Annotated in this window: 50 protein-coding genes (1 of these 50 cut by a window edge); 35 read left to right on the plus strand and 15 right to left on the minus strand. The window is 72.4% G+C overall.

What is annotated here, in order from left to right:
* Positions 1-216, minus strand: the 5' portion of a protein-coding gene (locus ACWC91_RS20000) for a DUF3048 domain-containing protein (RefSeq protein ID WP_450640022.1). Its footprint begins 732 nt before the window's first position; only the first 216 of its 948 coding nucleotides appear in the window; its start codon is at positions 214-216; the stop codon falls past the left edge of the window.
* 261 nt (positions 217-477) lie between these two features.
* Here ACWC91_RS20000 and ACWC91_RS20005 point away from each other — a divergent pair, with 261 nt between their 5' ends.
* Positions 478-1,668: a zinc-dependent alcohol dehydrogenase gene (locus ACWC91_RS20005; RefSeq protein ID WP_225077760.1), complete on the plus strand. Its 1,191-nt coding sequence runs from the start codon at positions 478-480 to the stop codon at positions 1,666-1,668.
* A 94-nt stretch (positions 1,669-1,762) separates the two neighbouring features.
* Here ACWC91_RS20005 and ACWC91_RS20010 read toward each other — a convergent pair whose 3' ends face one another.
* Positions 1,763-2,833 carry an ATP-dependent DNA ligase gene (locus ACWC91_RS20010; RefSeq protein WP_450639994.1) on the minus strand — a complete coding sequence of 357 codons (1,071 nt, stop codon included), beginning with the start codon at positions 2,831-2,833 and terminating at the stop codon, positions 1,763-1,765.
* 85 nt (positions 2,834-2,918) lie between these two features.
* Here ACWC91_RS20010 and ligD point away from each other — a divergent pair, with 85 nt between their 5' ends.
* Together ligD and ACWC91_RS20020 are read left to right on the plus strand one after the other, a co-directional pair.
* Positions 2,919-3,944 (plus strand): non-homologous end-joining DNA ligase, encoded by a 1,026-nt coding sequence (ligD, locus tag ACWC91_RS20015; RefSeq protein WP_281155057.1) that lies wholly within the window; start codon positions 2,919-2,921, stop codon positions 3,942-3,944.
* A 133-nt stretch (positions 3,945-4,077) separates the two neighbouring features.
* Positions 4,078-5,154, plus strand: a complete 1,077-nt coding sequence (locus tag ACWC91_RS20020; protein ID WP_281155058.1) for a LacI family DNA-binding transcriptional regulator — start codon at positions 4,078-4,080, stop codon at positions 5,152-5,154.
* 24 nt (positions 5,155-5,178) lie between these two features.
* On the opposite strand, the gene ACWC91_RS20025 is transcribed toward ACWC91_RS20020, so the two are convergent.
* On the minus strand, positions 5,179-5,970 hold the full coding sequence (locus tag ACWC91_RS20025; RefSeq protein ID WP_225077756.1) for a VOC family protein: 792 nt from the start codon (positions 5,968-5,970) through the stop codon (positions 5,179-5,181).
* 1,318 nt (positions 5,971-7,288) lie between these two features.
* On the opposite strand from ACWC91_RS20025, the gene ACWC91_RS20030 reads away from it, so the two are divergent.
* Positions 7,289-7,555: a WhiB family transcriptional regulator gene (locus tag ACWC91_RS20030; RefSeq protein WP_225077755.1), complete on the plus strand. Its 267-nt coding sequence runs from the start codon at positions 7,289-7,291 to the stop codon at positions 7,553-7,555.
* On the opposite strand, the gene ACWC91_RS20035 is transcribed toward ACWC91_RS20030, so the two are convergent.
* From ACWC91_RS20035 to ACWC91_RS20045, 3 genes are all read right to left on the minus strand, one after another.
* Positions 7,556-8,530 (minus strand): acyl-ACP desaturase, encoded by a 975-nt coding sequence (locus ACWC91_RS20035; protein WP_225077754.1) that lies wholly within the window; start codon positions 8,528-8,530, stop codon positions 7,556-7,558.
* 239 nt (positions 8,531-8,769) lie between these two features.
* Positions 8,770-9,546, minus strand: a complete 777-nt coding sequence (gene ddaH / locus ACWC91_RS20040) for a dimethylargininase (RefSeq protein WP_225077753.1) — start codon at positions 9,544-9,546, stop codon at positions 8,770-8,772.
* A gap of 105 nt (positions 9,547-9,651) precedes the next feature.
* Positions 9,652-11,277, minus strand: coding sequence for an ABC-F family ATP-binding cassette domain-containing protein (locus ACWC91_RS20045; RefSeq protein WP_450639997.1), 1,626 nt, complete (start codon positions 11,275-11,277; stop codon positions 9,652-9,654).
* A 312-nt stretch (positions 11,278-11,589) separates the two neighbouring features.
* On the opposite strand from ACWC91_RS20045, the gene ACWC91_RS20050 reads away from it, so the two are divergent.
* Positions 11,590-12,264, plus strand: a complete 675-nt coding sequence (locus ACWC91_RS20050; RefSeq protein WP_450639999.1) for a GOLPH3/VPS74 family protein — start codon at positions 11,590-11,592, stop codon at positions 12,262-12,264.
* An 80-nt stretch (positions 12,265-12,344) separates the two neighbouring features.
* Here the strand turns inward: ACWC91_RS20050 and ACWC91_RS20055 are convergent, their stop codons facing one another.
* Positions 12,345-12,761, minus strand: a complete 417-nt coding sequence (locus tag ACWC91_RS20055; RefSeq protein WP_225077750.1) for a spore wall synthesis regulator SsgD — start codon at positions 12,759-12,761, stop codon at positions 12,345-12,347.
* A 240-nt stretch (positions 12,762-13,001) separates the two neighbouring features.
* Between ACWC91_RS20055 and ACWC91_RS20060 the strand changes: the two genes are divergently transcribed.
* The 3 genes from ACWC91_RS20060 (at position 13,002) to mmpA (ending at position 14,404) form a co-directional block, all read left to right on the plus strand.
* On the plus strand, positions 13,002-13,328 hold the full coding sequence (locus tag ACWC91_RS20060; RefSeq protein WP_225077749.1) for a plasmid stabilization protein: 327 nt from the start codon (positions 13,002-13,004) through the stop codon (positions 13,326-13,328).
* Positions 13,329-13,419: 91 nt separating this feature from the next.
* Positions 13,420-14,121, plus strand: coding sequence for an endonuclease V (locus tag ACWC91_RS20065; protein WP_225077748.1), 702 nt, complete (start codon positions 13,420-13,422; stop codon positions 14,119-14,121).
* 136 nt (positions 14,122-14,257) lie between these two features.
* Entirely contained in the window at positions 14,258-14,404 is a 147-nt protein-coding gene (gene mmpA, locus ACWC91_RS20070; protein ID WP_225077747.1) for a morphogenic membrane protein MmpA, read from the plus strand.
* A 1-nt stretch (position 14,405) separates the two neighbouring features.
* Here mmpA and ACWC91_RS20075 read toward each other — a convergent pair whose 3' ends face one another.
* Positions 14,406-15,611 carry a saccharopine dehydrogenase family protein gene (locus tag ACWC91_RS20075; RefSeq protein WP_225077746.1) on the minus strand — a complete coding sequence of 402 codons (1,206 nt, stop codon included), beginning with the start codon at positions 15,609-15,611 and terminating at the stop codon, positions 14,406-14,408.
* A 231-nt stretch (positions 15,612-15,842) separates the two neighbouring features.
* On the opposite strand from ACWC91_RS20075, the gene ACWC91_RS20080 reads away from it, so the two are divergent.
* From ACWC91_RS20080 to ACWC91_RS20090, 3 genes are all read left to right on the plus strand, one after another.
* On the plus strand, positions 15,843-17,042 hold the full coding sequence (locus ACWC91_RS20080) for a CaiB/BaiF CoA transferase family protein (protein ID WP_450640000.1): 1,200 nt from the start codon (positions 15,843-15,845) through the stop codon (positions 17,040-17,042).
* Between the two features lie 88 nt (positions 17,043-17,130).
* Entirely contained in the window at positions 17,131-18,345 is a 1,215-nt protein-coding gene (locus ACWC91_RS20085; protein WP_141356331.1) for an acetyl-CoA C-acetyltransferase, read from the plus strand.
* A 50-nt stretch (positions 18,346-18,395) separates the two neighbouring features.
* Entirely contained in the window at positions 18,396-20,591 is a 2,196-nt protein-coding gene (locus ACWC91_RS20090) for a 3-hydroxyacyl-CoA dehydrogenase NAD-binding domain-containing protein (RefSeq protein ID WP_450640002.1), read from the plus strand.
* An 8-nt stretch (positions 20,592-20,599) separates the two neighbouring features.
* On the opposite strand, the gene ACWC91_RS20095 is transcribed toward ACWC91_RS20090, so the two are convergent.
* Positions 20,600-21,352 carry a MerR family transcriptional regulator gene (locus ACWC91_RS20095; protein ID WP_225077743.1) on the minus strand — a complete coding sequence of 251 codons (753 nt, stop codon included), beginning with the start codon at positions 21,350-21,352 and terminating at the stop codon, positions 20,600-20,602.
* A 241-nt stretch (positions 21,353-21,593) separates the two neighbouring features.
* On the opposite strand from ACWC91_RS20095, the gene ACWC91_RS20100 reads away from it, so the two are divergent.
* Together ACWC91_RS20100 and ACWC91_RS20105 are read left to right on the plus strand one after the other, a co-directional pair.
* Positions 21,594-23,060, plus strand: a complete 1,467-nt coding sequence (locus tag ACWC91_RS20100; RefSeq protein WP_450640003.1) for an amino acid permease — start codon at positions 21,594-21,596, stop codon at positions 23,058-23,060.
* A 42-nt stretch (positions 23,061-23,102) separates the two neighbouring features.
* Positions 23,103-23,585, plus strand: a complete 483-nt coding sequence (locus ACWC91_RS20105) for an Appr-1-p processing protein (RefSeq protein ID WP_450640005.1) — start codon at positions 23,103-23,105, stop codon at positions 23,583-23,585.
* 42 nt (positions 23,586-23,627) lie between these two features.
* Here the strand turns inward: ACWC91_RS20105 and ACWC91_RS20110 are convergent, their stop codons facing one another.
* A complete protein-coding gene (locus ACWC91_RS20110) occupies positions 23,628-25,121 on the minus strand; it encodes a M1 family metallopeptidase (protein WP_225077740.1) in 1,494 nt (497 codons plus the stop codon).
* Positions 25,122-25,275: 154 nt separating this feature from the next.
* Positions 25,276-26,211, minus strand: a complete 936-nt coding sequence (locus ACWC91_RS20115; protein WP_225077907.1) for an FAD-dependent oxidoreductase — start codon at positions 26,209-26,211, stop codon at positions 25,276-25,278.
* A gap of 90 nt (positions 26,212-26,301) precedes the next feature.
* Here ACWC91_RS20115 and ACWC91_RS20120 point away from each other — a divergent pair, with 90 nt between their 5' ends.
* Both ACWC91_RS20120 and ACWC91_RS20125 read left to right on the plus strand, forming a co-directional pair.
* On the plus strand, positions 26,302-27,333 hold the full coding sequence (locus tag ACWC91_RS20120) for an oxidoreductase (RefSeq protein ID WP_225077739.1): 1,032 nt from the start codon (positions 26,302-26,304) through the stop codon (positions 27,331-27,333).
* Between the two features lie 36 nt (positions 27,334-27,369).
* The gene (locus ACWC91_RS20125; RefSeq protein WP_376504475.1) at positions 27,370-29,010 is read left to right on the plus strand and encodes an ABC-F family ATP-binding cassette domain-containing protein; all 1,641 of its coding nucleotides are present in this window, start codon (positions 27,370-27,372) and stop codon (positions 29,008-29,010) included.
* Positions 29,011-30,140: 1,130 nt separating this feature from the next.
* Here ACWC91_RS20125 and ACWC91_RS20130 read toward each other — a convergent pair.
* Positions 30,141-32,522, minus strand: a complete 2,382-nt coding sequence (locus ACWC91_RS20130; RefSeq protein WP_450640008.1) for a Tex family protein — start codon at positions 32,520-32,522, stop codon at positions 30,141-30,143.
* Between the two features lie 183 nt (positions 32,523-32,705).
* Here ACWC91_RS20130 and ACWC91_RS20135 point away from each other — a divergent pair, with 183 nt between their 5' ends.
* Positions 32,706-33,668 (plus strand): GlxA family transcriptional regulator, encoded by a 963-nt coding sequence (locus ACWC91_RS20135; RefSeq protein WP_376504478.1) that lies wholly within the window; start codon positions 32,706-32,708, stop codon positions 33,666-33,668.
* 20 nt (positions 33,669-33,688) lie between these two features.
* Entirely contained in the window at positions 33,689-34,324 is a 636-nt protein-coding gene (locus tag ACWC91_RS20140; protein WP_450640010.1) for a DJ-1/PfpI family protein, read from the plus strand.
* Between the two features lie 8 nt (positions 34,325-34,332).
* Here ACWC91_RS20140 and ACWC91_RS20145 read toward each other — a convergent pair whose 3' ends face one another.
* On the minus strand, positions 34,333-35,079 hold the full coding sequence (locus ACWC91_RS20145; RefSeq protein ID WP_225077735.1) for an enoyl-CoA hydratase/isomerase family protein: 747 nt from the start codon (positions 35,077-35,079) through the stop codon (positions 34,333-34,335).
* Between the two features lie 124 nt (positions 35,080-35,203).
* Between ACWC91_RS20145 and ACWC91_RS20150 the strand changes: the two genes are divergently transcribed.
* Together ACWC91_RS20150 and ACWC91_RS20155 are read left to right on the plus strand one after the other, a co-directional pair.
* Complete coding sequence (locus ACWC91_RS20150) at positions 35,204-35,782, plus strand: HdeD family acid-resistance protein (protein ID WP_225077734.1); 579 nt, start codon at positions 35,204-35,206, stop codon at positions 35,780-35,782.
* Between the two features lie 236 nt (positions 35,783-36,018).
* On the plus strand, positions 36,019-36,540 hold the full coding sequence (locus ACWC91_RS20155; RefSeq protein WP_225077906.1) for an ATP-binding protein: 522 nt from the start codon (positions 36,019-36,021) through the stop codon (positions 36,538-36,540).
* 8 nt (positions 36,541-36,548) lie between these two features.
* Here ACWC91_RS20155 and idi read toward each other — a convergent pair whose 3' ends face one another.
* Entirely contained in the window at positions 36,549-37,139 is a 591-nt protein-coding gene (gene idi, locus ACWC91_RS20160) for an isopentenyl-diphosphate Delta-isomerase (protein ID WP_281155068.1), read from the minus strand.
* A 273-nt stretch (positions 37,140-37,412) separates the two neighbouring features.
* Positions 37,413-38,351: a cation diffusion facilitator family transporter gene (locus tag ACWC91_RS20165; protein WP_281155069.1), complete on the minus strand. Its 939-nt coding sequence runs from the start codon at positions 38,349-38,351 to the stop codon at positions 37,413-37,415.
* A gap of 469 nt (positions 38,352-38,820) precedes the next feature.
* Between ACWC91_RS20165 and ACWC91_RS20170 the strand changes: the two genes are divergently transcribed.
* From ACWC91_RS20170 to ACWC91_RS20245, 16 genes are all read left to right on the plus strand, one after another.
* Complete coding sequence (locus tag ACWC91_RS20170) at positions 38,821-40,638, plus strand: DUF5941 domain-containing protein (RefSeq protein WP_450640014.1); 1,818 nt, start codon at positions 38,821-38,823, stop codon at positions 40,636-40,638.
* Positions 40,635-41,387, plus strand: coding sequence for a phosphocholine cytidylyltransferase family protein (locus tag ACWC91_RS20175; protein ID WP_141356289.1), 753 nt, complete (start codon positions 40,635-40,637; stop codon positions 41,385-41,387). Before ACWC91_RS20170 ends, ACWC91_RS20175 begins: the two co-directional genes overlap by 4 nt.
* The gene (locus ACWC91_RS20180; protein WP_225077730.1) at positions 41,375-42,436 is read left to right on the plus strand and encodes an iron-containing alcohol dehydrogenase family protein; all 1,062 of its coding nucleotides are present in this window, start codon (positions 41,375-41,377) and stop codon (positions 42,434-42,436) included. Before ACWC91_RS20175 ends, ACWC91_RS20180 begins: the two co-directional genes overlap by 13 nt.
* The gene (locus ACWC91_RS20185) at positions 42,414-43,193 is read left to right on the plus strand and encodes a CDP-alcohol phosphatidyltransferase family protein (RefSeq protein WP_225077729.1); all 780 of its coding nucleotides are present in this window, start codon (positions 42,414-42,416) and stop codon (positions 43,191-43,193) included. The genes ACWC91_RS20180 and ACWC91_RS20185 overlap by 23 nt, the downstream gene beginning before the upstream one ends.
* Positions 43,194-43,246: 53 nt before the next feature.
* Positions 43,247-44,101, plus strand: coding sequence for a glycosyltransferase family 2 protein (locus ACWC91_RS20190; RefSeq protein ID WP_225077905.1), 855 nt, complete (start codon positions 43,247-43,249; stop codon positions 44,099-44,101).
* A 101-nt stretch (positions 44,102-44,202) separates the two neighbouring features.
* Entirely contained in the window at positions 44,203-45,132 is a 930-nt protein-coding gene (locus tag ACWC91_RS20195) for an ABC transporter permease (protein ID WP_225077728.1), read from the plus strand.
* A gap of 13 nt (positions 45,133-45,145) precedes the next feature.
* The gene (locus ACWC91_RS20200) at positions 45,146-45,925 is read left to right on the plus strand and encodes an ABC transporter ATP-binding protein (protein WP_225077904.1); all 780 of its coding nucleotides are present in this window, start codon (positions 45,146-45,148) and stop codon (positions 45,923-45,925) included.
* A gap of 361 nt (positions 45,926-46,286) precedes the next feature.
* Positions 46,287-47,183 (plus strand): squalene synthase HpnC, encoded by an 897-nt coding sequence (hpnC, locus tag ACWC91_RS20205; protein WP_450640015.1) that lies wholly within the window; start codon positions 46,287-46,289, stop codon positions 47,181-47,183.
* Positions 47,180-48,130: a presqualene diphosphate synthase HpnD gene (hpnD, locus tag ACWC91_RS20210; RefSeq protein ID WP_225077727.1), complete on the plus strand. Its 951-nt coding sequence runs from the start codon at positions 47,180-47,182 to the stop codon at positions 48,128-48,130. The genes hpnC and hpnD overlap by 4 nt, the downstream gene beginning before the upstream one ends.
* Before the next feature lie 5 nt (positions 48,131-48,135).
* A complete protein-coding gene (locus tag ACWC91_RS20215) occupies positions 48,136-48,270 on the plus strand; it encodes a DUF6380 family protein (protein WP_450640025.1) in 135 nt (44 codons plus the stop codon).
* On the plus strand, positions 48,267-49,697 hold the full coding sequence (gene hpnE, locus ACWC91_RS20220) for a hydroxysqualene dehydroxylase HpnE (protein WP_225077726.1): 1,431 nt from the start codon (positions 48,267-48,269) through the stop codon (positions 49,695-49,697). Before ACWC91_RS20215 ends, hpnE begins: the two co-directional genes overlap by 4 nt.
* A gap of 71 nt (positions 49,698-49,768) precedes the next feature.
* On the plus strand, positions 49,769-50,833 hold the full coding sequence (locus ACWC91_RS20225) for a polyprenyl synthetase family protein (RefSeq protein ID WP_225077903.1): 1,065 nt from the start codon (positions 49,769-49,771) through the stop codon (positions 50,831-50,833).
* A 119-nt stretch (positions 50,834-50,952) separates the two neighbouring features.
* On the plus strand, positions 50,953-52,992 hold the full coding sequence (gene shc, locus ACWC91_RS20230) for a squalene--hopene cyclase (RefSeq protein ID WP_376504489.1): 2,040 nt from the start codon (positions 50,953-50,955) through the stop codon (positions 52,990-52,992).
* A complete protein-coding gene (locus ACWC91_RS20235; RefSeq protein ID WP_376504491.1) occupies positions 52,992-53,633 on the plus strand; it encodes a phosphorylase family protein in 642 nt (213 codons plus the stop codon). Before shc ends, ACWC91_RS20235 begins: the two co-directional genes overlap by 1 nt.
* Positions 53,634-53,638: 5 nt before the next feature.
* Positions 53,639-54,661 carry an adenosyl-hopene transferase HpnH gene (gene hpnH / locus ACWC91_RS20240; RefSeq protein ID WP_141356268.1) on the plus strand — a complete coding sequence of 341 codons (1,023 nt, stop codon included), beginning with the start codon at positions 53,639-53,641 and terminating at the stop codon, positions 54,659-54,661.
* A 4-nt stretch (positions 54,662-54,665) separates the two neighbouring features.
* A partial coding sequence (locus tag ACWC91_RS20245) for a flavodoxin-dependent (E)-4-hydroxy-3-methylbut-2-enyl-diphosphate synthase (RefSeq protein ID WP_450640018.1) occupies positions 54,666-54,949 on the plus strand: 284 nt, incomplete at its 3' end.

The raw sequence follows: 54,949 nt of genomic DNA on the forward strand, positions 1-54,949 counted from the left end.
GTACACGATGTCGGCGGCGTCCAGACCGGTCTGGGGGCGGGCCGCTCCCACGTTGTCGATCTTGACGGCGAGGACGGGGCCCGCGTGCTCCGGACTCGGTGCCGGGGTCTGCGGCAGCTCCCGCACCGGCCTGGGGGTCCCTCCCTTTCCGTCCTGCCCGTCCTCGACGGTGCCGTGCCGCGCCGTGCAGCCCGCCGCCAGGGTGACCGTCGTCATGGCGGCCAGCAGCGCCACCGCCGAGGCGGCGTACCGCACGCGCACGCTTCGTCCCAAGTCCACCGTTCAGCCCCCGTCTCCGCGCCTCTGTCTTCTGACTGTGTGTTTATCCGCTCATCGGTGGCCATACCCGCCCGGTTCTGATCGAGCGGGACCAGGCCGCCGATCGGCCGAATGAGCCGGCCGGCGGTTCGGCGGGGCGGGCCCCGGGTACCCGAGCGCAGCACAGGAGAGGCGGAACGACGGAGGGAGCGCGCCGCGATGAAGGCAGTGACGTGGCAGGGCAAGCGCGACGTTCGGGTGGACGAGGTCCCCGACCCGAAGATCCAGGAGCCGACGGACGCCGTCATCCGGATCACCTCGACCGGCCTGTGCGGCTCCGATCTGCACCTCTACGAGGTGCTCACGCCGTTCATGACACCGGGCGACATCCTCGGCCACGAGCCCATGGGCATCGTGGAGGAGGTCGGCGCCGGGGTGCCGAACCTGAAGCCCGGCGACCGGGTGGTCGTGCCGTTCCAGATCTCCTGCGGCCACTGCTTCATGTGCTCCGCGGGCCTGACGACCCAGTGCGAGACCACCCAGGTCACCAGCGAGGGCATGGGCGCCGCCCTGTTCGGCTACACCCGCCTGTACGGCGCCGTGCCGGGCGCCCAGGCCGAGTACCTGCGCGTCCCGCAGGCCCAGTTCGGACCGATCAAGCTCCCCGAGGGCCCGCCCGACGACCGGTTCCTCTACCTCTCGGACGTGCTGCCGACCGCCTGGCAGGCGGTCGCCTACGCCGACGTTCCGCGCGGCGGGAGCGTGGCCGTACTCGGTCTCGGCCCCATCGGCGACATGGCGTGCCGGATCGCCAAGGCGCGCGGCGCCGAGCGGGTGTTCGGCGTGGACCTGGTCCCGGAACGGCTGGTCCGGGCGCGCCGGCGGGGCGTGGAGACGTACGACCTGCGCGGCTTCGACCACGAGAAGGAACTGGTCGCGGCGATCCGCGACGAGACACAGGGACGCGGGCCCGACGCCGTGATCGACGCGGTCGGCACCGAGGCGCACGGCAGCGCGGCCGCCCGTCTCGTCCAGCAGGCCGCGACGGTGCTGCCGCACGCGCTGAGCGGACCGCTCGCGGAACGCTTCAGCGTGGACCGGCTCGCCGCCCTGCACGCCGCCATCGAACTGGTGCGCCGCGGCGGCACGCTCTCCCTGAGCGGCGTCTACGGCGGCACGGCCGACCCCATGCCGATGATCACGCTCTTCGACAAGCAGATCCAGATGCGCATGGGCCAGGCCAACGTCCGCCGCTGGACCGACGAGATCATGCCCTACCTGACGGACGAGGACCCGCTCGGCGTCGACGACTTCGCCACGCACCGGCTGCCGCTGTCGGACGCCCCGCACGCGTACGAGATGTTCCAGCGCAAGCAGGATGGGGCCGTCAAGGTCGTCATGCGGCCGTGAGTCCGCCAAGGTCGTCGTGCGGCCGGGAGCGCGGGCGGCCCGCGCCCGGACCACCGCGCCCGGACCGCCGCGCAGGGGCTCGGGACCGGCGGGCTCAGGGGCGGGAGCCGAAGACCTCCGCCAGGTCGTAGCGGACCGGCTCCTCCAACTGGGCGTAGGTGCAGCTCTCCGGCGCGCGGTCCGGGCGCCAGCGGCGGAAGCGGGCCGTGTGCCGGAACCGCGCCCCGTTCTCCATGTGGTCGTAGGCCACCTCGGCCACCCGCTCCGGCCGCAGCGGCACCCAGGACAGGTCCTTCTTCCCCGACCAGCGACTGGGCGCGCCGGGCAGCCGGGCCGCCTCGTGGGCCGTCTCGTCCGACCAGGCCGCCCACGGGTGCCCGGCGACGTCGTCCATCCGCTGCGGCTCCAGCTCCTCGATCAGCTCGGCGCGCCGCTTCATCGGGAACGCGGCGGACACGCCGACGTGTTGCAGGGTGCCCCGGTCGTCGTACAGGCCGAGCAGCAGCGAGCCGACGACGGGGCCGCTCTTGTGGTGGCGGTACCCGGCGACCACCACGTCCGCCGTGCGCTCGTGCTTGACCTTGAACATGGCCCGCTCGTCCTGGAGATAGCGCAGCCCCGGCGGCTTGGCGACGACACCGTCCAGGCCTGCCCCCTCGTACTGCTCGAACCAGCGCCGGGCCACCTCGATGTCGGTCGTGGCGGGTGCCACGTGCACCGGGGCGGTGACCCCCGCCAGCGCCCGGACCAGCAGCGCGCGCCGGTCGGACAGCGGCACGTCCAGCAGGGACTCGCCGTCCAGGGCGAGCAGGTCGAAGGCCACGAAGGAGGACGGGGTCCGCTCGGCCAGCATCCGCACCCGGGAGTCGGCCGGGTGGATCCGCTCGGTCAGCGCGTCGAAGTCCAGCCGGCCCTCCCGCGCGATCACGATCTCCCCGTCCAGCACGCACCGCTCGGGCAGCCGCTCCTTGAGCGCCTCCACCAGTTCGGGAAAGTACCTGGTCAGCGGCTTTCCCGTGCGGCTGCCGAGTTCGACCTCGGGGCCGTCGCGGAACACGATCGCCCGGAACCCGTCCCACTTCGCCTCGTACTGCATGCCCGGCGGGATCCTCGCCACCGACTTGGCGAGCATCGGCTTCACGGGGGGCATCACCGGCAGGTCCATGCCTAGATTCTGCGCTCGATTCCGCGCGCCCGCGCGGAACCCGCCCGGTGTGCGAGGTCCGCGCGCTGCCCCTACCGTGGCTCGCATGGGCGATGCGGTGGAGCTGGAGGTGGGCGGGCGGACCGTACGGCTGTCCAGCCCGGACAAGGTGTTCTTTCCCGAGCGGGGGTTCACCAAGCTGGACATCGCCCGGTACTACCAGGCCGTCGCCCCCGGCATCCTGCGCGCCCTGCGCGACCGGCCCACCACCCTGGAGCGCTATCCGGACGGCATCACCGGCGAGTGGTTCTTCCAGAAGCGGGCGCCCAAGGGCATGCCCGCGTGGATCCCCACCGCCCACATCACCTTCCCCAGCGGCCGCAGCGCCGACGAGATGTGCCCGACCGAGGAGGCGGCCGTGGTGTGGGCCGCCCAGTACGGCACGCTGACCTTCCACCCCTGGCCGGTGCGCCGGGACGACGTCGACCACCCCGACGAACTGCGCATCGACCTCGACCCCCAGCCCGGCACCGACTTCGCCGACGCCGTGCGCGCCGCCCACGAACTGCGGTCCGTGCTGGAGGAGTTCGGGGGCCTGCGCGGCTGGCCCAAGACCTCCGGCGGCCGCGGGCTGCACGTGTTCGTGCCGATCCAGCCGCGCTGGACCTTCACCCAGGTACGGCGTGCCGCGATCGCCGTGGGCCGGGAGATGGAACGCCGGATGCCCGAGCACGTGACGATCAAGTGGTGGAAGGAGGAGCGCGGCGCCCGTATCTTCCTGGACTACAATCAGACGGCCCGCGACCGCACCATCGCCTCCGCCTACTCCGTGCGCCCCCGCTCCCACGCCCCCGTCTCGGCGCCCCTGCGCTGGGAGGAGGTCGGCGCCGCCCGGCCCCAGGACTTCGACGTGGCCACCATGCCGTCCCGGTTCGCCGAAGTCGGCGACGTGCACGCCGACATGGACGACCACGCCTTCTCCCTGGAGGCACTGCTGGAACTGGCCGCCCAGGACGAACGCGACCACGGCCTCGGCGATCTGCCCTACCCGCCCGAGTACCCGAAGATGCCGGGCGAGCCGAAGCGCGTCCAGCCGAGCCGGGCGAAGAAGGAGGGCCCGGCCGCCGGCTGAGTGCACGGGCTGAGTGCGCCGGCTGAGTGCGCGGACGCTCCTGGTGGGAGGCGGGCTTCGGGTCGAGAGCGCTCTCACGGCGGGGCCCGGGCGCGGTTATCCTGATCCGCAACCGCCGGTGAGGAGCGCAGAAGTGACCGAGACAGCGTCGCGTCCCACGTTGGAGGCCGTGGCCGCGCGGGCGGGGGTGTCGCGGGCCACCGTGTCCCGGGTGGTGAACGGCGGCGACGGGGTGAGGGAGCCGCTGGCCGAGCGCGTGCGGCGGGCCGTGGAGGAACTCGGGTACGTGCCGAACCAGGCCGCCCGCAGCCTGGTGACCAAGCGCCACGACGCCGTCGCCGTGGTCGTCGCCGAACCGGAGACCAGGGTCTTCGCCGACCCCTTCTTCGCGCTGCAACTGCGGGGCATCAGCAAGGAGCTGACGGCCCACGACTCGCAGCTCGTCCTGCTGCTGACGGAGGGGCGCGACGACCACGCCAGGGTCGGGCGCTACCTCGCCGGCGGTCACGTCGACGGCGCCCTCGTGTTCTCGCTGCACCTCGACGACCCGCTGCCGGGGCTGATCCGGCGCGCCGGGGTGCCGACCGTGTTCGGCGGGCGGCCCGGCTGGAGCGACGACACCGGCCCCGGCGCAGCGGACTCCGCGCGGACGGCCGGGAACCCCGCGGTCGTCTACGTCGACAGCGACAACCGGGGCGGGGCGCGGGAGGCCGTACGGCACCTGGTCGGCCTGGGCCGGACCAGGATCGGGCACATCACCGGCGCCCTCGACCAGACCTCGGCGGTGGACCGGCTCGACGGATTCCGGGACGTGATGGTCGACGCCGACCCCCGGCTGATCGTGGAGAGCGACTTCACCCCGGCCGGCGGCGAGCGCGCCATGCGCGAACTCCTCGACCGCTGCCCCGACCTCGACGCGGTGTTCGCCGCCAACGACCTCACCGCCTCCGGTGCCCTGCGCGTGCTGCGCGAGCGCGGGCTGCGGGTCCCCGACGACGTCGCCGTGGTCGGCTTCGACGACATGCTGCCCGTGGCCGAGCAGACCGAGCCGCCGCTGACGACCGTGCGTCAGGACATCGAGGAGATGGGCCGGCTGATGGCCCGCCTCCTGCTGCGCGGCCTCGACGGACAGGGCGCCGAGGCCGGGGTGGGCGGCGCGCCGCGCAGCGTCATACTGCCGACGACACTCGTACGGCGCGCGTCCGCGTGAGTCCCGCCGGGCCGCGGGGGTGGCTCACGTCTGCGGCGGGGTGCTCCTGATCACCGCGAAGCGGGCGCCGTAAGGGTCGGCGAGCCTGGCGATACGGCCGACGCCCGTCACGTCGGTGGCGGGCACCCGGACCGTGCCGCCCAGCTCCTCGGCCCTGGCCACCGTCGCGTCCGTGTCCGGGACCTCGAAGTACGGCAGCCAGTACGCGCCCGTCTTCGCCTCGGTCGGGTCGTCGGCGAGAGCCACGATGCCGCCGAACATGGCGTCCTCGCCGCCCTCGGCGGGGTTCACGCACGTGTAGGTGCCGCCGGGGAAGGGCACCGCGGAGGTCTCCAGACCCAGCACCTTGTTGTAGAACGCCGCCGCCGCGGCGATGTCCGCCGTGTACAGCTCGACCCAGCACAGCGAGCCCGCCTCGCCGGCCATGTCCACGCCCTTGATCCGCCCCGGCTGCCAGAGGCCGAACGGCACGCCCGCCTTGTCGGCGAGGACCGCCATGTGCCCCTCGCCCATCACGTCCATGGGCTGGACCAGCACGGTGCCGTGCGCCTCCTCGGCGGCCTTGGCGGTCGCCGCCGCGTCGGCGCTCTGGAAGTACACGGTCCAGGAGGGCGGCCCCTGCTCCGGCGTGGTCTGCATCCCGCCGGCCACCGTCCTGCCGCCGAGCTGGAAGAAGCCGTAGCCACCGGCCTGCGGCCCGGCCGACTGGAACCGCCAGCCGAAGAGAGCGCCGTAGAAGGAGCCGGCGCCCTCGATGTCGGGGGTGCCGACGTCGATCCAGTTCGGAGCGCCGTTGACGAAACGGGTGGTGAGCATCCATGCCCTCCTTCGAAGGTGCCCGGTTGTCTGCACTGCCGAGTCTGTCACCGCCCACCGACAACCGCCGCCGCAACACGACGCCCCCGGCGGCGGCGCCGGGGCCGAGGCTGCGACTCGGGCTCGGGCCGCCTTACGGCGAGTGACCCGGACTGAGGCTTGTGGCCGCCGCCCCTGGGACGGGGCTGCCGCGTCGGCTTGGAGCTGCTGCGCCGGGTCGACAGCGGTGGCCACGGGCTTACGCCGCGACCGTCGCCCCGGCTCCTGGTAGCGCCCCGGCCCCGACGGACGCCCCTCGGAACCGCCACACGACACGGCGACCGTGCTCATCGAGGTCACCGCTCGGCTCGCGACGGTTGCCCCGGTCGACAGCCGGTCGCCGGTGCGCCTGGTGGCGGCCGTCGTGCCGGCTTCTGGTAGCGCCCCGGTCGCCTCATGCTGTTCGGGGTTGCGCCTCACGGCCACTGGTTGGGGTTGTCTCCCGGCAGCGGCCGGTGGCCGGTCGCTCGGCTGACGGCCGTTGCCGACTCGGCCAGGCAGCAACTGCAACGGCCACTACGCGCTGGGGGAGCGCAGCTCGGAGCTGCCGTCCGGCTTGTGGTCGCCGCACGGCGAGGGTGGCCGGCCTGGGGTGTGGTCGTCGCGCGGCGACGACGGCCGGACTGGGGTGCAGCCACCGCTCGCCCTCGGGGCGGTTGCCCCGGCCGACAGAGGTGGTCGCGGGTGCGGCGGTCGCGCAGGGGGTGTGGCTGTCGATCCGGTGTGTGACCGTCGTCCTGGTCATGCTGGTCGACCGCCCGGGGCGGTCGCGCCGCTGGCGGCGGTCACTTGGTCGAGGTGGTCGGCCCGGTGGCGGCGTTCACCCGGGCCACGGCGGTGGCCCCACTGGCGGTGGCCCCACTGGCGGTGGTCGCCCGGCAGCGGCGGTCGCCTTCCGCCGAGACGTTCACCCACCGACTGCGGTCGTGCTGCTGACGGCGCTCACCCGCCCGCTGCGGTCGTGCTGCTGACGGCGGTCGCCCGGCCTCGGTGGTCGGCCCCGTTGGCGGCGTTCACTCGGCCGCTGCCGTCACCCCGCTGACGGCGGTCACCTGGCCGCGCTGGTCGGTCCGCCGCGGTCGTAGCCCGGCAGCGGTGGTTGGCCCGGGGGGCGTCGTCTCCGTCACGCGTGGAGTCGTCTCGTGTTTTCGCGGCGATCCGCGCGCCGCCGTGCGGTGCGGGTGGTCGTGAGGCCATGATCGGGGCGGCGAGTGGCCGTGGGGGGCGCGTTGAGTCGGTGTTGATCGAATGTTTCGCGCCGACCGGCACGATCCCGTTCATGCACTTCGAGACGACCACCCCGGCCGGCATCGCCTGGCAGGACCGGGCCCTGTGCGCGCAGACCGGGGCCGACTTCTTCTTTCCCGAGCCGGGCAGCTCGGTGCGTGAGGCGAAGCGCATCTGCGGGATGTGCGAGATGCGCTCGGCCTGCCTGGAGTACGCCCTCGCGAACGACGAACGCTTCGGCGTCTGGGGCGGCCTGTCCGAGAAGGAACGGCAGGTCCTCGGGCGGACCGGGCGGTCCGCCCCGTGCGCGAACGGCTGATCAGGCGCCGGCCCGCGCCGCCATCCGCGCCCGCCGCGCGGCGAGCCGCTCGTCGAACTTCGTCGCCTCGTCGTTCAGCCCGCCCATGAACAGGCCCAGCTCCTCCTGCGCCTGCAGGCCCTCGGGGCCGAGGCCGTCGATCTCCAGGACCTTCAGGAAGCGGAGCACCGGCTGGAGCACGTCGTCGTGGTGGATGCGCAGGTTGTAGACCCCGCCGATGGCCATCTGCGCCGCCGCCCGCTCGAAGCCGGGGATGCCGTGGCCGGGCATGCGGAAGTTGACCACCACGTCCCGCACCGCCTGCATGGTCAGGTCGGGCGCGATCTCGAAGGCGGCCTTGAGCAGGTTGCGGTAGAAGACCATGTGCAGGTTCTCGTCCGTCGCGATGCGCGTCAGCATGCGGTCGCAGACCGGATCGCCGGACTGGTGCCCGGTGTTGCGGTGCGAGATACGGGTGGCGAGCTCCTGGAAGGCGACGTACGCGACCGAGTGCAGCATCGAGTGCCGGTTGTCGGACTCGAAGCCCTCGCTCATGTGCGCCATCCGGAACTGCTCCAGCTTGTCCGGGTCGACCGCGCGCGAGGCGAGGAGGTAGTCGCGCATCACGATGCCGTGCCGGCCCTCCTCGGCCGTCCAGCGGTGCACCCACGTGCCCCAGGCACCGTCCCGGCCGAACAGGGTGGCGATCTCGTGGTGGTAGCTGGGGAGGTTGTCCTCGGTCAGCAGGTTGACCACCAGGGCGATCCGGCCGACATCCGTGACCTTGGACTGCTCCTTGTCCCAGGCCTCGCCGTCCTCGAAGAAACCGGGGAAGTTGCGGCCGTCGCTCCAGGGCACGTACTCGTGCGGCATCCAGTCCTTGGCGACCGTCAGATGCCGGTTCAGCTCCTTCTCGACCACTTCCTCCAGCGCGTACAGCAGCCGCGCGTCGGTCCACGTGGACGGGCTGCCGAGGTGAGGGGAGGTGAGGGTCACGGAAACTCCAGGGGGACGCGCGGGGAAGCGGAGGCGGGCAGGGCTGAACGGAACGAGCCCGGCGAGCGGTGCACGGGAACCTACGGGATCGTAGGCTACGAATCCGTAGGTTACGAATCCGTAGGTTAAGTTCGTCGTAAAGGTGGCTGATCAGAAGGGTGCCGCAAAGGAGTTGACGGACGCCCAGAGGCGTCCCAGGATCGCAGGTCCAGGCGCTGGAAGAGACGCCGCCCGCCTCGTCAGGCGTACAACTCCCGCAGCCGCACCGAGAGGCACGTCACACAGCCTTCGAGCTTCTCGAACTCGCCGATGTCCACCACGACCGGCTCGAAGCCGAGGTCGCCCAGCAGTTCCGCCGTCTTCGGCGCGCTCGCCGCCATCAGCAGCCTGCCGCCGCCGAGCAGCACCACATGGCTGCCGGACTCCTCCGGCACCGGCAGGAAACGCGGGTACAGCGACGGCGTGTCCACCTTCGGGATGTGCCCGATGACCGTCCCGTCGGGCAGCGCCGTCACCGCCGACTTCAGATGCAGCACCTTGCTCACCGGTACGGTCACGACCCGCGCCCCGAGCGGCTCGAACACGGCCCGCAACTGCTGCACGCCGACCGCGTTGGTGCGCCCGCCACGGCCGACGTAGACCGTGTCGCCGACCTTCAGCACGTCCCCGCCGTCCAGCGTGCCCGGCTCCCAGACCCAGTTCACCGAGCAGCCCAGACGGGCCACGGCCTGCTCCACCCCGGCGGTCTCGCCACGCCGGGACGGGGCGCCCGGACGGGTGATCAGGGCGACGTTCCGGTAGACGACGACGGTGTCCTCCACGAACACCGCGTCGGGGCAGTCGTCGGCCGGTTCGACCTCGACCGTCTCCCAGCCGTGGCCGTGCAGCGCCTCGACGTACGTCTCCCACTGCCGCACCGCCAGTTCGACGTCGACCTCCTCCCGCTCGACATGGGTCACCAGCCCTTCGGCGAGCCGCGGACCGGGGTGGCGGACGAGGGCCTTCTTGCTGGGCACGAGGCGCCTTTCGTGTCTACGCGTGGGCGTTTCCCGGCGCGGCCGTGACCGCACCGGGCCGCCATCATGCGACAGGCGTCCGCCCCGGCAAAAGCCCGCCGGGCCCTACGCGGGACCCACGACGGATTCCCGGGTGGTTTCCCGCAGTTCCCCTTCCTCCAGCAGGAGCCAGCGGGTGATGCCGAGGGACTCCAGGAACGGCAGGTCGTGGCTGGCCACGATCAGGGCACCCTCGTAGGACTCCAGGGCCGTCGTCAGCCGGCGCACGCTCGCCATGTCCAGGTTGTTGGTCGGCTCGTCGAGCATCAGCAACTGCGGCGCGGGCTCCGCCAGCAGCAGCGCGGCCAGCGCGGCCCGGAAGCGTTCGCCGCCGGACAGCGTCGCCGAGAGCTGGTCGGCGCGGGCGCCCCGGAACAGGAAGCGGGCCAGCCGGGCCCGGATCCGGTTGTTGGTGGCGCCCGGCGCGAGACGGGCCACGTTCTCGGCCACGCTCAGCTCGCCGTCGAGGATGTCCAGCCGCTGCGGCAGGAACCGCGCCGGCACATGCGCGGTCACCTCGCCCGACAGTGGCGGCAGCTCACCGGCGACGGTGCGCAGGAGCGTCGTCTTGCCCGCCCCGTTGCGCCCGATCAGCGCGACCCGCTCGGGACCGCGCAGGTCGAGACCTCCGTCCACGCGCGCGCCGTACGCCGGTTCCAGATCCCGCAGGGTGAGCACGGTACGGCCCGGCGGTACGGCCGTGTACGGCAGGTCGACGCGGATCTCGTCGTCGTCCCGCACCGCCTCCGCCGCCTCGTCGAGCCGTTCCCTGGCCTCGGCGAGCCGTTCCTCGTGCATGATGCGGTGCTTGCCCGCCGACTCCTGCGCCGCGCGCTTGCGGGCACCCATGACGATCTTCGGCTCGCGCTTCTGGTCCCACATCTTCTGGCCGTACCGCTTGCGCCGGGCCAGCTTGACCTGGGCGTCGGCCAGTTCCCGCTGCTGCTTGCGCAGGTCGGCCTCGGCGACGCGCACCATGCGCTCGGCGGCCTCCTGCTCCAGGGCGAGGGCCTCCTCGTACGCCGAGAAGTTCCCGCCGTACCAGGTGACCCGGCCGGAGCCGAGGTCGGCGATCTGGTCGACCAGCTCCAGGAGTTCGCGGTCGTGGCTGACCACGACCAGCACGCCCGGCCAGGACTCGACGGCCGCGTACAGCCGGCGGCGAGCGTACAGGTCGAGGTTGTTGGTCGGCTCGTCCAGCAGCAGCACGTCCGGCCGGCGCAGCAGCAGCGCGGCCAGCCGCAGCAGCACCGACTCGCCGCCCGAGACCTCGCCGATGGTGCGGTCCAGGTCGATGCGGCCGAGCCCGAGCTCGCCGAGGGTCGCCAGGGCGCGCTCCTCCACGTCCCAGTCGTCGCCGACCGTCTCGAAGTGCTCCTCGGAGACGTCACCGGCCTCGATGGCGTGCAGGGCGGCCCGCTGCGCGGCGATGCCGAGTGCCTCGTCGACCCGCAGCGCGGTGTCGAGCGTGACGTTCTGCGGAAGGTGTCCCACCTCGCCGGCGACGCGGACGGCACCGTCGGCCGGTCCGAGCTCGCCGGCGATCAGCTTCAACAGGGTGGACTTTCCAGAGCCGTTGACGCCGACCAGCCCGGTCCTGCCGGGTCCGAAGGTGATGTCGAGGCCGGTGAAGACGGGGCTGCCGTCGGGCCAGGCGAAGGAGAGGGAGGTACAGGTGATGGATGAGGACATGAGGCGCCTCGCGATTGCTGGGTGCGGTCAGGGGCAGACGCGTGTGAGACACCGCAGGGCGAGGTCACCGTGTGGAACGGAGGCCACGGGGCATGAGAAGAGCCCTGGGCCGGATTTCCTTCGGGACGGCTCGGACGCCGAGGTCGCGCGCCACGCACACACCTGACCGGTGCGACGCGGTGCCTCAGGACCTCAGACGAGCAACGTCCTTCTCCAATCGACGGCAACAGGACCGCTGCAAACGGTAGGAGGGGCCGGAACACCTGTCAACGAAATATCGGGTGGGCCCGAGCCCCCCGGAAGGAGGCCCTCGTGCCCGACGGTTCGCTCTCGCTGCCCGCCCGGCTCTACCTGCTGGCCTGGGACACCGAGCGGCTGAAGATCACCGGCACCGCCCAACTGCACCTCCTGGTCCGGGCCGGCGCCCTGACCGAGCTGGCCCAGCGCGGGCTGCTCGTCGACGACGACGGTGTCGCCGTACCCGCCGGCCTGGACGCCGACACCGGGGACCCGGTGCTCGACGGGCTGCTCGAACTCGTCCGGGAGTCCCGGCCCCGCCGCTGGAAGGCCTGGGTGACACTGCACGCCCGGACCACCCTCGACGCCGTGCGGGAGCAGCTGACCGCCGAAGGGTTCCTGCGCGCCGAGCGGCGCCGGGTCCTCGGTGTCCTCCCGTCCGTGGACTACGCCCTGGAGCGCGTCGCCGTCGTGGACGCGCTGCGGGAGGAGGCACGCCGGGCGCTGGAGGGCCCGCTGCCGGCCGCGGAGGTCTCCGAGGGCGACGCGGCCGTCGTCGCCCTCGCGGCCGCCGCCGAACTGCGCACCCTGGTGCCCGCGAAGGACCGCAGGCGCCACCGGCAGCGCATCGAGGAGCTGACCGAGCGCGGCGGAGCCGCGGCCCCCGCGCTGCGCAGGGTGATGCGCGAGGTGAGCGCGGCGGTGGTCATGGCGACCACCGCGGCCTCCGCCGCCGCGGCGAGCGGCTGACCGGGGCCGTCCGGGCCCCGGGGCCGTCGTCTCCGGGCGCCCGTCCCCGGCGGCGGTAACCCGGGACCGGGAGGGGGCCGTCAGCAGGCGTCCCGCATCAGCTCCGCCAGATCGTGGTCCAGGTCGAACTGGAGGTGTTCCAGGCCGAGCGGCACCAGCTCACTCGTGGCCTCCAGGAAGCGCCGTATCTCACCGCTGTGGACGTGCACCACCGCCGTGCCCTCGGGGGCGTGGAACTCCAGCACGGTGCGGTCGAACCCGTACGGCCGCACCCGTACGTCGCCGTCGCCCTCGGGCTCCCGCAGACCGGCCGCCAGCAGGTCACGGGCGAAGAGCCAGCAGACGTCCACGCCTTCGAGGGTGGCCGGGGCCGGGAAGGTCATACGGACGGCGAACGGGTCCCGCCGGTCGTAGTGCAGCGTGGCGGGAATGCTGGGCATCCGTGGCGTGGCGGAGACCAGGCGCGCCTCCACGAACTGCTCGATGTCGGTGGACATGGCCTTGCTCCCTTGTGACGGCTGGACGAACCTCCGGGCGGATGAGGCCGGGCACTGGAAGAGACGACGGAAGCCGCCGATCCGTGCACACGAGGAGCGAGTGACCTCCGTCACCGCGTTCCTTCACGGGCGTGACACGGCTGTCGCGTCGCTCGACTGGAGGACTGGAGATCGCCCGATATGGCGAACCGATCCAGAATTGCCGGTATCCGTTCCTTGCACAGAGAGGAAGTGAACGGCATGCCACGCGGTTCCAGTTCCAAGCGCGAGCGCCAGTACGAGCACATCAAGCAGAGCGCGCAGGACCGGGGGGAGAGCACCGAACGCGCCAGGGAGATCGCCGCGCGCACGGTGAACAAGGAGCGTGCCCGCAGCGGCGAGTCGAAGACCGCCGGCCGCATCTCCACCCAGGACATGTCCTCCGGCAGACGGGGCGGGCAGCGTTCGGGCCGGGGCTCCGAGGGGCCCACCTACGACCAGCTCTACGAGGAGGCCAAGCGGCGCAACATCCACGGCCGCTCGGACATGAACAAGCAGCAGCTTCGGCAGGCCCTGGGCAGAGGCTGACCCCGGCGCCCGGCCGGGCGGGTCCGCCTCCGGTCAGGAACGCGGGCCCGCCCCGCCGTGTCGTACCCGATGGCCGTACGCTCGGCCCATCATGACGACGACCGTACCCATTCCCGCGGGCTGGCCCGCCACCGAGGAGCAGGCCCGCGCCGTCCAGGACGAGTTGCGTGAACGGGTGGTGCGCGACGAGCCGGGCCCGCCGCCCGGTACGGGCCACGTCACGGGAGTCGACGTGGCCTACGACGACGAGCGGGACCTCGTCGCGGCGGCGGCCGTCGTCCTGGACGCGGCCACCTTGCGCGTCGTCGCCGGCACCACCGCCGTCGGGCGGATCTCCTTCCCCTACGTGCCGGGGCTGCTGGCCTTCCGTGAGATCCCCACCGTGCTCGCCGCGCTGGACACCCTGCCCTGCCCGCCCGGCCTGGTCGTCTGCGACGGCTACGGCCTGGCCCATCCCCGGCGCTTCGGACTGGCGAGCCACCTCGGTGTGCTGACCGGGCTGCCGACGATCGGCGTCGCCAAGAACCCGTTCACCTTCACCCACGAGGATCCGGACACCCCGCGCGGCAGTGCCTCCCCGCTGCTCGCCGGCGCCGACGAGGTCGGCCGGGCCCTGCGTACCCGGGACGGCGTCAAGCCGGTCTTCGTCTCCGTCGGCCACCGGGTGAGCCTGGACAACGCCTGCGCGCACACTCTCGCCCTCACCCCGGACTACCGCCTCCCGGAGACGACCCGCCGCGCCGACGCCCTGTGCCGCCGCGCCCTCCGGAAGGCGACGGCGGACGGGGCCTAGCGGGTCACGGGGCGCGTGTACGGCTTCCGGGCACTGCTCCGGCTCCCGGGCACTGCTCCGGGGCCCGGTTCTGAGTACGCCGTCTGAGTATCCGTACGGATGTGGCCACCGGGGCCCATGGGCAGGCTTGGGGCGCATGACGACGCACCGTTCCCACAAGCCCCTCGCCGACCCGGCCCGCCCCGTCGAGCGTGCCGTGAACGCCACTCTGATCCTCGCCGTACTGGCCGGGCTCGGCTGGATAGCCGGGATGATCTGGACCGTGGCCGACTGGTCGCTGTAGCTCAGCGTCGCCGTGGTCCGGTCAAGCCCTGGCGGCTCGTCGCGATCCGGAAGGTGATGCCCGCCCGGCGCAGGCGGTCGATGAGGGCGTCGCCCATGGCCACCGCGGTGGTGACCTGGCCCGACGTCCGCGGGAGGTCGTCGAGCGCCAGAGCGAGCGCCGACTCGGCGAACATCTTCGCCGTCTCGCCGTACCCCGGGTCGCCGCCCGCCACCTCGGTGAACACCCGCCGTCCGCCGCCCTCGCCCACGAACCGCACCGAGAACCAGCTCCTGGCCCGCTTCTCCGCGCTCGGCCCCTCACCGGGCTGCAGCCGTCCGGACAACCAGCGCCGGGCGGGCGGCAGTTGGGCGGCGGCCATGACCGCGCCGAGGGCGGCGGCACCGCCCACGGCGACCGGCAGGTGCCGCACGGCCGCGTAGTGGCGGTAGCGGAAGTCCGGGCCGTAACGTTCCAGCACGCGCGCGGAGCGCCGCACGATCTGCGGGTCGATGGTCGGCAGCGGCACCGCCCAGGCACCCACCTCCCCGGCGAACCGCGGCGCGCCCGTCGGTGTGACCGCCCGCCGCCCCAGCAACCGCGGTTCGTGCCGCGCCCGGTCCCGCGCGGCGGCCCGGATCCGCAGGGGACGGGCGAACTGGCTGAGCGCCGACGCGAGGGTCCCACCCGAGAAGGCGGCGTCCGCCCGGACGAATCCGTCCACGGTCAGCGGTACGCCCTCCGGCAGCTGCCGGACGGTGAAGTACACGCCCAGGTCGGGCGGGACGGAGTCGAAGCCGCAGGCGTGCACCAGGCGCGCCCCGGTCTCGCGCGCGCGTGCGTCGTGCCGGACGTACACCAGGTCCACGAACTCGGGCTCGCCGCACAGGTCCAGGTAGTCCGTGCCGCTGTCGGCGCAGGCGGCGACGAGTTCCTCGCCCACGGCCGCGTACGGGCCCACGGTCGTGGCCAGCACGCGCGCCTGACGGGCGAGGTCGCGCAGGGAGTCCGGGTCGGCCGCGTCCGCGCGCAGCACTCCGACGGACGCACCCGAGGGCAGTCGCTCACGCAGTTCCCGGAGCCGCTCCTCGCTGCGTCCGGCGATGGCCCAGCGCAGCCCCTCGGGGGCGTGCGCGGCGAGGTACTCGGCGGTGAGCGCCCCCACGAAGCCGGTGGCTCCGAAGAGGACGATGTCGTAGGGACGGTCGGAGTTCCTCAGCCTGCTCATGACACCCCTCGCTCTCGCAGCCCGCGCCGCTGTCCGTGGCCGAGGCTAGCGTGAGGAGTGCGCGGTCCGGCGGCGAGGGCCCGGCGGTGAAGGGGCGACGGTACGGGATACGGCCACGAGGCCACCGGGTACGCCTCGGCTAAGCGCTTGCTCGCCGAGGGCTTGTGTCCGCTGGAACACGTTCTTAGCATCATCGGTGTTACATCGGTTGTGTCACAGTGAGGGGACCGGATGGCAACGGCAGAGGCGGCGGGGCCGCACGGCCCGCTGACCGGTGTGCGCGTGGTCGAGCTGGCCGGCATCGGCCCCGGCCCGTTCGCCGCGATGCTGCTGGCCGACCTGGGCGCCGACGTCGTCCGGGTGGACCGCCCCGGCGGCACCGGACTCGGCGTCGACCCCGCCCACGACATCACCAACCGCAACAAGCGCTCGGTGGTCGTCGACCTGAAGTCCCCGGGTGGCCCCGGCCGCGTCCTCGACCTCGCCGCCCGCGCCGACATTCTCATCGAGGGCTACCGCCCCGGCGTCGCCGAGCGCCTCGGCGTCGGCCCGGGGGCCTGCCACGCCCGCAACCCGCGGCTGGTCTACGGCCGGATGACCGGATGGGGCCAGGACGGACCGCTCGCCCCGCGCGCGGGACACGACATCGCCTACGTCGCCGTGACCGGCACCCTCGGCATGATCGGCGAACCGGACGCACCCCCGGCCGTTCCCGCCAACCTCCTCGGCGACTACGCCGGCGGCTCCCTCTATCTCGTGGTCGGCGTCCTCGCCGCCCTGCACCACGCGCGCGCGACCGGCGCCGGACAGGTCGTGGACGCCGCGATCGTCGACGGCACCGCCCACCTCTCCGCGATGATCCACGGCATGCTCGCCGCAGGCGTCTGGCAGGACCGCCGCGGGGTCAACCTCCTGGACGGCGGCTGCCCGTACTACGGCACCTACGAGACCGCGGACGGCCGGTACATGGCGGTCGGCGCCCTGGAGCAGCGGTTCTACGACGAGTTCAGCGGACTGCTCGGCCTGGCGGAGCACGCCGGGGTCCGTACCGACCACACCCGCTGGGGGGAACTGCGCGAGGCGGTCGCCGCCCGCTTCAAGTCCCGCACCCAGCAGGAGTGGACCGCGGTCTTCGAGGGCTCCGACGCCTGCGTGGCCCCCGTGCTGTCGCTGCGCGAGGCCCCGCACCACCCGCACCTCGCCGCCCGCGGCACCTTCACGGAGCACTCCGGCCTCACCCAGCCCACACCCGCGCCCCGCTTCTCCGCCACCCCCACCGCCGTCCGCACCGGCCCCGCCCGGCCCGGCGACGGCGCGGCGGCCGTGGCCCGCGACTGGGACCTGCCCGCACTCCTGGAGGACGGGAAGGACGGGAAGGACGGAATGGCCAGGACGGCCGGGACGGCAGCTGACGGGGAGGACGGCTCCTGACGGACCCACGACCGCGACACGCTTCCCCGACCCGCCCCGGGTCCTCCCCACCGCCCCCAGGACACCACCCTCGTCGAAAGGCTTGTCAGTGAGCACCGAAGCGTACGTGTACGACGCGATCCGCACCCCGCGCGGGCGCGGCAAGGCCAACGGCGCCCTGCACGGCACGAAGCCCATCGACCTGGTCGTCGGCCTCATCCACGAGATCCGCGACCGCTTCCCCGGACTCGACCCGGCCGCCGTCGACGACATCGTGCTCGGCGTCGTCGGCCCGATCGGGGACCAGGGCTCCGACATCGCCCGGATCGCCGCCATCGCCGCGGGACTGCCGGACACGGTGGCCGGTGTGCAGGAGAACCGCTTCTGCGCCTCCGGCCTGGAAGCCGTCAACCTGGCCGCCGCCAAGGTGCGATCCGGCTGGGAGGACCTGGTCCTCGCGGGCGGTGTCGAGTCGATGTCCCGGGTGCCGATGGCCTCCGACGGCGGCGCCTGGTTCAACGACCCGATGACCAACCTCGCCGTCAACTTCGTACCGCAGGGCATCGGCGCCGACCTGATCGCCACCATCGAGGGCTTCTCCCGGCGGGACGTCGACGAGTACGCGGCCCTGTCCCAGGAGCGCGCGGTCACCGCCTGGAAGGAGGGCCGCTTCGATCGCTCCGTCGTCCCGGTCAGGGACCGCAACGGACTCGTCGTCCTCGACCACGACGAGCATCCGCGCCCCGGCACCACCGCCGACTCGCTGGCGGCGCTCAAGCCGTCCTTCGCGGACATCGGCGAGCTGGGCGGCTTCGACGCCGTCGCCCTGCAGAAGTACCACTGGGTGGAGAAGATCGACCACGTCCACCACGCGGGCAACTCCTCCGGCATCGTCGACGGCGCCTCGCTCGTCGCCATCGGCTCCCGCGAGGTCGGCGAGCGGTACGGACTCACCCCCCGCGCGCGGATCGTCTCCGCCGCCGTCTCCGGCTCCGAGCCCACCATCATGCTCACCGGACCCGCTCCCGCCACCCGCAAGGCGCTCGCCAGGGCCGGCCTGACCATCGACGACATCGACCTCGTCGAGATCAACGAGGCGTTCGCGGCGGTCGTGCTGCGCTTCGTGAAGGACATGGGCCTGTCCCTGGACAAGGTCAACGTGAACGGCGGCGCCATCGCGCTGGGCCACCCGCTCGGCGCCACCGGCGCGATGATTCTCGGCACCCTCGTCGACGAACTGGAGCGCCAGGACAAGCGCTACGGCCTCGCGACCCTCTGCGTCGGCGGCGGCATGGGCATCGCCACGATCGTCGAGCGCGTCTGACCCGCCCCCAGCGGCGCCCTCAGAACCCAGACTTCAACGGAGACCCCGACATGACCGAGAGCACCACCATCCGCTGGGAGCAGGACGACACCGGCGTCGTCACCCTCGTCCTCGACGACCCCAACCAGTCCGCGAACACGATGAACCAGGCGTTCCGCGACTCCCTCGCCGCCGTCGCCGACCGGCTGGAGACGGAGCGGGAGTCCGTCCGCGGCGTCATCCTCACCTCCGCGAAGAAGACCTTCTTCGCGGGCGGCGACCTGCGCGACCTGATCCGGGTCACCCCGGACACCGCCCAGGAGCTGTTCGACGGCGGCCTCGCGCTCAAGCGGAACCTGCGCCGTATCGAGACCCTGGGCAAGCCCGTCGTCGCCGCGATCAACGGCGCGGCCCTGGGCGGCGGTTACGAGATCGCCCTGGCCTGCCACCACCGGATCGCGCTCGACACCCCCGGTACGAAGATCGGCTGCCCCGAGGTGACCCTCGGCCTGCTCCCCGGCGGCGGCGGGGTGGTCCGCACCGTACGGCTGCTGGGCATCACCGACGCCCTGCTCAAGGTGCTGCTCCAGGGCACCCAGTACAACGCGCGGCGTGCCCAGGAGAACGGGCTCGTCGACGAAGTGGCCACCTCCCAGGAGGAGCTGCTGGCCAAGGCCCGCGCTTTCATCGACGCCAACCCCGAGTCCTGCCAGCCCTGGGACAAGCCCGGCCACCGCATCCCGGGCGGCACCCCGGCGAACCCGAAGTTCGCCGCGAACCTGCCCGCCTTCCCGGCCAGCCTGCGCAAGCAGACGAACGGCGCCCCCTACCCGGCCCCGCGCAACATCCTGGCCGCCGCCGTCGAGGGCTCCCAGGTCGACTTCGAGACCGCCCAGGTCATCGAGGCCCGCTACTTCGTCGAACTGGCCGCGGGGCAGACCTCGAAGAACATGATCCAGGCGTTCTTCTTCGACCTCCAGACCGTCAACTCCGGCGCCAGCCGGCCTCAGGGCGTCGAACCCCGTCAGGTCCGCAAGGTGGCCGTCCTCGGCGCCGGGATGATGGGCGCGGGCATCGCCTACGCGTGCGCCCGCGCGGGCATCGAGGTCGTCCTGAAGGACGTGTCCCCGGAGGCCGCCGCCAAGGGCAAGGGCTACTCGGAGAAGCTGTGCGCCAAGGCCGTCGCCAAGGGCCGTACCAGCCAGGAGAAGGCGGACGCGGTGCTCGCCCGCATCACGCCGACCGCGGAGGTCGCCGACCTCGCGGGCTGCGACGCGGTCATCGAGGCCGTCTTCGAGGACCCGGCGCTCAAGCACAAGGTGTTCCAGGAGATCGAGCAGGTCGTCGCGCCGGACGCGCTGCTGTGCTCCAACACCTCCACCCTGCCGATCACCCTGCTCGCCGAAGGCGTGGAGCGCCAGGCCGACTTCATCGGGCTGCACTTCTTCTCACCCGTGGACAAGATGCCCCTGGTCGAGATCATCAAGGGCGAGCGCACCGGCGACGAGGCACTGGCCCGCGCCTTCGACCTGGTCCGGCAGATCAACAAGACCCCGATCGTCGTCAACGACTCGCGCGGCTTCTTCACCTCCCGGGTCATCGGCCAGTTCATCAACGAGGGCGTGGCGATGGTCGGCGAGGGCATCGAGCCCGCGTCGGTGGAACAGGCGGCGGCCCAGGCGGGCTACCCGGCCAAGGTGCTGTCCCTGATGGACGAGCTGACCCTCACCCTGCCACGGAAGATCCGGGCCGAGTCGCGGCGGGCGGTGGAGGAGGCGGGCGGCACCTGGACCCCGCACCCCGCGGACGCGATCGTCGACCGCATGGTCGACGAGTTCGGCCGCACGGGCCGCAGCGGCGGCGCCGGCTTCTACGACTACGGCGAGGACGGCGCTCGCGCCGGACTGTGGCCGGGGCTGCGTGAGCACTTCACGACACCGGGGTACGAGATCCCGTTCCGGGACATGCAGGAGCGCATGCTCTTCGCCGAGGCGCTCGACACGGTCAGGCTCCTGGAGGAGGGCGTCCTGACCTCCGTCGCCGACGCCAACATCGGCTCGGTGCTCGGCATCGGCTTCCCCGGCTGGACCGGCGGGGTGCTGCAGTACATCAACGGCTACGACGGCGGCGCCGGGGCAGGGGCCGGTCTGCCCGGCTTCGTGGGACGCGCGCGGGAACTCGCCGAGCGCTACGGCGAGCGGTTCACCCCGCCGGCGCTGCTGGTGGCGAAGGCGGAGAAGGGGGAGACCTTCACCGACGCGCGCTGACGGGCCGCTCAGCCGGACGGCGGCCTCTGAGGCCCCCGGGGATCCGCTCCCCGGGGGCCCTCCCGCCCGGCCGTGTCCAGCCACTCCCGCAGCTCCTCCTTCAGCGAGCGCTGGAAGGTGGTGAGCAGGGCCTGCACCACCAGGGGGTGCATATGGGCGGACAGGGACTTCACATCCCGGGTGTCGCGTTCGGCGACGGCGTCACGCAGCAGCCTCGACAGCTCGTGGGCGGCCGTACGCGCGTGCTCGGTCAGCACCGTTCGGGCGGCGAGGATCGTCTCCTGGGACAGGGGCACGTCCAGGAGCTCCACGCCGAGCCGCAGCAGACCGGAGTCGACGCGGAAGGACTCGCCGTCGGCCTCGACGACGTTCATCGCGGCCAGCCGCTCGACGTCCTCCTCGCCGAGCGGCCGGCCGGCCCGGCGCTCCAGCTCCGGCCGGGACAGCGACTCCACGGTGTCCGGCGCCCAGGACGCGACCACCGCGCGGTGGATGGCGAGGTCGTGCGGGGTGAGGTCCGGCGGCAGCTGGCGCAGATGGCGCTCGATCGCGGCGAGCGTCATGCCCCGCAATTGCATCTCCTCGATCAGCGCCAGGCGCGCCAGGTGCTCCCGGCCGTAGCGGCCCACCCGGCGCGGACCGATCACCGGCGGCGGCAGCAGGCCCCGGCCGCTGTAGAAGCGGACCGTGCGCACCGTGACGCCGGCCCGCGCGGCCAGCTCGTCGATCGTGAGGGTCGGCTCGTCGGTGTCGGTCGTCATCGCAGCAGTATCGCTGTCCCACCGACGCTGTGAAAGCCCTGACCTGCCGGTGTACGGCCGGTGACCGGTGAGTGAATGACGCGTGTGAGAAGTCCCGCTCTGTGACGTACGCCATCGCAGGGGAATCGACAGCCGGGGAAGCTGCCGTTCTGGTCTGTGCCGCGACATGGGTGGTGCGGGCCGCAACACGTACGGACACCCGGGCGCACGCCGCCCGGGGCACCAGAAAGTGGAACCACCCTTGAGCAAGGATGCCGTGCCCACGGCACAGGTCGCCCCCCACCCCCAGGCGACCGGGACGCCCGCCGACGCGGGCGACGCCGGATACAGCAAGGACCTCAAGCACCGCCACGTCAACATGATCGCCATCGGCGGGGCGATCGGCACCGGACTCTTCCTGGGAGCGGGCGGTCGCCTGCACAACGCGGGCCCCGCGCTGGCGCTGGCCTACCTCGTGTGCGGCGTCTTCGCGTTCTTCGTCGTCCGTGCCCTCGGCGAGCTGGTCCTGTACCGGCCCTCGTCCGGCTCGTTCGTGTCGTACGCGCGTGAGTTCCTCGGCGAGAAGGGCGCCTACGTCGCCGGCTGGATGTACTTCCTGAACTGGTCGACGACCGGTATCGCCGACATCACGGCGATCGCGCTCTACACGCACTACTGGAGCATGTTCACGTCCGTCCCGCAGTGGGTGCTCGCGCTGATCGCCCTCGCCGTGGTCCTCGCCGTGAACCTGATCTCGGTGAAGATCTTCGGCGAGATGGAGTTCTGGTTCGCGATCATCAAGGTCGCCACCCTGGTCGGCTTCATGCTGATCGGCGTCTTCCTGCTGGCCACGCAGCACGACGTCGGCGGCAGGACCCCGGGCCTGAGCTCGATCACCGACCACGGCGGGTTCTTCCCGCACGGCGTGATGCCGGTCGTCCTCGTCATGCAGGGCGTGATCTTCGCCTACTCCGCCCTGGAGATGATCGGCGTCGCCGCCGGTGAGACCGCCGAGCCGGAGAAGGTCATCCCGCGCGCGGTGAACTCGATCATGTGGCGGGTGGGCCTGTTCTACGTCGGCTCGGTCATCCTGCTCGCCCTGCTGCTGCCCGGTTCGGTCTACTCGGCCGGGGAGAGCCCCTTCGTCACCGTCCTGTCGAGGATCGGCATCCCGGCGGCCGGCGACGTCATGAACCTCGTCGTCCTCACGGCCGCCATGTCGTCCCTGAACTCCGGCCTGTACACCACCGGGCGCATCCTGCGCTCCATGTCCGCGGCGGGCTCCGCTCCGAAGTTCACCGGGGTGATGAGCCGGACCCGGGTCCCCTACGGCGGCATCCTCCTGACCTGCGCGGTCTGCGTACTCGGCGTCGGCCTGAACTACCTCATGCCCAGCCAGGCCTTCGAGATCGTGCTGAACGTCGCCTCCCTCGGCATCGTCAGCACCTGGGTGACCATCATGATCTGTCACCTGGTCTTCGTCCGCCGCGCCAAGGCCGGCCTGCTCACCCGCCCGCACTTCCGCCTTCCCGGCAGCCCGGTCACCGAGATCGCCACGATCGCCTTCTTCGTCGGCTGCCTCGGCATGATGTGGAACGACCCCGAGGTGGGCCGCAAGACCCTCCTGCTGATCCCGCTGATCGCCCTGCTCCTGGTCGCCGGCTGGTTCGGCGTCCGCCGTCGCGTCTCCCGGACGGCCGACCGGGAGCTCTCCGAGATCGCGGAGTAACGGCCCCACCCCGCTGTCAGTGCCACCCCGTACGGAGGCGTCATGCCGGAGATCACGTACGTCCGGGGTGACGCCACCGAGCCCTCGGCCGAGGGCGTGAAGGTGATTGCCCACGTCTGCAACGACATCGGCGGCTGGGGGAGGGGCTTCGTCCGGGCCCTCTCCCAGCACCGCCCGGAGCCGGAGGCCGCCCACCGGGCCTGGTACCGGGACCGTGCGGACAACGACTTCGGCCTCGGCGCCGTCCAGCTCGTCCGGGTGGAGCCGGATGTGTGGGTGGCCAACATGATCGGTCGACGCGGCATCCGGCGGAGAGGCGAGGCCGTCGCGCCCGTGCGGTACGAGGCGATCGACACCGCACCGGACCGGCTCGCCGTCCGTGCGGTCGAGCTCGACGCGTCCGTCCACATGCCCCGGATGGGCTGCGGCCTGGCCGGCGGCACCTGGGACCGGATCGAGCCGCTGATCGACGAGCGGCTGGTGCGGCGGGGGATCGCGGTGACGGTGTACGACCACGGGGGGTGAGGCCGGGCGGCCCAGGGTCCCTCCCTGCCGCCCGGCCGTGGATCACCTCGTGTGCACGTCGTTCGTCGCCTCGATCTTCCTCCACGACCTCGGCTGCTCGGGAGCCGCCGGCGTCGTCGCCAGGGACGCCGCGCGCGCGGCGGGGGCGGCCGGCTTGGACGGCTGGAACAGCCAGGTGTCGAAGAGGGCCGAGAGCGGCTTGCCGGAGATCTTCTCGGCGTACTCCCGGAAGTCGGCCACGGAGGCGTTGCCGTACGCGTGCTTCTTCGGCCAGCCCTTCAGGAGGGCGAAGAACGCCTTGTCGCCGATCTCGTTGCGCAGCGCCTGGACGGCGAGCGCGCCCCGGTCGTAGACCGCGATGTCGAACTGGTCGTCCGGACCCGGGTCGCCCGGCGCGACCGTCCAGAAGGGGTCGTCGGCGGGGTGCGAGGCGTACACCCAGTCCGCCAGCTCCTGCGCGGTGCCCTCGCCCTCGTGCTCGGACCACAGCCACTGGGCGTAGCGCGCGAAGCCCTCGTTGATCCAGATGTCCTTCCAGCCCTTGAGCGACACGCTGTCGCCGTACCACTGGTGGGCCAGCTCGTGCACGACGACGGACGTGTTGGAGCCGTTGGCGAACTGCCTCGGGCTGTAGTACACCCGGGTCTGGGTCTCCAGCGCGTACCCGGTCGTCGTGTTCGGCACGTAGCCGCCGGCCGAGCTGAACGGATACGGCCCGAAATAGCCGCTCAGCCAGTCGACGATCTCCCCGGTGCGCTCGACGCTCGCGCGCGCCGCCCCGGCGTTGTCGCCGAGGTCCCTGCTGTAGGCGTTGAGGACGGGGACGCCGTCCTCCGAGGTACCCGTCGTGATGTCGAACTTCCCGATCGCGAGCGTGGCCAGATACGTGGCCTGCGGCTTGTTCTGGCGCCAGTTGTACCGGGTCCAGCCGAGCTGCGAGCCGGTCGACTGGAGGGTGCCGTTGGAGATCGCCTGCGTGCCGTCCGGCACGGCCACCGACACGTCGTAGGTGGCCTTGTCACTCGGGTGGTCGTTGCTCGGGAACCACCACCAGGCCGCTTCCGGCTCGTCCGCCGCGATCCCGCCGTCCGGGGTGCGGTGCCAGGTGGTGAAGCCGTACGCGCTCTTCGTGGACGGCACCCCGCTGTAGCGGACCACCACGGTGATCGGCGTGTTCCTGGCCAGCGGCTTCTTCGGGGTGACCACCAGTTCGTGCTGACCGGAGGCGGCGAAGGCGGCCGTCGCGCCGTTGACCCGGACCTCGCTGACGTCCAGCAGGAAGTCCAGGTCGAAGCTGGACAGGTCCTGCGTGGTCCGCGCCTCGATCGTCGCCGTGCCCTCCAGCTCGTCCGTGGCCGGCTGGTACTTCAGCCTGAGGTCGTAGTGGGAGACGTCGTATCCGCCGTTGCCGTAGTACGGGTAGTAGGGGTCGCCGATGCCCGGTGCGCCGGGGGAGTGGCTCGCGGCCGATGCCGGGATCGCCAGCAGCAGGGTGGCCGCCGCCAGTGCGCCCGGCGCGATCATTCTGCGGTGCACGTCAGCTCCAAGTCGTAGGGACATGAGGTTCGTTCGGAGCCTATTGAGTCCCGGTGGCCGCAGGCGTGTCCATGCCCACCCCTGTCACACGATCGCCATTCGGCCGTCATGGGTGAAACACGCTCAGGGGCCTTTCCCGCCCTCCGCCCACCGCTCAGGCGGCCGGGTACGCCAGCGCGGCCGCCCGGCGCGCACAGCCCCAGGCCACGGTGACCCCGGCCCCGCCGTGCCCGTAGTTGTGCACGAGCACCCGCCCGTTTGGCAGTTCCTCGCGTTCCAGCCGTACCGCGTGCCGGGTCGGCCGCAGCCCGACCCGGTGCTCCAGCACCCGCGCCCCGGCGATCTCCGGCCGGAGAGCCGCACACCGCTCGACGATCCGCTCGGCCACCGCCGGATCGGGCGTCAGCGACCAGTCGTCCTCCTCGGCCGTGCCGCCGAGGAGGAGCCGGCCCGGCTGCGGGAAGACGTAGGTGGGGGAATCCGATGCGGGGTCGACGGACGTCAGCCACGTCGTGATCCCCGGGTTCTCCACGACGACGAGCTGACCGCGCACGGGACGCATCGCGGGATCGGGGACGAGCGCACGGGCGCCGAGGCCGGTGCAGTTCACGACGACCGGGGCGCCGACCGCCGCCAGATCCGTCACTTCCCGTTCCTCCACGATGCCGCCCGCCGCGGTCAACCGCTCCCGCAGCCACGGCAGATGAGCCGGCATGTCGATCAGCGGAAGCCGCGCCCGCAGCGCCGTGCCCGCCGCCCACTCCCCGGCGTGCGCCGGGCGCAGGCCGGGCACCCGCGCCGCCCACGGCCCCAGCGAGTCGAGCCGCGTCCCGCCGTGCACGCCCTCGACCAGGCGTACGCCCGTCTCATCGGAACGCCCGGCCAGCTCCTCGTACACCGCCAGGGATTCGAGCGACCACTCGCCGACGAGCGACTCCGGCTCGATCCGGTACGGCCACCACAGCGCGCCGGCGACCGCCGACGTCGTCCGCTCGGCCGGCTCACGCGTCCACACCCGCACCCGCCGGCCGCGCTCGGCCAGCACGACGGCCGTCGTCAGTCCGATGACGCCGCCGCCGACCACCACCACCTCGATACCCGGCCCACTGTCCACGCGGCGCACGGTAGCGGAAGGCGCACTCCGTGCTCACCTCGCCCCCGGGCCGGGAATACTCACGGCATGCCTGCCGAGTACACGACCTTCGGCCTGGCCCCGGCGACGCGTCCCGGGGAGATCCTCGCCGACGGCGGTCACCAGCTCCACCGCGACTTCGTGGACTTCGTCGTGGACGGACGGCCCCTGCTGTTCCGGCTCGCCGACCTGGACGCGGTCTCCCCGCTCGCCTCCGACGTACCGCCCGCGATCCTCGCCGCCCAGGTGCGCGGCCTGCTGCTGGAGGGCGAGGCGCCGCTGCCGGGCGGCCGGTACCTCATCTACGGCTGCCCCGAGTGCGAGGACCTGGCCTGCGGCGCGGTCACCGCCGTCATCGAGAGGGCCGGCGCGGACGAGGCGGACTACGTCTGGCGGGACTTCGCCTGGCAGACGGACGAACACGCCGACCTGGAACGGGACGGCTACCACGGCATCGGCCCGTTCCGTTTCGCCGGCGCCGAGTACCGCGCGGCACTGGGCGCGCTGCTGGACGGCGGTGGCCCCGCGCCCCGCCGCCGGGTGCTGCTCGTCGGGGCCCGGGTCGCCGTCCTCGCCAGACTCGCCGCCGGCCTGCGCGCCATCGGCATCGGCGCCGACATCACCCGCGACGCGCTCCACGTCCACGCCGGCGAACTGCGCCAGTACGGTGCCGTCGCCTTCGGCCCGGCGGTCGGCCCGGCCGAACGCGCCGCCGTCCGGGGCGCCTTCGAGCGCGCGGGCGCCGACGTGACCCACGTCGACGGGCCGGTCCCCATCGTGCCGCTCCTGGTCGCCCAGGTCGAACAGGCCCTGGACCGCGGTCCCGTGGAGCGGCGCCGGCTCACCCGGCTGACGGTCTCGGACGGCGTGGCGGACGTCGAGGTCACCTCCGCCTGCCGGGTCCGGCTCACCGTCCACCGCCTCGACCGGTTCCATCGCAGCCACACCCGGGAGGTCTTCGACGGCGTCCTGGAGCCGGGCCGGCACCGGCTCGCGCTGGACGCCGGGGAGGTGAAGGGCACGTCCTTCGTGGTGGCGCGGACGGCGGGGGGCGTGCTGGTTGCGGAGGTGGCGCACTGAGCGCGCCGGGGCACGGCCATTAGGATCGGTCCTCTGATGACTGCCACCCTCGTTGCCAAGAACCTCGCCGCCGGGCACGGCGACCGCGCGCTGTTCGCCGGACTGGACCTCGTCGTCGCGCCCGGGGACGTGATCGGGCTGGTCGGCGCCAACGGCGCGGGCAAGTCCACGCTGCTCAGGATGCTCGCCGGGCTGAGCACCCCGGAGCAGGGCGAGGTCACCCTGTCCCCGCCGGCGGCGAGCGTCGGGCACCTGCCCCAGGAACCGGAGCGCAGGCCCGGGGAGACCGTACGGGAGTTCCTCGCCCGGCGCACCGGGGTGGCCGGGGCCCAGCGGGCCATGGACGAGGCCACGCAGGCCCTCGTCGAGGGAGCGCCGGGCGCGGACGACGCGTACGCGACCAGCCTGGAGCGGTGGCTCGGCCTCGGCGGCGCCGACCTCGACGAACGCGCCGAGGAGGTCGCCGACTCGCTCGGCCTGGCCGTCGGACTCGACCAGCCCATGACGTCCCTCTCGGGCGGCCAGGCGGCCCGCGCGGGCCTCGCCTCGCTGCTGCTGTCCCGCTACGACGTCTTCCTGCTCGACGAGCCGACCAACGACCTCGACCTGGCCGGCCTGGAACGCCTGGAGCGGTTCGTGACCGGACTGCGCGCCGGGACGGTCGTCGTCAGCCACGACCGCGAGTTCCTCACCCGCACCGTCACCAAGGTCCTCGAACTCGACCTCACCCAGCGGCAGATCAACCTGTACGGCGGCGGCTACGCGGCCTATCTGGAGGAGCGGGAGGTGGCCCGTCGGCACGCCCGCGACGACTACGAGGAGTACGCCGACAAGCGGGCCGCCCTCCAGGACCGTGCCCAGACGCAGCGCGCCTGGATGGACAAGGGCGTGAAGAACGCCCGGCGCAAGGCGGGCAGCGACAACGACAAGATCGGCCGCAAGTTCCGCAGCGAGGCCAGTGAGAAGCAGGCCGCGAAGGCCCGCCAGACCCAGCGCATGATCGAGCGCCTGGAGGTCGTCGAGGAGCCGCGCAAGGAGTGGGAGCTGCGCATGGAGATCGCGTCGGCCCCGAGGTCGGGCGCGGTCGTCACCACGCTCCGGGACGCGGAGGTACGCCGCGGCGGCTTCGTGCTCGGCCCGGTGTCCCTCCAGATCGACTGGGCGGACCGGGTGGCGGTCACGGGCGCCAACGGCGCGGGCAAGTCGACGCTGCTGGGCGCACTGCTGGGGCGGATCCCGGTGGACGCCGGGCACGCGGCCCTGGGCTCCGGCGTGCTGGTCGGCGAGGTCGACCAGGCCCGCCGCCTCTTCCACGGCCCCGAGGCCCTGCTGGACGCCTTCTGCGCGGCGGTGCCGGACACCGAGCCGGTGGATGCGCGCACGCTGCTCGCCAAGTTCGGCCTGAAGTCGGACCATGTGACGCGTCCCGCCGCGACGCTCTCCCCGGGCGAGCGCACCCGGGCCGCGCTCGCCCTCCTCCAGGGCAGGGGCGTCAACCTCCTGGTCCTGGACGAGCCCACCAACCACCTGGACCTGCCGGCCATCGAGCAACTGGAATCGGCCCTGGACTCCTACCAGGGCACCCTGCTGCTGGTCACCCACGACCGCCGCATGCTCGACGCCGTACGCGTCACCCGCCGACTGGAGGTCGCCGCGGGCAAAGTGACGGAACGCTAGGCCTTGTGCCGCCCTGGCCGGACCCGCGGTGAACGCTCCGACGCTGGGTCTTACACTCGGTCACCGTTGCCCAGCGGAACGAAACCGCAGATCGGAAGGCATGGTCGCCCATGTTCCAAGACGCCCCCATATATCACCAACTCGTAGCCGAGCGAGGCGACGTGCCCGCACGCGTACGGGACGCGGCCACGGCCATACACAGGCAACTCGAGGACGTGATGCGAACAGGGCGGCCCAACGCCGCCTTCCAGCCAGGCCCGCCGCCCCCGGGCGCGACCCCACGTCCCCACACCGAACTCCCCCCGGGCCAGCACCCTCCGCGATAACGCCCCCGCCGGCACCGGCCGCACCGCCCCGCCGCCAAGAGCCGGGCCAACGGGTGGCCACCGCCGCCCCGTCGACGGTCCGGCGCTGCTACGGGGCGGCCAACGGGCCCAGCCGGCCCGGCCCGGCCAACTACCGGCAGCCGCCAGCCCGTCAGCGACCGGCACCCACCGGCTGGTCAACCGTGTTCTGCCATCGGCAGGTCAATGGGCGGCTGGTGGCGGTCGGCGGGCGTTCCGTTGCCGCGCGTCGGTCAACCGCTCGTGGATGCCGGCTGGGCCAACGGGTCGCCCGTGGCGGCCCGCCGATGTACCGCTGCTACGGGGTGGTCGAGGGTCCAGCCGGTCCAGGTCGGTCGACCGGCCGTAGCCACGCCACCAGCCCGTCAGTGGCACGTCGCCACCGGCCGGTCAACTGCCCCGTCAACCCGGCCGGTTAATGGGTCCGTCGGCCGACGCCTGCTGCTGCGGGCCGGTCAACGGCCTGCTGATACTGACCGGGCCAACGGGCCGTTGTTATCGGTCCGTTGATGGTTCGCTGCCACAGGGTGGTCCAGGACCCAGCCGGTTCAACTGCCCGCAGCCATCGGCCGGTTCATGATCCGGGGCTGCCAGCCGCTCGACTTCCCGCGGCCACCGGCCCGCCCGTGACCCGCCGTGACCGGCCGGTCGTCGGCGGGCCCGTGTCGTCCGGTCGACGGTCCACCCGTAGCGGTCCTCAACCGTCCGCCGCCACCGGCCGGTTCGGGAGGCCCGCCCCCGGACCCGCCCACCGGTGGTGGTGCGGGTCCGAGGCAGGCGGGTGGATCAGCGGCGGGCGTTCTTCGGGTCCAGGAGGCCCGCGCGGCGCAGGGCGTCGGCCATCGCGCTGTTGGCGGGCGGGGGTGCCTGGCGCGAGCCGCCACCACCGCCACCGCCACCGCCGCCACGGCCCTGGCGCTGCTGCGGCGGGCGCCCGCCACGCCGGCGACGCTCGCCGCCGTCGCCCTGAGCCTGGCGGTCCTGCGCCGCCGCCTCGTCGTCCAGACGCAGCGTCAGCGAGATCCGCTTGCGCGGGATGTCGACGTCCAGCACCTTCACCTTGACGATGTCACCGGGCTTGACGACGTCCCGCGGATCCTTCACGAACTGCTTCGACATCGCCGAGACGTGCACCAGGCCGTCCTGGTGGACGCCGACGTCGACGAACGCGCCGAACGCCGCCACGTTCGTCACCACGCCCTCCAGGACCATCCCGGACGCCAGGTCGGAGATCCTCTCGACGCCCTCCTTGAAGGTGGCCGTTTTGAACGCGGGCCGCGGGTCACGCCCCGGCTTCTCCAGTTCCCGCAGGATGTCGGTCACCGTCGGCAGACCGAACGTGTCGTCCACGAAGTCGGCCGCCCTGAGCGAGCGCAGCACCCCCGTGTTGCCGACGAGCGAGGCGACCTCCTGGCCCGTGGTCTTCACCATCCGGCGGACCACGGGGTAGGACTCGGGGTGCACGCTGGAGGCGTCCAGCGGGTCGTCGCCGCGGATCCGCAGGAAGCCCGCGCACTGCTCGTAGGCCTTCGGGCCGAGCCGCGAGACGTTCTTCAGCTGCGCCCGCGACGTGAACGGCCCGTTGGCGTCGCGGTGCGCCACGATGTTCTCGGCGAGTCCCGAGGTGACGCCGGAGACGCGCGCGAGCAGCGGCACGGACGCGGTGTTCACGTCCACGCCGACGCCGTTCACACAGTCCTCGACCACCGCGTCCAGGGAGCGGGACAGCTTCACCTCGGACAGGTCGTGCTGGTACTGACCGACACCGATCGACTTGGGGTCGATCTTGACCAGTTCGGCCAGCGGGTCCTGGAGCCGGCGGGCGATGGAGACCGCGCCGCGCAGGGAGACGTCCATGTCGGGCAGTTCCCGCGAGGCGTACGCCGACGCGGAGTACACCGACGCGCCCGCCTCCGACACCATCACCTTGGTGAGCTTCAGCTCCGGGTGCCTGGTGATGACGTCGGCGGCCAGCTTGTCGGTCTCCCGGGACGCCGTGCCGTTGCCGATCGCGATCAGTTCGACCGCGTGCTCCTTGGCCAGCCGCGCCAGCTTGGCGACGGCCTCGTCCCACCTGTTGGCCGGAACGTGCGGGTGGACGACGTCGGTGGCGACGACCTTGCCGGTCGCGTCGACCACGGCGACCTTCACACCCGTACGGAACCCGGGGTCCAGACCGAGGGTCGAGCGGGTGCCGGCCGGCGCGGCGAGCAGCAGGTCGCGCAGGTTGGCCGCGAACACGTTCACCGCCTCGTCCTCCGCGGCCGTGCGCAGCCGAAGGCGCAGGTCGATGCCCAGGTGGACGAGGATCCGGGTGCGCCAGGCCCAGCGGACCGTGTCCTGGAGCCACTTGTCGGCGGGCCGTCCGCGGTCGGCGATCCCGAACCGGTGGGCCACCATGCCCTCGTACGACGAGGGGCCGTCCACCGGCTCCTCCGGCTCCAGGACGAGGTCCAGGACCTCCTCCTTCTCGCCCCGCAGCATCGCCAGGATCCGGTGCGAGGGCAGCTCGGTGAACGGCTCGGCGAAGTCGAAGTAGTCGGCGAACTTGGCGCCCGCCTCCTCCTTGCCCTCCCGCACCTTGGCGGCCAGCCGCCCGCGCACCCACATGCGCTCGCGCAGCTCGCCGATCAGGTCGGCGTCCTCCGAGAACCGCTCGGTGAGGATCGCCCGCGCGCCGTCCAGGGCCGCCTGCGGATCGGCGACGCCCTTGTCCGCGTCGACGAAGGCGGTGGCCGCCGCGAGCGGCTCCACGCCCGGGTCGCCGAGCAGGCCCTCGGCCAGCGGCTCCAGGCCCGCCTCCCGGGCGATCTGCGCCTTGGTCCGCCGCTTCGGCTTGTACGGCAGGTACACGTCCTCCAGGCGCGCCTTGGTCTCCGCGCCGCGGATCTGCGCCTCCAGTTCCTCGGTGAGCTTGCCCTGCTCGCGCACCGACTCCAGGATCGCCGTCCGCCGCTCCTCCAGTTCCCGCAGATAGCGCAGTCGCTCCTCGACGGTGCGCAGTTGCGCGTCGTCGAGCATCTCGGTCGCTTCCTTGCGGTAGCGAGCGATGAAGGGCACCGTCGAACCGCCGTCCAGCAGCTCCACGGCGGCCTTGACCTGCCGCTCCCGTACGCCGAGCTCCTCGGCGATCCTGCCCTCGATGGACGCTGTGAGGGGTGTCGTCACGATCCCGTACCGCCTTCTCCACTCCGGTGTGCGCCGCAATTGTGGCAGGCCGCACCGACAACCGGGCCGCAGGGCGTCACCCGGCGAGGCGTACTCGTACCGGTGGAGACGGGGCCGGGCATGGCGGGAAAGGTGGGAAACCCGTCATTGCGGCCATCCTCCGGCCCACGAAGAATCGGTCGCATGACGCAGCGAACCGTTCTCGTCGTCCTCTTCGACGGCGTCCAGAGTCTCGACGTCACCGGCCCCGTGGAGGTCTTCGCCGGTGCGGACCGGCACGCACCGGGGGCGTACCGCATCCACACGGCCTCCCTGGACGGCGGTCCCGTACGCAGTTCCAGCGGCCTGACCCTGGTACCGGACTCGCCGCTCGCCGAGGCGCCCGCACCGCACACGCTGCTCGTGCCCGGCGGGCAGGGCACCCGCCGGCCGGACCCGCGGCTGGTCGACTGGGTCCGCGCGCACGGGCCCGCTGCCGCGCGCCTGGTCTCGGTGTGCACCGGCGCGATCCTGCTGGCCGAGGCGGGCCTGCTGGACGGCCGCCGGGCTACGACCCACTGGGCGTACTGCGCCAAGCTCGCCCGCGACCACCCCGCCGTCGACGTGCACGCCGACCCGGTCTACGTGCGCGACGGAGACGTGGCGACCTCGGCCGGCGTGACCTGCGGCATCGACCTGACCCTCGAGCTCGTCGAGGAGGACCTCGGCCGCGACGTCGCGCTGAGCGTCGCCCGCCACCTGGTGGTCTTCCTGCGCCGGCCCGGCAACCAGGCCCAGTTCAGCGCCCAGCTCGCCGCGCAGACGGCCCGGCGCGAGCCCCTGCGGGACGTACAGCAGTGGATCAACGAGCATCCGGCGGACGACCTGTCCGTCGAGGCGCTCGCCGCCCGTGCCCGCCTCTCGCCCCGCCACTTCGCCCGCGCGTTCCGGGCGGAGACCGGCACGACCCCCGGCCGCTACGTCGACCGGGTCCGCCTCGAACACGCCCGCCGGCTCCTGGAGGACACCGCCGACGGCGTCGAGGAGATCTCCCGCGCCAGCGGCTACGGCACGCCGGAGGCCATGCGGCGCGCGTTCGTCAAGGCGCTGGGCGCCGCCCCGGCCGAGTACCGGCGGCGGTTCCGCCCCGCTCCCGCCATCACCTGACACCCACCGGAGGGATATCCGTGCAGATCGCCATCGTCCTCTTCGACCGCTTCACCGCCCTGGACGCCGTGGGCCCCTACGAGACCCTCGGCCGACTCCCCGGCGCGGAGACCGTCTTCGTCGCCGAACGGACCGGCCCCGTCCGCACCGACACCGGGCACCTCGCGCTCACCGCCGACCGGACCCTGGACGAGGTCACGGACCCCGGCATCGTCGTTGTCCCGGGCGGCCCCGGCCAGTCGGGGCAGATGGAGAACGAGACCCTGCTGGACTGGCTGCGCACCGCCGACGCCACCAGCACCTGGACCACCTCCGTGTGCACCGGCTCGCTGCTGCTGGCCGCTGCCGGACTCCTGGACGGCCGCCGCGCCACCTCGCACTGGCTGGCCCTCGACCAGCTGAGGCGCTTCGGCGCCGAGCCCACGGGGGAGCGGGTCGTCTTCGACGGCAAGTACGTCACGGCCGCCGGCGTCTCCTCGGGCATCGACATGGGCCTGACGCTGCTCGGCCGCATCGCCGGCGACGAACACGCCCAGGCCGTCCAGCTGCTGACCGAGTACGACCCGCAGCCGCCCTACGACGCCGGATCCCCGGAGAAGGCGCCCGCGCACCTCGTCGAGGAGCTGCGCACCAACAGCCGCTTCACGCTGACGTAGGCGGCCGCCTACCGCACGCTCCAGGTGAACCGGGGGGTTCGCCGTTCCAGGAACGCGGCGACCCCCTCCGCGGTGTCGTCGCTCGCGTGTGCCTGCTCGGCCCAGTGGGCGTCGCGGTCCGTGCGGCCGTCCGCGAACTCCTTCGCCGCGGCCTGCGTCAGCTGCGAGCGCGCGGTGAGGATCCTGGTGAACTCCGCGATCCGCTTGGCGAGTTCGCCCTCGGGCAGCACCTCGTCGACCAGGCCGGTGCGCAGCGCGCGTTCCGCGTCGATCAACTCGCCCGAGAAAAGCAGGTACTTGGCGGTCGCCGGGCCCACCAGGGAGACCAGACGGCGGGTGGAGGAGGCGGGGTAGACGATGCCCAGCTTGGCCGGCGTCACCCCGAACAGCGCGCCCGCCTCGGCGAACCGCAGGTCGCAGGCCGCCGCGAGCTGGGCGCCGCCGCCCACGCAGTACCCGCGCACCGCCGCCAGCGTCGGCTTGGGGAACGCGGCGAGCGCCTCCTCGGCCCGCCCCGCCAGGCGCTGCGCCTCCCGCGGCGAGCCGCGCAGCGTGGAGATGTCGGCGCCGGCGCAGAACGTCGTGCCCGACCCCGTCAGCACCAGCGCCCGGACGTCCGGATCGGCCGCGAGGCCGTCCAGGAGCGGTGGCAGCGCCCGCCACATCGCGGCGGTCATCGCGTTGCGCTTGGCCGGGTGGTGGACCACGACGGTGGCCACCGCGTCGGTGACGTCGTGCAGCAACTGCGGCTCCATGCGCCGGATGCTATCCGTCCGGCCGAGCGTTTGATCAAGAAGGGGTGGGGGACAGTTACGACACGGCAGCAAACGGAACAAAGGGTGGAGACCGGGGGGATCGTGCGGCTTTGAGGAGGCGCCGATGGCCAGGTTCACCAAGCCCCGCAGCGAGACGGCGAGGATGCGCCGCGGTTTCGGCTGGCTCGCCGGACTCGGGGTGCTTCTGGTGGTCGCCGGACTCGTAGGGCTCGTCTACACGGCCGCCGTGACGCTGACTTCCATGCTGCTGTTCGGCTGGCTGCTGCTGATCGGCGGGCTGGTCGGGCTGCTGCACGCGGTCCAGGCGCGCGGCTCGAACTTCTTCTGGCTCGGTGCCGTCGTGGCCGCCCTGAACATCGCGGCGGGCGTGGTGGTCATCGGCCATCCGCACGCGACCGCCGCCGCGCTCACCATGTTCGCGGCCCTGCTGTTCCTGACCGGCGGCCTGTTCCGGGTGGTCGGCAGCGTCGTGGTGCGCGGCCCCCAGTTCGGCTGGACGCTGCTGCTGGGCGCCTTCTACCTGCTGCTGGGCATCATGGTGCTGGCCTCCTGGCCGAGCAGCAGCCAGTACGTCATCGGCGCGTTCTTCTCCCTCGCCCTCCTCTTCGACGGCCTCGGCCTGATCGCGACCGGCTTCGGCGGCCGCCGCGTCGTCGGCATGGTCTCCGACCGGACGGCCTAGCCGTCCCAGCCGTCCTGGCGGTCCGTGCGCGGGGGGCACGTGGACCGTACAACCCGAAAAGTTCGCGATGTCGGCGGGGACGGGACAGGACCGATCCCTGGCGTGACGGATTCGTACGCCAACGGTCACAAGGCGCTTGAAACACGCTGACTTGTGTTCAGTCCTTGGGCTGAGAGCGGTGCGTTACCAACACTCGACGTGTGGTGACAATCGAGCGCGAGGGTGGCGACCGGACGATGGACAACCACGGGCGCGGGCACGGCTCACGCCCGGAGGGCGGCGCGGGGGCACCCCTCCACGACGTACCCCCGGATCCGCTGCCGTACGAGGGGGTCTGGCGGTTCACCGCGCCCGCCGTCGACGCCTCGGTCCCGCAGGCCCGGCACGCGGTCCGGGACCTGCTGCTGCGCCAGGGCGTCCCGGTCTCCGACGACCTGGTCCACGGGCTGCTGCTGATCGTGTCCGAGCTGGTCACGAACGCCGTACGGCACGCGGCGCTGCTGTCGCCGATGCTCGCCGTGGAGGTCGCGGTCGGCGCCGAGTGGGTGCGGGTGTCCGTGGAGGACAACCACCCCTACCGCCCGACCGCCCTGGAGACCGACCACGGGCGGACCGGCGGGCGCGGGCTGCTCCTGGTCCGTGAGATCGCGCGGGAGGCCGGCGGGGTCTGCGACGTCGAGCACACCGCGAGCGGCGGCAAGGTGATCTGGGCCGCCCTGCCGCTCAAACCCGCGCACCAGCTGGAACAGCACTCCTGAGGCCCGCTTTACCAGCCGGCGGGCCCCGTCAGCTCCCTGATCGCGGGACGGGCCGAGTCCAGCACGGTCGGGAACCAGACGGAGAAGGTGTCCCGCGCGTGCCGCTCCGACAGCTCGGCGGGCGTCACGAACGCCGTGGCGCCGACCTCCTCCGGGTCCGGCCGCAGCGGGGACTGCACCAGGCCGACGAAGAGGTGGTTGTACTCCTGCTCCACCAGGCCCGAGTCCGGGTCCGGGTGGTGGTAGCGGACCGTGCCGGCCTCGGCGAGCAGCGACGGGGAGATCCCCAGCTCCTCGTACGTACGCCGGGCCGCCGCCGCCATGGGCGCCTCACCGGGGTAGGGGTGGCCGCAGCAGCTGTTGGACCACACGCCGGGGGAGTGGTACTTGCCCAGCGCCCGCTGCTGGAGCAGCAGCCGGCCGCGGTTGTCGAACAGGAACACGGAGAAGGCGCGGTGCAGGCGTCCCGGTGGCTGGTGGGCGGAGAGCTTCTCCGCGGTGCCGATCGTCACGCCGTCCTCGTCGACCAGTTCCAGCAAGATCGCGTCCGCGGCGCCGTTCGACGAGCTGTGCTTCGCGGTGGCAGGTGTGGTCGGCATACCCATCCTTCACTTCGGTCCTCGAGTCCCAAGTCTGCCGTACGAAACCGGCACTCCCGGCACTTCCCGGCACTCCGCATGTCCCGCGCGGCGCCGTGGGCCGCGGCTGTCACGGGCCGGGCACCGTAGGTGATCGTGCCCGGGCGGGCAGGCCCGGAACCGTCCGGCCGCCCCCGCGGAGCGGACGCGGGCGCACACCGCGCCTCCCTGTACCGGCCCGGGCGCCGTGCGCGCCGGGCGCCCTCTGGGGTCAGGAGCGCGGGGAGTGCCTCCTCAGTGGCACAGCCGGGCCTCGTGCTCCGCGTGCCCGCTCGGCTCCAGCTGGAAGGTGCAGTGCTCCACGTCGAAGTGGTCCCCGAGGCAGCCCTGAAGCTCGTGCAGCAGCTTCTCGTGACCGGTGGCGCTGAGGGCGTCGGACCGGACGACCACGTGCGCGGAGAGCACCGGCAGACCCGAGGTGATCGTCCAGGCGTGCAGGTCGTGCACGTCCTCCACGCCGTCCAGTGCCAGGATGTGCTCCCGCACCTCTTGCATGTCGACGTCCTTCGGCGCCGCCTCCAGCAGTACGTCGAGCGTCTCGCGCAGCAGCCGGAAGGTGCGCGGCACGATCAGCAGGCCGATGAGGAGGGAGGCGACGGGGTCGGCGGCCTGCCAGCCGGTGAGCAGGATCACCGTCGCCGAGAGCATGACGGCCACCGAGCCGAGCGCGTCCGCGGCCACCTCCAGGAAGGCACCGCGCACGTTCAGGCTCTCCTTCTGGCCGCGCATCAGCAGCATGAGGGAGATCGAGTTCGCCACCAGGCCGATCCCGCCGAACACGATCATCAGCCCGCCATGGGTGGGAGCCGGGGTGAGGAACCGCTGGATCGCCTCGTAGAGCACATAGCTGCCCACGCCGAGCAGCAGCAGGCAGTTGGCGAGCGCGGCGAGGATCTCCGCGCGGGCGAAGCCGAAGGTGCGGTTCCGGCTCGGCGGGCGGTTGGCGAAGTGGATGGCCAGCAGCGCCATACCGAGGCCGAGGGCGTCGGTGGCCATGTGGGCGGCGTCCGCGACCAGCGCCAGCGAGTCCGCGAGCAGGCCGCCGACGATCTCCACCACCATCACGGTGAGTGTGATCGACAGCGCGATGCGCAGCGTGCCGCGGTGCGCGGCGCCCGCCGTGCCGCCTGCTCCTACGCCGTGCGCGTGCCCGTGGTCGTGACCGGCCCCCATGGGATGACCGCCCTTTCCGTATTGCGTCCCGGATCACAGTGAACTACGGGTGGGGGGTATGGGGCAACGCGGCACTGAACACCGTTGTCATGTGCTCTGACCTGCGCAAACGAACCGCAGGTCAGGGTGTGTGGACGGCTCGGGCGCCGTGGTGCGGCAGCCGGCCCCGTACGCCGGTGGAGGCCGTTCGGTGATCGGTCATGCCGTGGCCGTCGAGCCCGCGCCGGGGCCGGATGTGAGGAATGCCCGATCTGGTGCGGAGTTTGTGGCCCGGCGGCCGGATCACCCATGATGATCGCGGCGAAGGCTGCGGCAGACCCCGTCGATCGGACCGGTGAACGGGCGGTGAACGCGGGCTTCCGGCCATCCGATAGCCTCTGCCGACATGCCGCCCGGGTGCCACAGGCAGGCGGTGCCCCTATACGCACATGACCGGCGCGGGCGCGCCGGCCCCCAGGGAGTGAGTTCGTTGTCGACCGCCATCCTGACCGGTCAGCCGGTCCCCGGATCGTCGATCGAGGGCGATCTGCGGTCCCTCGGATTCGACGTGCGGGTCGCCTCCGACGGCACCGACGCCGAGACGCTGCTCGCCCAGGTGCCCGGTGACCAGCGGGTCGCCATCGTCGACGCCCGGTTCGTCGGCCATCTGCACGCGCTGCGTCTGGGCCTGACCGACCCCCGCTTCCCGCTCGGCGCCGTCCCCGGCGCGGTGACCGCCCGCCCGGCCGGCCGCCAGGCGCTGATCCGCGCGATGGCCCGCGAGAACTCCGCCGGCGGCGACACCGCGGTCGCCGTCGCCGGCCTCGCCGACCGGATCTCCGAAGCCCTGGACGCCGACGGCTCCGAGGTGCACCGCCCCGTGCTCGGCACTCTCGTCGCCGCCGTGCCCGAGGACCCCCAGACCCGCAACGAGGCACGGCAGGCCGTGGCCGCCGTCGACGACGAGGCCGTCCGCCTGAAGTCGGCCGTCAAGGCCCGCGACGGCTTCTTCACCACCTTCCTCATCAGCCCGTACTCGCGCTACGTCGCCCGCTGGTGCGCCCGCCGCGGCCTGACCCCCAACCAGGTCACCACGGCCTCCCTGCTCACCGCGCTCATAGCCGCGAGCTGCGCCGCCACCGGCACCCGCGGCGGTTTCGTCGCCGCAGGCGTGCTGCTCATCGCCTCGTTCGTGCTGGACTGCGCCGACGGCCAGCTGGCCCGCTACTCGCTCCAGTACTCCACCCTCGGCGCCTGGCTGGACGCCACCTTCGACCGGGCGAAGGAGTACGCCTACTACGCCGGCCTCGCGCTGGGCGCCGCCCGCGGCGGCGACGACGTCTGGGCCCTGGCCCTGGGCGCGATGATCCTCCAGACCTGCCGGCACGTGGTCGACTTCTCCTTCAACGAGGCGAACGCCGGAGACACGGCCGCCACCGCCAACACCAGCCCCACCGCCGCGCTCTCCGACAAGCTGGACAGCGTCGGCTGGACGGTCTGGGCACGCCGGATGATCGTTCTGCCCATCGGCGAGCGCTGGGCGATGATCGCGGTCCTGACGGCGGTCACGACCCCCAGGATCACGTTCTGCGTCCTGCTCGCCGGCTGCGCCCTCGCGGCGACGTACACCACGGCGGGCCGTGTGCTGCGGTCCGTGACGCGCAAGGCGCGGCGCACCGACCGGGCGGCGCGGGCGCTGGCGGACCTCGCGGACAACGGACCGATCGCGGCCCTCGTCGCCAGGCTGCGCGATCCCAACGCGCGCTGGTACCTCGACTTCCCGCTGCTGCGCGCCCTGGCCGGTGCGGCGTTCCTCGCCGGGGCCCTGTACTCCGGCGACAGCTGGCTGCCTGTCGTGGGCGCCATCTTCTACGCCGTCTTCTCGGGCCTGGCCCTCTCCCAGCCCCTCAAGGGCCCCCTCGACTGGCTCGTCCCCCCGCTGTTCCGCGCCGCCGAATACGGCACCGTGCTGGTGCTGGCGGCCAGAGCGGAGGTGAACGGAGCCCTTCCTGCGGCTTTCGGCCTGGTGGCGGCCGTCGCCTACCATCACTACGACACGGTGTACCGCATCCGCGGCAACGCCGGAGCGCCGCCGGTCTGGCTGGTGCGCGCCCTCGGAGGGCAGGAGGGGCGCACGCTGCTCGTCACCGTGCTGGCCGCGGTGCTCACCGCCTCGCAATTCCAGGTCGCGCTCACGGTCCTCGCCGTGGCCGTCGCCCTGCTGGTGCTCACCGAGAGCATCCGTTTCTGGGTGGCCTCTCATCTGAGGGGCGCGCCCGCAGTACACGACGAAGGAGAACCCGCATGATCGGCCTCGTGCTGGCGGCCGGCGCCGGACGGCGCCTGCGCCCCTACACCGACACCCTGCCCAAGGCGCTGGTGCCGGTGGGGCCCGACGGCGCGGAGGACGGCCCCACGGTCCTGGACCTCACCCTCGGCAACTTCGCCGAGGTCGGCCTGACGGAGGCCGCGATCATCGTCGGCTACCGCAAGGAGGCCGTGTACGAGCGCAAGGCGGCCCTGGAGCGGAAGTACGGCCTGAAGCTCACCCTGATCGACAACGACAAGGCCGAGGAGTGGAACAACGCCTACTCCCTGTGGTGCGGTCGTGACGCCCTCAAGGACGGCGTGATCCTCGCCAACGGCGACACCGTGCACCCGGTCTCCGTCGAGAAGACCCTGCTCGCCGCCCGCGGTGACGGCAAGAAGATCATCCTCGCCCTGGACACGGTGAAGTCGCTGGCCGACGAGGAGATGAAGGTCGTCGTCGACCCCGACAAGGGCGTCCGGAGGATCACCAAGCTGATGGACCCGGCCGAGGCGACCGGCGAGTACATCGGCGTGACCCTCATCGAGGGCGACGCCGCCCCCGAGCTGGCCGACGCGCTGAAGGTCACCTTCGAGCGGGACCCGCAGCTGTACTACGAGGACGGCTACCAGGAGCTCGTCAACCGCGGCTTCACGATCGACGTGGCGCCGATCGGCGACGTCAAGTGGGTCGAGATCGACAACCACGACGACCTCGCCAAGGGCCGGGGGATCGCGTGCCTGTACTGAGCCGGCTCATCCCGTCGCCGGTGGTGGTGGAGATCCGCCGCGGTGCCCTCGACGACCTGGCGAGTGTGCTCGCCGACGAGCGCGTCTCGCACTCCGGCAGGCTCGCCGTCGCCGTCAGCAACGGCTCCGGTGCCCGGCTGCGCGAGCGCATCGCCCCCTCGCTGCCCGGCGCCACCTGGTACGAGGTCGGCGGCGGAACCCTCGACGACGCCATCCGGCTGGCCGGCGAGATGAAGGCAGGCCGCTACGACGCGGTGGTGGGCCTGGGCGGCGGCAAGATCATCGACTGCGCCAAGTTCGCCGCGGCGCGCGTCGGCCTGCCCCTGGTCGCCGTGCCCACGAACCTCTCGCACGACGGTCTGTGCTCCCCGGTCGCCACCCTCGACAACGACGCGGGCCGCGGCTCGTACGGTGTGCCGAACCCGATCGCCGTCCTCATCGACCTGGACGTGATCCGCGACGCCCCGCCGCGTTTCGTGCGCTCCGGCATCGGCGACGCCGTCTCCAACATCTCCGCCATCGCGGACTGGGAGCTGTCCCACCGCGTCACCGGCGAGAAGATCGACGGCCTGGCCGCGGCCATGGCCCGCCAGGCGGGCGAGGCGGTGCTGCGGCACCCGGGCGACATCGGTGACAACGACTTCCTCCAGGTACTCGCCGAGGCCCTGGTCCTCACCGGGATCGCCATGTCGATCTCGGGCGACTCACGGCCCGCCTCCGGCGCCTGCCACGAGATCAACCACGGCTTCGACCTGCTGTTCCCGAAGCGGTCCGCGAGCCACGGTGAGCAGTGCGGGCTCGGCGCGGCCTTCGCGATGTACCTGCGCGGAGCCCACGAGGAGTCGGCCGGCATGGCCGAGGTGCTGCGCCGGCACGGGCTGCCGGTACTGCCCAAGGACATCGGCTTCACGGTGGACGAGTTCGTCCGGGTCGTCGAGTTCGCCCCGGAGACCCGGCCCGGCCGCTACACGATCCTCGAACACCTCGACCTCAAGACCGACCAGATCAAGGACATCTACGCCGACTATGTCAAGGCCATCGGTAGCTGAACTGAGACCGGTCGTCCATCCGGCAGGGGTGAAGGACCGGCGCAGCGGAGAGCACTGGGCGGGACGCCTCTACATGCGCGAGGTGTCCCTGCGGGTGGACCGCTACCTGGTGGGCACCAGGGTCACGCCCAACCAGCTCACGTACCTGATGACCGTCTGCGGCGTCCTCGCGGCCCCGGCCCTGCTGGTGCCGGGGATCGCGGGCGCCGTGCTCGGTGTGCTGATGGTCCAGCTGTACCTGCTGCTGGACTGCGTCGACGGCGAGATCGCCCGCTGGAAGCAGCAGTTCTCGCTGGGCGGGGTCTACCTGGACCGGGTCGGGGCCTATCTCACCGACGCCGCCGTCCTGGTCGGGCTCGGGCTGCGCGCCGCCGACCTGTGGGGTCCCGGGCGCATCGACTGGCTGTGGGCCTTCCTCGGGACCCTGGCCGCTCTCGGCGCGATCCTGATCAAGGCCGAGACCGACCTCGTCGGCGTGGCCCGCCACCAGGGCGGGCTGCCGCCGGTCCAGGAGAGCGCGGCCGAACCGCGTTCGTCGGGCATGGCGCTGGCCCGCAGGGCCGCCGCGGCGCTCAAGTTCCACCGGCTGATCCTCGGGATCGAGGCGTCCCTGCTGATCCTGGTCCTCGCGATCGCCGACACGATCAGGGGCGACCTGTTCTTCACCCGGCTCGGCACGGCCGTGCTCGCCGGCATCGCGCTGCTCCAGACCCTGCTGCACCTGGTGTCCATCCTCGTCTCCAGCAGGCTGAGGTGAGCGGCGTGACCTCTGCGAACACTCCGCTCAAGGTCGGCGCCGTCGTCATCACCATGGGCAACCGGCCCGAGGAACTGCGGGCCCTGCTCGACTCGGTCGCCAAGCAGGACGGCGACCGGGTCGAGGTGGTGGTCGTCGGCAACGGCTCGCCCGTCCCGGACGTCGCAGAGTTCTCGTCGGTTGTCCGGACCGTCGAGCTGCCGGAGAACCTCGGCATCCCCGGCGGCCGCAACGTCGGCATCGAGGCCTTCGGCCCGGCCGGCGGCGACGTCGACATCCTGCTCTTCCTCGACGACGACGGCCTGCTCGCCCGGACCGACACCGCCGAGCTGTGCCGCCGGGCCTTCGCCGACGACGACCGGCTCGGCATCGTCAGCTTCCGCATCGCCGACCCCGACACCGGCGTCACCCAGCGCCGCCACGTGCCGCGGCTGCGCGCCGCCGACCCGATGCGCTCCTCCCGGGTCACCACCTTCCTGGGCGGCGCGAACGCCGTCCGCACCAAGGTCTTCGCGGAAGTCGGCGGCCTGCCGGACGAATTCTTCTACGCGCACGAGGAAACCGACCTGGCGTGGCGGGCCCTCGACGCGGGCTGGATGATCGACTACCGGTCCGACATGGTGCTGTACCACCCGACGACCGCGCCGTCGCGGCACGCGGTCTACCACCGCATGGTCGCCCGCAACCGGGTCTGGCTGGCCCGCCGCAACCTCCCGGTGCTCCTCGTCCCGGTCTACCTCGGGGTGTGGCTGCTGCTCACCCTCGCCCGCCGCCCGTCGCGTCCGGCCCTGAAGGCCTGGTTCGGCGGCTTCCGGGAGGGCTGGGCCACACCCTGTGGGCCGCGCCGGCCCATGAAGTGGCGTACGGTGTGGCGACTCACCCGACTGGGCCGGCCGCCGGTCATCTGACAAGATCGTTCCCCCGAGTACGCGGCGCCACCCGGCCGGTGCTCGAGCCACGGCCGTACATCCGCACTGGCAGCGCATCTCGAAGACGAAAGTTTCCACTAGTGAGTGAGACAACGCATGACGGCGGCGTCGCCCTCGGCGCGGCTCCGTCGCCCGACGAGGGTCTTACCCCGGCCCAGCTCGCCGACAAGTACGGGCTGTCCGTCAGCGGCGCCCGGCCCCCGCTCGGGGCGTACATCCGGCAGTTGTGGGGGCGGCGCCACTTCATCCTGGCCTTCTCCCAGGCGAAGCTGACCGCCCAGTACAGCCAGGCCAAGCTCGGCCAGCTCTGGCAGGTGGCGACGCCGCTGCTGAACGCCGCGGTGTACTACTTCATCTTCGGCGTCATCCTCAAGGCCAGCCGGGGGCTGAGCCGCGAGACGTACATCCCGTTCCTGGTGACCGGGGTGTTCGTGTTCACCTTCACCCAGACCTCGGTCATGACCGGGGTCCGCGCCATCTCCGGCAACCTGGGGCTGGTGCGCGCGCTGCACTTCCCGCGGGCCTCGCTGCCGATCTCGTTCGCGCTCCAGCAGCTCCAGCAGCTGCTGTACTCGATGATCGTGCTCTTCCTGGTGGTCATCGCCTTCGGCAGCTACCCGGGCCTGTCCTGGCTGCTGATCGTGCCGACGCTGGCGCTCCAGTTCCTGTTCAACACCGGACTGGCGCTGATCATGGCCCGGCTGGGCGCCAAGACCCCCGACCTCGCCCAGCTCATGCCGTTCGTCATGCGGACCTGGATGTACGCGTCGGGCGTGATGTTCTCCATCAGCGGCATGCTCGCCGGGAAGCCGGACTGGTTCATCCGGCTGATGCAGCTCAACCCCGCCGCCGTCTACATGGACCTGATGCGCTTCGCGCTGATCGACGGCTACGGCTCCTCGCACCTCCCGCCGCACGTCTGGGCCGTCGCCCTGGGCTGGTCCGTGGTCCTCTTCGCCGGCGGGTTCGTGTACTTCTGGAAGGCGGAGGAGAGGTACGGCCGTGGCTGACCGGGACCATCACATGCGCGACGCCGGGCGGGTGCCCACCGTGATCGCGGACGAGCTGCACATCGTCTACCGCGTCAACGGCGCCAAGTCCGGCAAGGGCAGCGCCACCGCCGCGCTCAGCCGCATCCTCAAGCGGGGCTCCGACGACGCGGCGCGGGGCGTGCGCAAGGTGCACGCCGTCAAGGGCGTCTCCTTCGTCGCCTACCGCGGCGAGGCGATCGGCCTGATCGGCTCCAACGGCTCCGGCAAGTCCACGCTGCTGCGCGCCATCGCCGGCCTGCTGCCCGCGGAGAAGGGCCGGGTCTACACCGACGGCCAGCCCTCGTTGCTCGGTGTGAACGCGGCGCTGATGAACGACCTCACGGGCGAGCGCAACGTCATCCTGGGCGGACTGGCCATGGGCATGTCGCGCGAGCAGATCAAGGAGCGCTACCAGGGGATCGTCGACTTCTCCGGCATCAACGAGAAGGGCGACTTCATCACGCTGCCGATGCGGACGTACTCCTCCGGCATGGCGGCCCGGCTGCGCTTCTCCATCGCCGCCGCCAAGGACCACGACGTCCTCATGATCGACGAGGCGCTGGCCACCGGCGACCGCAAGTTCCAGACGCGGTCCGAAGCGCGTATCCGGGAGCTGCGCAAGGAGGCCGGCACGGTGTTCCTGGTCAGCCACAACAACAAGTCGATCCGCGACACCTGCGACCGGGTGCTGTGGCTGGAGCGCGGCGAACTGCGCATGGACGGCCGCACCGAAGAGGTGCTCAAGGAGTACGAGAAGTTCACGGGCAAGTAGCCCGCAGGCGCCAGGGCCCCGCCGGAACGCGTCCGGTGGGGCCCCTCGTCCGCAAAGGATGTGTCAACTCGCGCCGTCCTGAGGAATCTTGACACCAATTGGTGTGTTGTTGTGATGTGCGGGACACCCCCCGCGCGGCTCGCTGCGTTGTACAACGTAAGCTGTACCGGTCCCGGAAAGCGGCAAGTGGGGAGATAATGCGCGACACCCTCCGCCGACGCCGCCCCGCGGACGGCCGGGCGGCGTGTCCGAAATAGTGTGTCTTGGGTCGGCAGTGTAGAACGGGAGATGTGACGGCAATGGCTACGGAAACTCCCCAGCTCAACGCAGCAGGTGCCGTCCCCGTACCGGGCAGTGGACGATGACGAGAACGCCGACGGCGCGCGACCCCGAGCGCGCCACCCTCGACAAGGCCGCGGGTGAGAACTTCCCCGTGGCGCCGTTCTTCCTGCCCAGAGCCTGGCGCGTCGACCTGATGGCCGTCTACGGCTTCGCCCGCCTCGTCGACGACATCGGCGACGGCGACCTGGCCCCCGGTGGCGCGGACGCCCGGCTGCTCGGCGTGTCGCCCGGCGAGGCCGAGGACCGACTGGTCCTCCTCGACGCCTTCGAGGCCGATCTGCGCAGGGTCTTCGACGGCACCCCGCGCCACCCCCTGCTGCGCCGGCTCCAGCCCACCGTCCGCCGCAGATCGCTGACCACCGAGCCGTTCCTCGGCCTGATCGCCGCCAACCGCCAGGACCAGCTCGTCGCGCGGTACGAGACCTACGACGACCTCCTCGCCTACTGCGAACTGTCCGCCAACCCCGTCGGCCGCCTCGTCCTCGCCGTCACCGGCACCTCGACCCCCGAGCGGATCCGCCGTTCCGACGCCGTCTGCACCGCCCTGCAGATCGTCGAGCACCTCCAGGACGTCAAGGAGGACCTCGGACGCGACCGCATCTATCTTCCCGCCGCCGACATGAAACGTTTCCACGTGCAGGAGTCGGATCTCGCCGCGCCCACCGCGGGCGCATCGGTGCGCGCACTGGTCGCGTACGAAGCGGAACGCGCCCGCGGTCTGCTGAATGAAGGCGCCCCCCTGGTGGGTAGCGTCCACGGCAGGTTGAAGCTGCTGCTCGCGGGGTTCGTGGCGGGGGGAAGGGCGGCGGTCCACGCGATCGCCGCCGCCGAATACGACGTACTTCCCGGCCCGCCCAAGCCCGGCAAGACCCGGTTGCTGCGTGAGGTGGGCGTGACTCTGCGAGGAGAGGGGTGATCCGGGCCGTGGAGCCGGAACAGCACGTGTCCGCGCCGGTACTCGCCGCCTACAGCTACTGCGAGGCCGTCACCGGACAGCAGGCCCGCAACTTCGCCTACGGCATCAGACTGCTGCCGACGGCCAAACGGCGGGCGATGTCGGCGCTGTACGCGTTCTCCCGGCGTGTCGACGACATCGGCGACGGAACGCTGGCTCACGACGTGAAGATCACCCGTCTGGAGGACACCCGGGCGCTGCTCGGCCGGGTCCGCGACGGAGCGGTCGAGGACGACGACACCGACCCGGTGGCCGTCGCCCTGAGCCACGCCGCCCGGGTCTTCCCGATCCCGCTCGGCGGCCTGGACGAACTCATCGACGGCGTCCTGATGGACGTCCGCGGCGAGACGTACGAGACCTGGGAGGACCTGAAGGCGTACTGCCGTTGTGTGGCCGGGGCCATCGGACGGCTCTCCCTCGGCGTGTTCGGCACCGAACCGGGGGCGCGCGGCGCCGACCGCGCTCCCGAGTACGCCGACACGCTCGGGCTCGCGCTGCAGCTGACCAACATCCTCAGAGACGTCCGCGAGGACGCCGAGGGCGGCCGCACCTACCTGCCCGCCGACGACCTCGCCAAGTTCGGCTGCTCGGCCGGGTTCCACGGGCCGACGCCGCCGGAGGGCTCCGACTTCGCGGGCCTGGTGCACTTCGAGGTGCGGCGGGCCCGCGCCCTGTTCGCCGAGGGCTACCGGCTGCTGCCCCTGCTGGACCGGCGCAGCGGCGCGTGCGTCGCCGCCATGGCCGGCATCTACCGCCGCCTGCTCGACCGCATCGAGCGCGAGCCGGAGGCCGTGCTGCGCGGCCGGGTCTCGCTGCCCGGACACGAGAAGGCGTACGTCGCCGTGCGCGGCCTGTCCGGCCTCGACGCCCGGTACGTGTCCCGGCAGACCGTCAGGAGGCGTGCCTGATGGCGATGTCACCGCACGGTGAGGTCACCGGCGGGAAGCGGCGGGCAACCCTCCGATGCCGGGCGGCGTCCCTGACGGCGACGGTCGCCGGCGACGCACCCGCTCACCGCGGCGGACGCACAGGGGAGGGCGCACGATGACCGACGGCACACGGCGGGACGGACCGCTCACGGACGCCTCGGGACCGGCCGGACGGCACGCCGTGGTGGTCGGCGGCGGCCTGGCCGGCCTCACCGCCGCGCTCGCGCTCGCCGACGCCGGGATGCGCGTGACGCTGCTGGAGGGCAGACCACGCCTGGGCGGGCTCGCCTTCTCCTTCCAGCGCGGCGACCTCACCATCGACAACGGACAGCACGTGTACCTGCGCTGCTGCACCGCCTACCGCTGGTTCCTCGACCGGATCGGCGGCGCCGCGCTCGCCCCGTTGCAGGACCGGCTGGAGGTGCCCGTCGTCGACGCCGCGAGACCCGAGGGCCGGCGGCTCGGCACACTGCGGCGCGACGCGCTGCCCGTGCCCCTGCACCTGGGGCGCAGCCTCGCCACCTACCCGCACCTCTCGCTCGCCGAGCGGGTCCGGGTGGGCCGCGCCGCGCTCGCGCTCAAGGGACTCGACCTCACCGATCCGGCCCTGGACGCGCAGGACTTCGGCAGCTGGCTGACCGAGCACGGCCAGTCGGCGCGTGCCGTCGAGGCCCTGTGGGACCTGGTCGGGGTCGCCACGCTCAACGCGGTCGCGGGCGACTCCTCCCTGGGGCTCGCCGCGATGGTGTTCAAGACCGGACTGCTGTCCGACCCGGGCGCGGCCGACATCGGCTGGGCCCGCGTCCCGCTGGGCGAACTGCACGACCGGCTGGCCCGCGGGGCGCTCGACTCCGCGGGCGTGCGTACCGAGGTCCGAACACGCGTCACCTCCGTCTCCCTCAACGGAAACGGGAGCTGGAACGTTCAGGTTCCCGGCGAGAGCCTGGTCGCCGACGCGGTCGTCCTCGCCGTACCGCAGCGCGAGGCGCACGGCCTGCTGCCGGCCGGCGCCCTGGACGCGCCGGACCGGCTGCTCAGGATCGGCACCGCGCCCATCCTCAACGCCCACGTCGTCTTTGACCGCACGGTGCTGAACGCGCCGTTCTTCGCGGCCATCGGCACGCCCGTGCAGTGGGTCTTCGACCGCACCGAGGCGGCCGGCCTGAAGCACGGTCAGTACCTCGCGGTGTCCCAGTCGGTGGCGCAGGACGAGATCGACGCGCCGGTCGCCGTGCTGCGCGAGCGCTATCTGCCCGAACTGAGGCGGCTGCTGCCCCGCGCGCGCGGTGCCGAGGTGAAGGACTTCTTCGTGACCCGGGAGCGCACGGCGACGTTCGCCCCGGCCCCCGGCGTCGGACGGCTGCGGCCCGGCGCCCGCACCAAGGCCCCCGGCCTGTACCTGGCCGGAGCGTGGACCGCCACAGGGTGGCCCGCGACCATGGAGAGTGCGGTCCGCAGCGGTGTGAAGGCGGCCGAGGCCGCGCTGAGCGCCCTGGGCCGGCCCCGCCCGAGCCGTCTCTTCGCCATCGAGGAGGCGGCGGCATGACGTTCGATACGCAGCCCGCGGCGGGCCCCCGCACCTCCGGCACCGCAACAAGAGGAGAGACTGTGCCCACTGTGCCCCCGGCCTCGACGGCCGCTCGGAGGACCGCGGTGGACGTGACCGCGCTGTTGGAGCGCGGCCGGACCCTGGCCACGCCGGTACTGCGGGCGGCCGTCGACCGCCTGGCGCCCCCCATGGACACCGTCGCCGCCTACCACTTCGGCTGGATCGACGCCCAGGGCAACCCGGCACGCGGGGACGGCGGCAAGGCCGTGCGCCCCGCCCTGGCAGTGCTCTCCGCCGAGGTTGCCGGGGCCGCGCCCGAGGCCGGTGTGCCCGGCGCGGTCGCCGTGGAGCTCGTCCACAACTTCTCCCTGCTGCACGACGACCTGATGGACGGCGACGAACAGCGCCGCCACCGCGACACGGTCTGGAAGGTGCACGGCCCCGCCCAGGCCATCCTGGTCGGCGACGCGCTGTTCGCCCTGGCCAACGAGGTGCTGCTGGAGCTCGGCACGGTCGAGGCCGGCCGGGCCGCCCGCCGGCTGACCACCGCCACCCGCGCGCTGATCGACGGTCAGGCGCAGGACATCTCCTACGAGCACCGCGACCGGGTCAGCGTCGCGGAGTGCCTGGAGATGGAGGGCAACAAGACCGGTGCCCTGCTCGCCTGCGCCTCCTCCGTCGGCGCGGTCCTCGGCGGCGCGGACGACCGCACGGCCGACGCGCTGGAGAAGTACGGGTACCACCTCGGTCTGGCCTTCCAGGCCGTCGACGACCTCCTCGGCATCTGGGGCGACCCGGACGCCACCGGCAAGCAGACCTGGAGCGATCTGCGCCAGCGCAAGAAGTCCCTGCCGGTCGTGGCCGCGCTCGCGGCCGGCGGCCCGGCCTCCGAGCGGCTCGGCGAGATCCTCGCCGCCGACGCCAAGAGCAGCGACTTCGCGAACTTCTCCGAGGAGGAGTTCGCGGCCCGCGCCGCCCTCATCGAGGAGGCGGGCGGCCGGGAGTGGACGGCCGAGGAGGCGCGCCGTCAGCACACCATCGCCATCGAAGCCCTCGACGCCGTCGGCATGCCCGAGCAGGTACGGGCCGCCTTCACGGCACTCGCAGACTTCGTCGTCGTACGAAAGAGATGATCACTATCGGTCGAACCAGCCTCGCGTAGTCGCCGGCCGGTGCAGCAAGGAGGTTTCAGGCACCGGCCGACGGCGGACCCACAGCAGCACGACTTGCACGACTGCACGAAGGGGAAGCCATGACAGCGACGACCGACGGAAGCACCGGGGCGACACTGCCGTCCCGCGCTGCCGCGGCCAGTGAAACCGTACTCAGCACCCCCGAGGCGGCCGGGGTACAAGAAGCCGCCGCAGCCGCCGTCAGGCGGGCCACCGACTTCCTGCTCGCCCAGCAGGACGCCGAGGGCTGGTGGAAGGGCGACCTCGAGACGAACGTCACCATGGACGCCGAGGACCTGCTGCTGCGCCAGTTCCTGGGCATCCTGGAAGAGGACACCACCCGGGCCGCCGCGCTGTTCATCCGCGGCGAGCAGCGCGAGGACGGCACCTGGGCCACCTTCTACGGCGGCCCGGGCGAACTCTCCACCACCATCGAGGCCTACGTCGCCCTCCGGCTGGCCGGCGACGCGCCGGACGAGCCCCACATGGCCCGGGCCTCCGCCTGGATCCGCGCACAGGGCGGCATCGCGGCCTCCCGCGTCTTCACCCGGATCTGGCTGGCCCTGTTCGGCTGGTGGAAGTGGGAGGACCTGCCCGAACTGCCGCCCGAGCTCATCTGGTTCCCCAAGTGGTTCCCGCTCAACATCTACAACTTCGGGTGCTGGGCGCGGCAGACGATCGTCCCCCTGACCATCGTCTCGGCCAAGCGCCCGGTGCGTCCGGCCCCGTTCCCGCTCGACGAGCTGCACACCGACCCCGGCAGTCCCCGTCCGCCGCGGGCGCTCGCCCCGGCCAGGACCTGGGACGGCCTGTTCCAGCGGCTCGACATGGTGGTGCGCGGCTACCGTTCCGTCGCCGTGCGCAGAGTGCGCGAGGCGGCCATGAAGTCGGCCGCCCGCTGGATCATCGAGCGCCAGGAGAACGACGGCTGCTGGGGCGGCATCCAGCCGCCGGCCGTGTACTCGGTCATCGCCCTGTACCTGCTCGGCTACGACCTCGAACACCCGGTGATGCGGGCCGGCCTCGAATCGCTGGACCGTTACGCCGTGCGGCGCGAGGACGGCGCCCGCATGATCGAGGCCTGCCAGTCGCCGGTGTGGGACACCTGCCTGGCCACCATCGCGCTCGCCGACGCCGGACTGCCCGCCGACCACCCCCAGTTGGTCAAGGCCGCCGACTGGATGCTGGGCGAGCAGATCGTCCGGCCCGGCGACTGGTCGGTGCGCCGTCCCGGACTTCCGCCGGGCGGCTGGGCGTTCGAGTTCCACAACGACAACTACCCCGACATCGACGACACCGCCGAGGTCGTCCTCGCCCTGCGCCGGGTCAGGCACCACGACCCGGAGCGGATGGACAACGCCATCGGGCGCGGGGTGCGCTGGAACCTCGGGATGCAGTCGAAGAACGGCGCCTGGGGAGCCTTCGACGTCGACAACACCAGCCCCTTCCCCAACCGGCTGCCGTTCTGCGACTTCGGCGAGGTGATCGACCCGCCGTCGGCGGACGTCACCGCGCACGTCGTGGAGATGCTCGCCGCCGAGGGCATGACCCACGACCCGCGCACCCGGCGCGGCATCGAGTGGCTGCTGGCCGAACAGGAGCCGGACGGCTCGTGGTTCGGCCGCTGGGGCGTCAACTACATCTACGGCACCGGGTCCGTCGTACCCGCCCTGACGGCCGCCGGCCTGCCCGGCTCGCACCCGGCCGTCCGCCGCGCGGTGACCTGGCTGGAGAGCGTGCAGAACGACGACGGCGGCTGGGGCGAGGACCTGCGCTCCTACCGGTACGTCAAGGAGTGGAGCGGCAAGGGCGCCTCCACGGCCTCGCAGACCGCCTGGGCCCTGCTCGCCCTGCTCGCGGCGGGGGAGAAGGACTCCAAGGCCGTCGAGCGCGGCGTCGAGTGGCTCGCGGCCACCCAGCGGCAGGACGGCTCCTGGGACGAGCCGTACTTCACCGGCACCGGCTTCCCGTGGGACTTCTCCATCAACTACCACCTGTACCGGCAGGTCTTCCCGCTCACCGCGCTCGGCCGGTACGTGCACGGCGAGCCCTTCGCCGGCCGTCGCCCCACCGTCGATCCCCTCGCCGAGCGGCCCGGCGCCGAGGTCAAGGGGAGCTGATGAGCACACGGCCCGCACCGGCTCCGCTGCTGATCGCCTGCGCGCTCGGCATCGAGCGTCTCGCCCTGCGCGCCGGTGACCGCGGCGGGGCCGACGGGCCGGTCACCGTCCTGCGGACGGGCATGGGACCCAAGGCGGCGGAACGCTCCGTCACCCGGGTCCTCGCCGGCCCGCCGCTGGACCGGGCCGCGGTGCTCGCCACGGGCTTCTGCGCGGGACTCGCCCCGGGCATGCACCCCGGTGACCTCGTCGTCGCCGAGGAGACCCGGGACCCGCGCGGCTCCGTTCCCTGCGTCGGCACCGAACTGCTCGTCAAGGAACTCACCCGCACCCTGCCCGGGCGCACCGTGCACACCGGGCCGCTGACCGGCTCCGACCACGTCGTGCGCGGACCCGAGCGGTCCGATCTGCGCGCCACCGGGGCGATCGCGGTCGACATGGAGTCGGCGGCCACGCTTCTGAGCGCCGTGCGCTCGGGTGTGCGCCCTGTTGCGGCCGTGCGGGTGGTCGTGGACGCTCCAGAACATGAACTCGTCCGTATCGGTACGGTCCGCGGTGGAATATCAGCCTTCCGCGTTCTCCGTTCCGTCCTGCCGACTTTTTTCGAATGGCACCGTAATGTGCTGCTCCCCAGGAGGTGAGCCAGATGGCCATGCCGCTGCGCCAGTCCGTCAAAGTCGCCACATACTTGGCCGAACAGAAGCTTCGCAAGCGGGACAAGTTCCCGCTGATCGTCGAGCTTGAGCCGCTCTTCGCCTGCAACCTCAAGTGCGAGGGCTGCGGCAAGATCCAGCACCCGGCCGGAGTGCTCAAGCAACGCATGCCCGTCGCCCAGGCGGTGGGTGCGGTACTGGAGTCGGGTGCGCCGATGGTGTCCATCGCGGGCGGCGAGCCCCTGATGCACCCGCAGATCGACGAGATCGTACGGCAGCTGGTGGCCAAGCGGAAGTACGTCTTCCTGTGCACCAACGCGCTGCTGATGCGCAAGAAGATGGACAAGTTCAAGCCGTCCCCCTACTTCGCCTTCGCGGTGCACATCGACGGGCTGCGGGAGCGGCACGACGAGTCGGTGGCGAAGGAGGGCGTGTTCGACGAGGCGGTGGAGGCCATCAAGGAGGCCAAGCGGCGCGGCTTCCGGGTGACCACCAACTCCACCTTCTTCAACACCGACACCCCGCAGACCGTCGTCGAGGTGCTCAACTTCCTCAACGACGACCTCAAGGTCGACGAGATGATGATCTCGCCCGCCTACGCCTACGAGAAGGCGCCCGACCAGGAGCACTTCCTGGGCGTGGAGCAGACCCGCGAGCTGTTCAGGAAGGCCTTCGCGGGCGGCAACCGGCGCCGCTGGCGGCTCAACCACTCGCCGCTGTTCCTCGACTTCCTCGAGGGCAAGGTCGACTTCCCGTGCACCGCGTGGGCGATCCCGAACTACTCGCTGTTCGGCTGGCAGCGCCCCTGCTACCTGATGAGCGACGGGTACGTGCCGACGTACCGGGAACTCATCGAGGACACCGACTGGGACAAGTACGGCCGGGGCAAGGACCCGCGCTGCGCCAACTGCATGGCGCACTGCGGCTACGAGCCCACCGCCGTGCTGGCCACCATGGGATCGCTGAAGGAGTCCCTGCGCGCCATGCGCGAGACGGTCTCCGGAAACCGGGACTGACGCCATGACGGCCATTCCCCTGGGCGTCCCGGAGGTACCGGCCCGGCCGATCGCCGAGCGGCGCGCGTCGCGGCAGATCCACGTCGGGCCGGTGGCGGTGGGCGGGGGCGCGCCGGTGTCGGTGCAGTCGATGACGACGACGCGTACGTCGGATGTCGGCGCCACCTTGCAGCAGATCGCGGAGCTGACGGCTTCGGGTTGTCAGATCGTGCGGGTGGCGTGTCCGACGCAGGATGACGCGGACGTGTTGGCGACGATCGCGCGGAAGTCGCAGATCCCGGTGATCGC

The organism is Streptomyces sp. NPDC001204, from assembly GCF_053598035.1.

Excerpts from the sequence above, each read along its gene's own strand:
- mmpA (WP_225077747.1), top strand. The coding sequence starts at position 14,258 with ATGACGACGCACCGTTCCCACAAGCCCCTCGCCGACCCGGCCCGCCCC.
- ACWC91_RS20145 (WP_225077735.1), bottom strand. The coding sequence starts at position 35,079 with ATGGAGCCGCAGTTGCTGCACGACGTCACCGACGCGGTGGCCACCGTC.
- ACWC91_RS20010 (WP_450639994.1), bottom strand. The coding sequence starts at position 2,833 with ATGGACCTGCCGGTGATGCCCCCCGTGAAGCCGATGCTCGCCAAGTCG.
- ACWC91_RS20155 (WP_225077906.1), top strand. The coding sequence starts at position 36,019 with ATGGACAACCACGGGCGCGGGCACGGCTCACGCCCGGAGGGCGGCGCG.
- ACWC91_RS20235 (WP_376504491.1), top strand. The coding sequence starts at position 52,992 with ATGAGCACACGGCCCGCACCGGCTCCGCTGCTGATCGCCTGCGCGCTC.
- ACWC91_RS20175 (WP_141356289.1), top strand. The coding sequence starts at position 40,635 with ATGATCGGCCTCGTGCTGGCGGCCGGCGCCGGACGGCGCCTGCGCCCC.
- ACWC91_RS20190 (WP_225077905.1), top strand. The coding sequence starts at position 43,247 with ATGGGCAACCGGCCCGAGGAACTGCGGGCCCTGCTCGACTCGGTCGCC.
- ACWC91_RS20135 (WP_376504478.1), top strand. The coding sequence starts at position 32,706 with ATGACGCAGCGAACCGTTCTCGTCGTCCTCTTCGACGGCGTCCAGAGT.
- idi (WP_281155068.1), bottom strand. The coding sequence starts at position 37,139 with ATGCCGACCACACCTGCCACCGCGAAGCACAGCTCGTCGAACGGCGCC.
- ACWC91_RS20090 (WP_450640002.1), top strand. The coding sequence starts at position 18,396 with ATGACCGAGAGCACCACCATCCGCTGGGAGCAGGACGACACCGGCGTC.
- ACWC91_RS20185 (WP_225077729.1), top strand. The coding sequence starts at position 42,414 with ATGTCAAGGCCATCGGTAGCTGAACTGAGACCGGTCGTCCATCCGGCA.
- hpnE (WP_225077726.1), top strand. The coding sequence starts at position 48,267 with ATGACCGACGGCACACGGCGGGACGGACCGCTCACGGACGCCTCGGGA.
- ACWC91_RS20165 (WP_281155069.1), bottom strand. The coding sequence starts at position 38,351 with ATGGGGGCCGGTCACGACCACGGGCACGCGCACGGCGTAGGAGCAGGC.
- ACWC91_RS20080 (WP_450640000.1), top strand. The coding sequence starts at position 15,843 with ATGGCAACGGCAGAGGCGGCGGGGCCGCACGGCCCGCTGACCGGTGTG.
- ACWC91_RS20075 (WP_225077746.1), bottom strand. The coding sequence starts at position 15,611 with ATGAGCAGGCTGAGGAACTCCGACCGTCCCTACGACATCGTCCTCTTC.
- ACWC91_RS20200 (WP_225077904.1), top strand. The coding sequence starts at position 45,146 with ATGCGCGACGCCGGGCGGGTGCCCACCGTGATCGCGGACGAGCTGCAC.
- ACWC91_RS20045 (WP_450639997.1), bottom strand. The coding sequence starts at position 11,277 with ATGTCCTCATCCATCACCTGTACCTCCCTCTCCTTCGCCTGGCCCGAC.
- ACWC91_RS20105 (WP_450640005.1), top strand. The coding sequence starts at position 23,103 with ATGCCGGAGATCACGTACGTCCGGGGTGACGCCACCGAGCCCTCGGCC.
- ACWC91_RS20025 (WP_225077756.1), bottom strand. The coding sequence starts at position 5,970 with ATGCTCACCACCCGTTTCGTCAACGGCGCTCCGAACTGGATCGACGTC.
- hpnH (WP_141356268.1), top strand. The coding sequence starts at position 53,639 with ATGGCCATGCCGCTGCGCCAGTCCGTCAAAGTCGCCACATACTTGGCC.
- ligD (WP_281155057.1), top strand. The coding sequence starts at position 2,919 with ATGGGCGATGCGGTGGAGCTGGAGGTGGGCGGGCGGACCGTACGGCTG.
- ACWC91_RS20150 (WP_225077734.1), top strand. The coding sequence starts at position 35,204 with ATGGCCAGGTTCACCAAGCCCCGCAGCGAGACGGCGAGGATGCGCCGC.
- hpnC (WP_450640015.1), top strand. The coding sequence starts at position 46,287 with ATGACGAGAACGCCGACGGCGCGCGACCCCGAGCGCGCCACCCTCGAC.
- ACWC91_RS20125 (WP_376504475.1), top strand. The coding sequence starts at position 27,370 with ATGACTGCCACCCTCGTTGCCAAGAACCTCGCCGCCGGGCACGGCGAC.
- ACWC91_RS20065 (WP_225077748.1), top strand. The coding sequence starts at position 13,420 with ATGACGACGACCGTACCCATTCCCGCGGGCTGGCCCGCCACCGAGGAG.
- ACWC91_RS20030 (WP_225077755.1), top strand. The coding sequence starts at position 7,289 with ATGCACTTCGAGACGACCACCCCGGCCGGCATCGCCTGGCAGGACCGG.
- shc (WP_376504489.1), top strand. The coding sequence starts at position 50,953 with ATGACAGCGACGACCGACGGAAGCACCGGGGCGACACTGCCGTCCCGC.
- ACWC91_RS20060 (WP_225077749.1), top strand. The coding sequence starts at position 13,002 with ATGCCACGCGGTTCCAGTTCCAAGCGCGAGCGCCAGTACGAGCACATC.
- ACWC91_RS20215 (WP_450640025.1), top strand. The coding sequence starts at position 48,136 with ATGTCACCGCACGGTGAGGTCACCGGCGGGAAGCGGCGGGCAACCCTC.
- ACWC91_RS20055 (WP_225077750.1), bottom strand. The coding sequence starts at position 12,761 with ATGTCCACCGACATCGAGCAGTTCGTGGAGGCGCGCCTGGTCTCCGCC.
- ACWC91_RS20120 (WP_225077739.1), top strand. The coding sequence starts at position 26,302 with ATGCCTGCCGAGTACACGACCTTCGGCCTGGCCCCGGCGACGCGTCCC.
- ACWC91_RS20095 (WP_225077743.1), bottom strand. The coding sequence starts at position 21,352 with ATGACGACCGACACCGACGAGCCGACCCTCACGATCGACGAGCTGGCC.
- ACWC91_RS20005 (WP_225077760.1), top strand. The coding sequence starts at position 478 with ATGAAGGCAGTGACGTGGCAGGGCAAGCGCGACGTTCGGGTGGACGAG.